The sequence below is a fragment of the Afipia felis ATCC 53690 genome (assembly GCF_000314735.2).
Lineage (GTDB): Bacteria > Pseudomonadota > Alphaproteobacteria > Rhizobiales > Xanthobacteraceae > Afipia > Afipia felis.
In genome coordinates, this window is sequence record NZ_KB375270.1 from 2,711,800 (window position 1) to 2,769,307 (window position 57,508).

51 protein-coding genes and 1 tRNA gene (1 of these 52 cut by a window edge) are annotated in these 57,508 nt (G+C 63.3%); 23 read left to right on the forward strand and 29 right to left on the reverse strand.

Going from position 1 to position 57,508, the window contains the following annotated elements:
• On the forward strand, window positions 1–139 hold the final stretch of the coding sequence (gene pnp / locus HMPREF9697_RS12850; protein ID WP_002717661.1) for a polyribonucleotide nucleotidyltransferase. Its footprint begins 2,006 nt before the window's first position; the window shows 139 of its 2,145 coding nt (coding positions 2,007–2,145); its start codon lies off the left edge, out of view; the stop codon is at window positions 137–139.
• A 142-nt stretch (window positions 140–281) separates the two neighbouring features.
• Complete coding sequence (locus tag HMPREF9697_RS12855) at window positions 282–1,025, forward strand: superoxide dismutase (protein ID WP_002717662.1); 744 nt, start codon at window positions 282–284, stop codon at window positions 1,023–1,025.
• 33 nt (window positions 1,026–1,058) lie between these two features.
• On the opposite strand, the gene HMPREF9697_RS12860 is transcribed toward HMPREF9697_RS12855, so the two are convergent.
• Complete coding sequence (locus HMPREF9697_RS12860; protein WP_002717663.1) at window positions 1,059–1,982, reverse strand: LysR substrate-binding domain-containing protein; 924 nt, start codon at window positions 1,980–1,982, stop codon at window positions 1,059–1,061.
• Window positions 1,983–2,170: 188 nt separating this feature from the next.
• On the opposite strand from HMPREF9697_RS12860, the gene katG reads away from it, so the two are divergent.
• Both katG and HMPREF9697_RS12870 read left to right on the forward strand, forming a co-directional pair.
• The gene (gene katG / locus HMPREF9697_RS12865; RefSeq protein ID WP_002717664.1) at window positions 2,171–4,360 is read left to right on the forward strand and encodes a catalase/peroxidase HPI; all 2,190 of its coding nucleotides are present in this window, start codon (window positions 2,171–2,173) and stop codon (window positions 4,358–4,360) included.
• A 133-nt stretch (window positions 4,361–4,493) separates the two neighbouring features.
• Window positions 4,494–5,084, forward strand: a complete 591-nt coding sequence (locus HMPREF9697_RS12870) for a glutathione S-transferase family protein (protein WP_002717665.1) — start codon at window positions 4,494–4,496, stop codon at window positions 5,082–5,084.
• A 3-nt stretch (window positions 5,085–5,087) separates the two neighbouring features.
• Here the strand turns inward: HMPREF9697_RS12870 and fabI are convergent, their stop codons facing one another.
• The 3 genes from fabI to fabA all read right to left on the reverse strand — a co-directional run bounded on the left by fabI (window position 5,088) and on the right by fabA (window position 7,789).
• Window positions 5,088–5,897: an enoyl-ACP reductase FabI gene (fabI, locus tag HMPREF9697_RS12875; protein ID WP_002717666.1), complete on the reverse strand. Its 810-nt coding sequence runs from the start codon at window positions 5,895–5,897 to the stop codon at window positions 5,088–5,090.
• Between the two features lie 51 nt (window positions 5,898–5,948).
• The gene (fabB, locus tag HMPREF9697_RS12880) at window positions 5,949–7,172 is read right to left on the reverse strand and encodes a beta-ketoacyl-ACP synthase I (RefSeq protein WP_002717667.1); all 1,224 of its coding nucleotides are present in this window, start codon (window positions 7,170–7,172) and stop codon (window positions 5,949–5,951) included.
• Between the two features lie 86 nt (window positions 7,173–7,258).
• On the reverse strand, window positions 7,259–7,789 hold the full coding sequence (gene fabA / locus HMPREF9697_RS12885) for a 3-hydroxyacyl-[acyl-carrier-protein] dehydratase FabA (RefSeq protein ID WP_002717668.1): 531 nt from the start codon (window positions 7,787–7,789) through the stop codon (window positions 7,259–7,261).
• Window positions 7,790–8,009: 220 nt separating this feature from the next.
• On the opposite strand from fabA, the gene irrA reads away from it, so the two are divergent.
• On the forward strand, window positions 8,010–8,501 hold the full coding sequence (irrA, locus tag HMPREF9697_RS12890) for an iron response transcriptional regulator IrrA (protein WP_283804951.1): 492 nt from the start codon (window positions 8,010–8,012) through the stop codon (window positions 8,499–8,501).
• 94 nt (window positions 8,502–8,595) lie between these two features.
• Here irrA and HMPREF9697_RS12895 read toward each other — a convergent pair whose 3' ends face one another.
• Complete coding sequence (locus tag HMPREF9697_RS12895; RefSeq protein ID WP_430642220.1) at window positions 8,596–9,087, reverse strand: SH3 domain-containing protein; 492 nt, start codon at window positions 9,085–9,087, stop codon at window positions 8,596–8,598.
• A gap of 289 nt (window positions 9,088–9,376) precedes the next feature.
• On the opposite strand from HMPREF9697_RS12895, the gene HMPREF9697_RS12900 reads away from it, so the two are divergent.
• Window positions 9,377–10,375 (forward strand): 2-hydroxyacid dehydrogenase, encoded by a 999-nt coding sequence (locus tag HMPREF9697_RS12900; RefSeq protein WP_002717671.1) that lies wholly within the window; start codon window positions 9,377–9,379, stop codon window positions 10,373–10,375.
• 7 nt (window positions 10,376–10,382) lie between these two features.
• Here the strand turns inward: HMPREF9697_RS12900 and HMPREF9697_RS12905 are convergent, their stop codons facing one another.
• Together HMPREF9697_RS12905 and mutM are read right to left on the reverse strand one after the other, a co-directional pair.
• Complete coding sequence (locus tag HMPREF9697_RS12905; protein ID WP_002717672.1) at window positions 10,383–11,183, reverse strand: HesA/MoeB/ThiF family protein; 801 nt, start codon at window positions 11,181–11,183, stop codon at window positions 10,383–10,385.
• 12 nt (window positions 11,184–11,195) lie between these two features.
• Window positions 11,196–12,077 (reverse strand): bifunctional DNA-formamidopyrimidine glycosylase/DNA-(apurinic or apyrimidinic site) lyase, encoded by an 882-nt coding sequence (gene mutM / locus HMPREF9697_RS12910; RefSeq protein WP_002717673.1) that lies wholly within the window; start codon window positions 12,075–12,077, stop codon window positions 11,196–11,198.
• Window positions 12,078–12,154: 77 nt separating this feature from the next.
• On the opposite strand from mutM, the gene ubiE reads away from it, so the two are divergent.
• The 11 genes from ubiE (at window position 12,155) to trxA (ending at window position 29,078) form a co-directional block, all read left to right on the forward strand.
• On the forward strand, window positions 12,155–12,919 hold the full coding sequence (gene ubiE / locus HMPREF9697_RS12915; protein WP_002717674.1) for a bifunctional demethylmenaquinone methyltransferase/2-methoxy-6-polyprenyl-1,4-benzoquinol methylase UbiE: 765 nt from the start codon (window positions 12,155–12,157) through the stop codon (window positions 12,917–12,919).
• Window positions 12,916–14,484, forward strand: a complete 1,569-nt coding sequence (gene ubiB / locus HMPREF9697_RS12920) for a 2-polyprenylphenol 6-hydroxylase (protein ID WP_002717675.1) — start codon at window positions 12,916–12,918, stop codon at window positions 14,482–14,484. Before ubiE ends, ubiB begins: the two co-directional genes overlap by 4 nt.
• Window positions 14,485–14,540: 56 nt before the next feature.
• Complete coding sequence (gene coaBC / locus HMPREF9697_RS12925; protein WP_002717676.1) at window positions 14,541–15,944, forward strand: bifunctional phosphopantothenoylcysteine decarboxylase/phosphopantothenate--cysteine ligase CoaBC; 1,404 nt, start codon at window positions 14,541–14,543, stop codon at window positions 15,942–15,944.
• Between the two features lie 16 nt (window positions 15,945–15,960).
• Entirely contained in the window at window positions 15,961–16,419 is a 459-nt protein-coding gene (dut, locus tag HMPREF9697_RS12930; RefSeq protein ID WP_002717677.1) for a dUTP diphosphatase, read from the forward strand.
• Window positions 16,420–16,518: 99 nt separating this feature from the next.
• Complete coding sequence (locus HMPREF9697_RS12935) at window positions 16,519–19,023, forward strand: sensor histidine kinase (protein ID WP_002717678.1); 2,505 nt, start codon at window positions 16,519–16,521, stop codon at window positions 19,021–19,023.
• Window positions 19,020–20,549, forward strand: a complete 1,530-nt coding sequence (locus HMPREF9697_RS12940; RefSeq protein WP_002717679.1) for a bifunctional tRNA (adenosine(37)-N6)-threonylcarbamoyltransferase complex ATPase subunit type 1 TsaE/phosphotransferase — start codon at window positions 19,020–19,022, stop codon at window positions 20,547–20,549. Before HMPREF9697_RS12935 ends, HMPREF9697_RS12940 begins: the two co-directional genes overlap by 4 nt.
• A 100-nt stretch (window positions 20,550–20,649) precedes the next feature.
• Window positions 20,650–20,979 (forward strand): PilZ domain-containing protein, encoded by a 330-nt coding sequence (locus HMPREF9697_RS12945; RefSeq protein WP_002717680.1) that lies wholly within the window; start codon window positions 20,650–20,652, stop codon window positions 20,977–20,979.
• 154 nt (window positions 20,980–21,133) lie between these two features.
• Window positions 21,134–21,856 carry a nucleotidyltransferase family protein gene (locus tag HMPREF9697_RS12950; RefSeq protein WP_002717681.1) on the forward strand — a complete coding sequence of 241 codons (723 nt, stop codon included), beginning with the start codon at window positions 21,134–21,136 and terminating at the stop codon, window positions 21,854–21,856.
• Window positions 21,857–21,921: 65 nt separating this feature from the next.
• On the forward strand, window positions 21,922–25,101 hold the full coding sequence (gene addB / locus HMPREF9697_RS12955; RefSeq protein ID WP_002717682.1) for a double-strand break repair protein AddB: 3,180 nt from the start codon (window positions 21,922–21,924) through the stop codon (window positions 25,099–25,101).
• The gene (addA, locus tag HMPREF9697_RS12960; protein ID WP_002717683.1) at window positions 25,098–28,595 is read left to right on the forward strand and encodes a double-strand break repair helicase AddA; all 3,498 of its coding nucleotides are present in this window, start codon (window positions 25,098–25,100) and stop codon (window positions 28,593–28,595) included. Before addB ends, addA begins: the two co-directional genes overlap by 4 nt.
• A 162-nt stretch (window positions 28,596–28,757) precedes the next feature.
• Window positions 28,758–29,078, forward strand: a complete 321-nt coding sequence (gene trxA / locus HMPREF9697_RS12965) for a thioredoxin (protein WP_002717684.1) — start codon at window positions 28,758–28,760, stop codon at window positions 29,076–29,078.
• Window positions 29,079–29,147: 69 nt separating this feature from the next.
• Here the strand turns inward: trxA and HMPREF9697_RS12970 are convergent, their stop codons facing one another.
• From HMPREF9697_RS12970 to aroA, 12 genes are all read right to left on the reverse strand, one after another.
• On the reverse strand, window positions 29,148–30,476 hold the full coding sequence (locus HMPREF9697_RS12970) for a bifunctional folylpolyglutamate synthase/dihydrofolate synthase (RefSeq protein ID WP_002717685.1): 1,329 nt from the start codon (window positions 30,474–30,476) through the stop codon (window positions 29,148–29,150).
• A complete protein-coding gene (gene accD / locus HMPREF9697_RS12975; RefSeq protein WP_002717686.1) occupies window positions 30,473–31,405 on the reverse strand; it encodes an acetyl-CoA carboxylase, carboxyltransferase subunit beta in 933 nt (310 codons plus the stop codon). Before accD ends, HMPREF9697_RS12970 begins: the two co-directional genes overlap by 4 nt.
• Window positions 31,406–31,482: 77 nt before the next feature.
• Window positions 31,483–32,319: a tryptophan synthase subunit alpha gene (gene trpA / locus HMPREF9697_RS12980; RefSeq protein ID WP_002717687.1), complete on the reverse strand. Its 837-nt coding sequence runs from the start codon at window positions 32,317–32,319 to the stop codon at window positions 31,483–31,485.
• A complete protein-coding gene (gene trpB, locus HMPREF9697_RS12985) occupies window positions 32,316–33,533 on the reverse strand; it encodes a tryptophan synthase subunit beta (protein WP_002717688.1) in 1,218 nt (405 codons plus the stop codon). The genes trpA and trpB overlap by 4 nt, the downstream gene beginning before the upstream one ends.
• Window positions 33,534–33,617: 84 nt before the next feature.
• Window positions 33,618–34,295, reverse strand: a complete 678-nt coding sequence (locus HMPREF9697_RS12990) for a phosphoribosylanthranilate isomerase (RefSeq protein ID WP_002717689.1) — start codon at window positions 34,293–34,295, stop codon at window positions 33,618–33,620.
• Window positions 34,296–34,340: 45 nt separating this feature from the next.
• Window positions 34,341–34,715, reverse strand: a complete 375-nt coding sequence (locus HMPREF9697_RS12995; protein WP_002717690.1) for a lipopolysaccharide assembly protein LapA domain-containing protein — start codon at window positions 34,713–34,715, stop codon at window positions 34,341–34,343.
• A 67-nt stretch (window positions 34,716–34,782) separates the two neighbouring features.
• Complete coding sequence (locus tag HMPREF9697_RS13000; protein WP_002717691.1) at window positions 34,783–35,091, reverse strand: integration host factor subunit beta; 309 nt, start codon at window positions 35,089–35,091, stop codon at window positions 34,783–34,785.
• Between the two features lie 159 nt (window positions 35,092–35,250).
• Window positions 35,251–36,231: a signal peptide peptidase SppA gene (gene sppA, locus HMPREF9697_RS13005; protein ID WP_002717692.1), complete on the reverse strand. Its 981-nt coding sequence runs from the start codon at window positions 36,229–36,231 to the stop codon at window positions 35,251–35,253.
• Window positions 36,232–36,403: 172 nt separating this feature from the next.
• Complete coding sequence (rpsA, locus tag HMPREF9697_RS13010) at window positions 36,404–38,104, reverse strand: 30S ribosomal protein S1 (protein ID WP_002717693.1); 1,701 nt, start codon at window positions 38,102–38,104, stop codon at window positions 36,404–36,406.
• Between the two features lie 105 nt (window positions 38,105–38,209).
• The gene (locus HMPREF9697_RS13015; protein ID WP_157223251.1) at window positions 38,210–38,377 is read right to left on the reverse strand and encodes a hypothetical protein; all 168 of its coding nucleotides are present in this window, start codon (window positions 38,375–38,377) and stop codon (window positions 38,210–38,212) included.
• 134 nt (window positions 38,378–38,511) lie between these two features.
• Window positions 38,512–39,141: a (d)CMP kinase gene (gene cmk, locus HMPREF9697_RS13020; protein ID WP_002717694.1), complete on the reverse strand. Its 630-nt coding sequence runs from the start codon at window positions 39,139–39,141 to the stop codon at window positions 38,512–38,514.
• Window positions 39,138–40,469 carry a 3-phosphoshikimate 1-carboxyvinyltransferase gene (aroA, locus tag HMPREF9697_RS13025; RefSeq protein WP_040307946.1) on the reverse strand — a complete coding sequence of 444 codons (1,332 nt, stop codon included), beginning with the start codon at window positions 40,467–40,469 and terminating at the stop codon, window positions 39,138–39,140. The genes cmk and aroA overlap by 4 nt, the downstream gene beginning before the upstream one ends.
• A gap of 151 nt (window positions 40,470–40,620) precedes the next feature.
• On the opposite strand from aroA, the gene HMPREF9697_RS13030 reads away from it, so the two are divergent.
• The 5 genes from HMPREF9697_RS13030 (at window position 40,621) to ilvD (ending at window position 44,331) form a co-directional block, all read left to right on the forward strand.
• Window positions 40,621–41,037, forward strand: a complete 417-nt coding sequence (locus tag HMPREF9697_RS13030; protein ID WP_002717696.1) for a TIGR02300 family protein — start codon at window positions 40,621–40,623, stop codon at window positions 41,035–41,037.
• A gap of 125 nt (window positions 41,038–41,162) precedes the next feature.
• Window positions 41,163–41,238, forward strand: a tRNA-Ala gene (locus tag HMPREF9697_RS13035).
• Window positions 41,239–41,453: 215 nt separating this feature from the next.
• Entirely contained in the window at window positions 41,454–41,879 is a 426-nt protein-coding gene (locus HMPREF9697_RS13040; RefSeq protein ID WP_002717697.1) for an Hsp20 family protein, read from the forward strand.
• 48 nt (window positions 41,880–41,927) lie between these two features.
• On the forward strand, window positions 41,928–42,191 hold the full coding sequence (locus tag HMPREF9697_RS13045) for a BQ00720 family protein (RefSeq protein ID WP_002717698.1): 264 nt from the start codon (window positions 41,928–41,930) through the stop codon (window positions 42,189–42,191).
• 298 nt (window positions 42,192–42,489) lie between these two features.
• Window positions 42,490–44,331: a dihydroxy-acid dehydratase gene (ilvD, locus tag HMPREF9697_RS13050; RefSeq protein WP_002717700.1), complete on the forward strand. Its 1,842-nt coding sequence runs from the start codon at window positions 42,490–42,492 to the stop codon at window positions 44,329–44,331.
• Window positions 44,332–44,400: 69 nt separating this feature from the next.
• Here the strand turns inward: ilvD and ptsN are convergent, their stop codons facing one another.
• The 7 genes from ptsN to HMPREF9697_RS13085 all read right to left on the reverse strand — a co-directional run bounded on the left by ptsN (window position 44,401) and on the right by HMPREF9697_RS13085 (window position 50,945).
• Entirely contained in the window at window positions 44,401–44,862 is a 462-nt protein-coding gene (gene ptsN / locus HMPREF9697_RS13055) for a PTS IIA-like nitrogen regulatory protein PtsN (protein WP_002717701.1), read from the reverse strand.
• A gap of 187 nt (window positions 44,863–45,049) precedes the next feature.
• A complete protein-coding gene (gene hpf, locus HMPREF9697_RS13060) occupies window positions 45,050–45,658 on the reverse strand; it encodes a ribosome hibernation-promoting factor, HPF/YfiA family (protein WP_002717702.1) in 609 nt (202 codons plus the stop codon).
• Between the two features lie 57 nt (window positions 45,659–45,715).
• Window positions 45,716–47,341 (reverse strand): RNA polymerase factor sigma-54, encoded by a 1,626-nt coding sequence (rpoN, locus tag HMPREF9697_RS13065; RefSeq protein ID WP_002717703.1) that lies wholly within the window; start codon window positions 47,339–47,341, stop codon window positions 45,716–45,718.
• A gap of 134 nt (window positions 47,342–47,475) precedes the next feature.
• Window positions 47,476–48,603: an LPS export ABC transporter ATP-binding protein gene (gene lptB / locus HMPREF9697_RS13070; RefSeq protein WP_002717704.1), complete on the reverse strand. Its 1,128-nt coding sequence runs from the start codon at window positions 48,601–48,603 to the stop codon at window positions 47,476–47,478.
• Between the two features lie 135 nt (window positions 48,604–48,738).
• Window positions 48,739–49,488: an LptA/OstA family protein gene (locus tag HMPREF9697_RS13075; RefSeq protein ID WP_002717705.1), complete on the reverse strand. Its 750-nt coding sequence runs from the start codon at window positions 49,486–49,488 to the stop codon at window positions 48,739–48,741.
• Between the two features lie 31 nt (window positions 49,489–49,519).
• Window positions 49,520–50,227, reverse strand: a complete 708-nt coding sequence (gene lptC, locus HMPREF9697_RS13080) for an LPS export ABC transporter periplasmic protein LptC (protein WP_002717706.1) — start codon at window positions 50,225–50,227, stop codon at window positions 49,520–49,522.
• Window positions 50,228–50,330: 103 nt separating this feature from the next.
• Entirely contained in the window at window positions 50,331–50,945 is a 615-nt protein-coding gene (locus HMPREF9697_RS13085; RefSeq protein WP_002717707.1) for a ribonuclease D, read from the reverse strand.
• Between the two features lie 308 nt (window positions 50,946–51,253).
• Between HMPREF9697_RS13085 and HMPREF9697_RS13090 the strand changes: the two genes are divergently transcribed.
• A complete protein-coding gene (locus tag HMPREF9697_RS13090; protein ID WP_002717708.1) occupies window positions 51,254–53,719 on the forward strand; it encodes a glycogen/starch/alpha-glucan phosphorylase in 2,466 nt (821 codons plus the stop codon).
• A gap of 71 nt (window positions 53,720–53,790) precedes the next feature.
• Here HMPREF9697_RS13090 and HMPREF9697_RS13095 read toward each other — a convergent pair whose 3' ends face one another.
• From HMPREF9697_RS13095 to chrA, 3 genes are all read right to left on the reverse strand, one after another.
• Window positions 53,791–55,476 carry a methyl-accepting chemotaxis protein gene (locus HMPREF9697_RS13095; protein ID WP_002717709.1) on the reverse strand — a complete coding sequence of 562 codons (1,686 nt, stop codon included), beginning with the start codon at window positions 55,474–55,476 and terminating at the stop codon, window positions 53,791–53,793.
• A 221-nt stretch (window positions 55,477–55,697) separates the two neighbouring features.
• Window positions 55,698–56,090: a DUF930 domain-containing protein gene (locus HMPREF9697_RS13100; RefSeq protein ID WP_002717710.1), complete on the reverse strand. Its 393-nt coding sequence runs from the start codon at window positions 56,088–56,090 to the stop codon at window positions 55,698–55,700.
• 140 nt (window positions 56,091–56,230) lie between these two features.
• Window positions 56,231–57,421: a chromate efflux transporter gene (gene chrA / locus HMPREF9697_RS13105; RefSeq protein ID WP_002717711.1), complete on the reverse strand. Its 1,191-nt coding sequence runs from the start codon at window positions 57,419–57,421 to the stop codon at window positions 56,231–56,233.
• Between the last annotated feature and the right edge of the window lie 87 nt (window positions 57,422–57,508).

Consider the following 57,508-nt stretch of genomic DNA (forward strand, 5'->3'; position numbering starts at 1 on the left):
AGGCGACAAGGTCAAGGTCAAGCTGCTCGGCCTCGACGATCGCGGCAAGGTTCGCCTGTCGATGAAGGCGGTGGACCAGACCACCGGCGAAGACCTCGAGGCCAAGCAGAAGGCCGAGAACGCTCCCGCCGCCGAGTAAGGCGACCCATCAAAAGTTTGCGAAGAGGCGGCATTTTGCCGCCTCTTTTTTGTTGGGATACCGCAAACGCCAGCAGCGGTGCTGGCGTAGCTTTCAAGGACTGCGCGACCTAATCGCGCAAGCCAGTCAGGGAGACGTTCGCATGATCAGCCTTTCCCGCCGCCATCTGCTCGCAGGCGCTGCCGGCATCGTCGCCGCCACGGCCGCATTGCCCCGCATCACGCTTGCACAGGCTCCCACCGCACCTGCTGCAGCCGAAGGCCCCTTCAAGCTGCCGCCGCTGCCCTACGCAACCAACGTGCTTGAGCCGCACATCGACGCCCGCACCATGGAAATCCACCATGACAAGCATCATGGTGCGTACGTCGCCAACATGAACAACTTCGCGAAGACCGCGCCGCAGCTCGGCCAGACGCCGGTCGAAACAATCCTGGCCAATCTGGTCAACGTGCCCGACAGCATCCGCGTCGGCGTCCGCAACAATCTCGGCGGCCACGCCAACCACACGATGTTCTGGGAGATCATGGCGCCGAATGGCGGGACGCCGGATGGCGAGGTGCTGGCCGCAATCACCCGCGACTTCGGCGATCTCGAAAAGATGAAGACAGCATTCAACACCGCAGGCGCCGGCCAGTTCGGCTCCGGCTGGGTGTTTGTCACCGTCACCAAGGACGGCAAGCTCGGCATCGAAACGACAGCCAATCAGGACACGCCGCTGATGTACGGCAAGCGCGTCCTGTTCGGCAACGACGTGTGGGAACACGCCTATTATCTGAACTATCAGAACCGCCGCGCCGACTATCTCAAGGCGTGGTGGAACGTCGTAAACTGGCAGAAAATCGGCGAGCGCTACGCCGCCGCGAAGGCCGGTACGCTGACGCTCTGAGCCGTTTGCTGAATCATTTGAGGCGGCTGAGATTCAGCCGCCCTTTCTCTTATCGCGACGTGGCTCGAAGCATTCCTTCACCAGTTCGCCGAGAACCTGAAAGTCTTCCTTGCGCGGCGAGGTGCGGCGAAACACGAGGCCGATGCTGCGCCCCGGCTGCGGCTCCTTGAAGCGCAACATCTTCACCCGTTCGTCGCGCAATTCGACATCGGCGGCGATCTGCGGAATGAGCGTGATGCCGTACCCGCTCGCGACCATCTGCATCACCGTCGCAAGGCTGCTCGCGCCGAACGTCATGCCACTCGCATTGCGCCCGACGCCGGCGGTCGCGCAAAACGCCAGCGCCTGATCGCGCAGACAATGGCCGTCTTCGAGCAGGATCAACCGCTCCTGATCGATATCGCTCGCCAGAACCCGCTTCTTCTCGTCGCGCGGATCGCTCACCGGCACCGCAAGCAGGAATGTGTCATCGAACAGCGCGAGGCTGTCGATATCATTCTCCTGCACCGGCAAAGCCAGCATCGCCACATCGAGCGCGCCGTTTTTCACTTCATCCAGCAACTGGCGGGTCTGCGTCTCGCGCAGTTCGAGCTGCAAGTCGGGAAAGCGTGCCTGCAGGAGCGGCAGGAATTTCGGCAACGCATAAGGCGCGAGCGAAGGAATCATACCGAGCGTGAGCCGCCCCGCCAGCGGCCGCGCACGATGATGCGCGAAATCCACGAGATCGCGCGCCTTCGCCAGCACGTCCTCGCCCCGTTGTGCAATTTCACGTCCGGCGTCGGTCAGCGTCACCGCCCCGGGGCGGCGCTCCACCAGCGCAAGCCCCAGTTCTCCCTCAAGATCGCGGATTTGCATCGAAAGCGCGGGTTGCGTCACCGCGCAGGCTTCCGCGGCACGCCCGAAATGCTCGTGCTGCGCCAGCGCGGCTAGATAGCGCAATTGTTTCAATGTGATCATGCCGATCAGATTAACTTATCGCAGACCAAAGGCAATTCGACTGGACCTGATACTGGAATAAATCCAAACTGACGACACATGAACCCGTCAAACTGACCTCCTCGGGTCAAAGCGCGGAGACTGCGGCAAAGCCGCAGTCGGGACAGCGCGACGGACAATCAAAAATCACAAGCAATCGGAGAGAATTCATGGACGCCAAAACCGACGACAAAGGCGCAGGCAAATGCCCCGTCATGCACACCAAGGGTCGCAGCAACCGCGACTGGTGGCCCGAACATCTCGACCTGGGCGTTCTGCACGGGCATACCCCGGCCGCCGATCCGATGGGCGAAGCCTTCGATTACATCAAGGAATTCGAGAGCCTCGATCTCGATGCCGTCATCAAGGATCTGCATGCCCTGATGACCGACAGTCAGGACTGGTGGCCGGCTGACTTCGGTCATTACGGCGGCCTGATGGTCCGCATGGCATGGCATTCGGCCGGCACCTATCGCATCACCGACGGCCGTGGCGGCGCGGGCGCGGGCCAGCAGCGCTTCGCCCCGCTCAACTCGTGGCCGGATAACGTGCTTCTCGACCGCGCACGCCGACTGCTGTGGCCCATCAAGCAGAAGTACGGTCGCAAGATTTCGTGGGCCGACCTCATGATCCTCGCCGGCAACGTTGCGCTGGAATCGATGGGCTTCAAGACCTTCGGCTTCGCCGGCGGACGCGCCGACGTCTGGGAGCCGGAAGAACTCTACTGGGGTCCCGAAGGAACCTGGCTCGGTGACGAGCGCTACAGCGGCGAACGCCAGCTCTCGGAACCACTCGCTGCGGTGCAGATGGGCCTGATCTACGTCAACCCGGAAGGCCCGAACGGCAAGCCGGACCCGGTCGCGGCCGCCAAGGATATCCGCGAGACCTTCTTCCGGATGGCGATGAACGACGAGGAAACCGTCGCGCTGATCGCGGGCGGCCATACCTTCGGCAAGACCCATGGCGCGGGCGATGCGTCACTGGTCGGACCTGCGCCGGAAGCGACCGCGATTGAGGATCAGGGCCTCGGCTGGAAAAGCAAGTACGGCACCGGCAAGGGCGGCGATGCGATCGGCAGCGGCCTCGAAGTCACCTGGACCCAGACGCCGACGAAGTGGGACAACAACTTCTTCGAGACGCTGTTCAAGTTCGAATGGGAGCTGACCAAGAGCCCGGCGGGCGCGCATCAGTGGCAGGCGAAAAATGCCCCTGCCATCACCCCGGATGCCCACGACAAGTCGAAAAAGCATGTCCCGACCATGCTCACCACCGACCTGTCGCTGCGGTTTGACCCGATCTACGAGAAGATCTCGCGGCGCTTCTACGAAAATCCGGATCAGTTCGCGGACGCCTTCGCCCGCGCCTGGTTCAAGCTCACCCACCGCGACATGGGCCCACGCGTGCGCTACCGCGGCAAGCTGGTGCCGAAGGAAACACTGATCTGGCAGGACCCGATCCCCGCCAATGATCGTGCGCACCTTAGCGACAAGGACATCGCGGATCTGAAGGCGAAGATTCTCGCCTCCGGACTCACCGTGCCGCAGCTTGTTTCAACCGCGTGGGCCTCGGCCTCGACGTTCCGCGGCTCCGATAAACGCGGCGGCGCCAATGGCGCGCGCATTCGCCTCGCGCCGCAGAAGGACTGGGAAGTCAACCAGCCGAAGCAGCTGGCAACCGTGCTTGCCAAACTTGAAGCGATCCAGAAGGAGAGCGGCAATAAGATCTCGCTCGCCGACCTGATCGTGCTCGCGGGCAATGCCGGCGTGGAGAAGGCTGCGAAGGATGCCGGCGTGTCGGTCACGGTGCCGTTCGCACAGGGCCGCATGGACACCACGCAGGAGCAGACGGACGTGGATTCGTTCGCGCCGCTTGAGCCGCGTGCTGATGGCTTCCGCAACTATATCGGCGGCAAGACGCAGTTCATGAAGCCGGAAGAAGCTCTGGTGGACAGGGCGCAATTGCTGACGTTGACGGCACCGGAGATGACGGCCCTTGTCGGCGGGCTGCGCGTGCTCGGCGCCAATTTCGGCGATTCCAAGCACGGCGTCTTCACCAAGACGCCTGGCAAGCTGACCAACGACTTCTTCATCAACCTGCTCGATATGGGCACGGAATGGCAGCCAGCGGGCGACACCTATGAAGGCCGCGACCGCAAGACCAAGGCTGTGAAGTGGACCGCGACCCGCATCGACCTGATCTTCGGTGCGCACTCGCAGCTCCGCGCACTCGCGGAAGTCTATGGAAGCTCGGACGCCAAGGAGAAGTTTGTGAAGGACTTCGTCAAGGCGTGGGCCAAGGTGATGAACGCCGATCGCTTCGATCTCGCGGACAAACCACGGACCCTGCAGGCGGCCGAATAATCTTCGCTGTAAAACGGCTGACACATCAAACCTCCGCGATTTTTCGCGGAGGTTTTTCTTTCCACCCTCGCTCTTGCCCTTTTTCGGTGCTTGCCTCAAAGCATCCGCGAATTCCACTTCGGGAGGCTCGACGATGAAGCTCTACTGGTCGCCACGCTCGCGCTCGTTCACCACGCTGTGGCTGATGGAGGAGACAGGCGAGCCCTATGAGCGCGTTCTCACCGATATTTCCGCCGGCGCGAACAAGACGCCGGAATACCTCGCCATCAACCCGATGGGCAAGGTGCCCGCACTAGCCGATGGCGACGCTGTGATGGCGGAATCCGCCGCGATCTGCACCTATGTCGCGGACCGCTATCCGCAGGCGAAGCTCGCGCCACCCCTCAGCGATCCGCGGCGCGCCAAATATCTGCAATGGATGTTCTTCGCGCCGAGCTGCATCGAGCCCGCGATCCTGCAAGCCTATCTCAAGCTCGACATTCCCACTGTGAGCGCCGCATGGGGCAGCACGACGCAGACCTTCGACGTTCTCGATCAGACTCTGGCGAAAGGGCCGTGGCTGCTCGGCCCTGACTTCACGGCCGCCGACGTCGTCATCGGCGCGGGCATGAATTTCGCCATCCGCATGTTCAAGATGATTCCAACGCGGCCGAATTTCGACCGCTATCTCGACGCCTGCGCGGCGCGGCCGGCATTCCAGACCGCAGCAAAATTGACGGCCTGAGGCTTAGTCGGCGTTGCCGTTATCCTTCAGCGCATCGGGATGCGGCATCGAGATGATGTTGTAGCCGGCATCGACGAAATGAGTCTCGCCGGTGACGCCACCCGACAGATCGGACAACAGATAAAGCGCGGTACCGCCGAGTTCGTCGAGCGTCACGCCGCGGCCGAGCGGCGAATGTTTCTGCTGGAACGCGAACATTGCCCGCGAATCGCCGATGCCCGCGCCCGCCAGTGTGCGAACTGGCCCCGCTGAAATCGAATTGACACGAATGCCGTCGCGGCCGAAATCGGCGGCGAGATACCGCACCGAAGCTTCCAGTGCCGCCTTGGCGACACCCATCACGTTATAGTTCGGCATCACACGGGTGGAGCCGCCGAATGTCAGCGTCACCATCGTGCCGCCATCTGGCATCAACTTTGCCGCCCGCGCAGCCACTTCCGTGAATGAGAAGCAGGAGATCACCATCGTACGCGAAAAATTCGCGCGCGTGGTGTCGACATAGCGGCCCTTCAGTTCGTTCTTGTCCGAGAAGCCGATGGCGTGGACGAGAAAGTCCATCTTGCTCCATGCATTCTTGATCGCATCGAACGTTGCATCGACGCTGGCGATATCCTCGACGTCGCAAGGCAGGACCAGTTTGGCGCCGAGCGATTCCGCGAGTGGCTTCACCCGTTTGCCGAGTGCTTCGCCCTGATAGGTGAAGGCCAGCTCAGCGCCGTGCGCGGCCAGCGTTTTCGCGATGCCCCAGGCAATCGAGTGATCGTTGGCGACGCCCATGATGAGCCCGCGCTTGCCATGCATCAGTCCTGACATCGATTCGTCCTACGCAAAGATAGAACCCGTCCGGGCGGACGGGTCGGGAATTCAGGCATCCAGCCGCTTGAACACCAGTGTGGCGTTGGTGCCGCCGAAACCGAACGAGTTCGACAGCACGGTACCGACCTTCGCGTTGTCGATGCGCTTGCGCACGATCGGCATGTCGGCGAACACCGGGTCGAGTTCCTGGATGTTGGCGCTCTCGCAGATGAACCCGTTGTTCATCATCAGCAGCGAATAGATCGCCTCCTGCACACCCGTTGCACCCAGGGAATGACCGGTCAGCGATTTGGTGGCGGAGATCGGCGGGCACTTGTCGCCTGTGCCGAACACGTTGCGGATGGCGTTGATTTCCGGCGGATCGCCCGCTGGCGTCGAGGTTGCGTGCGGATTGATGTAGTCGATCGGCCCCTTCACGGTGGACAGCGCCATGCGCATGCAGCGCTCCGCACCTTCGCCCGAGGGAGCGACCATGTCGTAGCCGTCGGAGGTCGCGCCGTAGCCGACGATCTCACCGTAAATCTTCGCGCCACGCGCCTTGGCGTGTTCGAGTTCTTCCAGCACCACGACGCCCGCACCACCGGCGATGACGAAACCATCGCGGTTGACGTCGTAGGCACGCGAAGCGGTCGACGGCGTGTCGTTGTACTTCGACGACATCGCACCCATCGCGTCGAACAGCACCGACAGCGACCAATCGAGTTCTTCGCAGCCGCCCGCGAACATCACGTCCTGCTTGCCGTACTGGATCATCTCATACGCATTGCCGATGCAATGGTTCGAGGTCGCGCAAGCCGAGGAGATCGAATAGTTCACGCCCTTGATCTTGAACCAGGTCGCAAGCGTCGCAGACGCGGTTGAGGACATCGCCTTCGGCACCGCGAACGGGCCAACGCGCTTCGGTCCCTTGGTGCGCGTGGTGTCGGCCGCTTCGACGATGGTGCGCGCCGAGGGACCGCCCGATCCCATGATGATGCCGGTGCGCACATTGGAGACGTCGGATTCTTCGAGACCGGAATCGCGGATCGCTTGGTCCATCGCGACGTGATTCCACGCCGCGCCTTCCGCAAGAAAACGCATTGCACGGCGATCGACGACCTCTGCGGGATTCAGCGTCGGCGCGCCCTGCACCTGCGAGCGGAATCCCAGCTTGGCGTATTCCTCCGCGCGCGTAATGCCGGGCTTCGCCTCGTGCAGGCTTGCCAGAACTTCCTGAGTGTTGTTTCCGATGGACGAGACAATTCCCATCCCCGTGACGACAACTCGTCGCATGATCGCCTCACTTGATTCCGTTTTTGGCCTTGTGTCCGGCCGTTCCCCGGGCCTGGAAGTTTAATCCAGGCGCCTCCCGCACTGAATTACTTTCCGGTCTGCGCCGGCGCGTCCTGTTGAAAAAGCCCAACCTTCAGATCAGTAGCGCGATAGATAATCTCGCCATCCGTCGAAAGCCAGCCATCGGCCACGCCGAGCACGAGCTTCGAGCGCATCACACGCTTGATATCGATGTGGTACTGAACCTTGGTGACATGCGGCAGCACCTGGCCGGAGAACTTCAGATCGCCGAGGCCGAGAGCGCGCCCGCGTCCGGCGCCACCGGTCCAGCCGAGGAAGAAGCCCACCATCTGCCACAGCGCATCAAGGCCGAGGCAGCCCGGCATCACAGGATCGCCCTTGAAGTGACAACCGAAAAACCACAGATCCGGCTTAACATCGAGTTCGGCCCGGATGACCCCTTTGCCGAATTCGCCTCCGGTATCCGAAATTTCGGTGATCCGGTCGAACATCAGCATCGGCGGCAGCGGCAACTGGGCGTTGCCGGGTCCGAATAATTCGCCGCGGCCACAAGCCAGCAAGTCCTCGTAATCATAGCTGTTTTGCCGCTCGCGCATCGACTCTCCCCCACTCGGCCCGATGCCGGTTGCGAACCGGTCCTAACATAGCCATTTCAGCCAAGCAAAGTGATTGGTTTCGTGAAACACCCAATCAAAGTCTTTGATCCAGTTGCGAAAAACTTGCATGTAACTGCATCTTTCGATACGATGCGCCTACATCTTGGGGAACTCCGTTTCCGAGCGTTGCGTATTTTCAGGGATCCGAAAAGTGAACGAGATCGACAACATCGAACGTCATGGTCAGGACGATGCCAGCCGCGTACGTGAGCACGTTCATGGCCACGCACCGGTCCTCACTGGCTGTCCGTGGCATGACGTCAACGAGATGTTGCAATCGGTCGGGCTGCGCCCCACCCGCCAGCGCATGGCGCTCGGCTGGCTCCTGTTCGGCAAGGGCGATCGTCACCTGACTGCGGAAATGCTCTACGAAGAAGCGACGCTCGCCAAGGTGCCGGTATCGCTCGCGACCGTCTACAATACACTGAACCAACTCACCGAAGCGGGCCTGCTGCGTCAGGTCAGCGTCGACGGTACCAAGACCTATTTCGATACCAATGTCACCTCGCACCATCACTTCTACCTGGAGAGCAATCACGAGCTGGTCGATATTCCTGACCAGAACCTGATGCTGCAGCAGGTGCCGGAAGTGCCGGAAGGCTACGAGATCAGCCGCATCGACATGGTGGTCCGGCTCCGCAAGAAGCGTTGAACCGCGCCCGTCATCCGGGATCAAAACAAAACGCCGACCGGGATATCCCGGTCGGCGTTTTGTTTGTGTCTGACATGATCTGCAAACGGGCGCGTCAGTTCACCTTCTCGTCAGAGTAGACGCCCCACAGCCGCTGCTGCTCGATCCAGCCATCGAAGCCGTCACCGGTGATGCGGCACCACGTCCCGGTGCACCGTTTCACCTGGGCGATCACACCGGCTTGCAGACGCGCCGCAACGGCGCTGTCCTCATCCGGTCGATCCCGCAATGCGGCAAGCTCGTCCTTTTTCTTCATGGTGACCACGGCGGTGCGACGGCCGGACAACAACGAGTGATACACCCAACCTTCCGCACCTTCGGAATCGCGCACCCGCCGCCAGTTCTCGAATTCCGCCGTCACTTCGACCGGCAATCCCGCCCGGGTGTAGATCCAGCTGACGTCCTGATCCTTGGTCGGGCCGACCCGGACATTGACGTGATCGGACTTCAAGCTGACGTAACGCGGCACCGGCAGCCCGCTCGTGGTCTGCACGTCCTTGGCCGCATGTCCGGTTCCGCCCGTCATTCCCCAGGTTGCGAGCGCCATCAGCATTGCCCAGATCGAAGACCGTAATTCCATCATCCGCATTCCGTCACTTAACCCCGCCACAATGGCCCCAGACGTTCGAACGAGCCGCGCCCCGCCGCGGTCATCGTCATCAGGCCATCCTGGTTCTTGTCTTGATCCGGCCTTCTGATAGAGAGGACCGAAGCCTCCAATACGGGACACCTTGGGCTAGGAACGGGAAACCTTGCAGCTGGCGTCCAATTCGTACATTCGAACAAGCCGGTTAATGCGGACTGAACGCCGGTCGATCTGGTCTTGAGGATGAGCAATGTCGGGTAAGAAAAAGCCGCTGATCGTCGTCACGCGCAAATTGCCGGACAGCACCGAAACGCGCATGCGCGAATTGTTCGACACCCGCCTCAACATCGACGACGTCCCGATGACCAAGGCGCAGCTGATCGAGGCGGTCCAGACCGCGGACGTGCTGGTGCCTACCGTCAGCGACGAGATCGACGCCGAAATTCTCGGCCATGCCAACGGCAAGCTCCGCCTGATCGCCCATTTCGGCAACGGCGTGGACAATCTCGACGTCACGGCGGCGGTCGCGCGCGGCATCACGGTGACCAACACGCCAAAGGTCCTGACCGAAGACACCGCCGATATGACGATGGCGCTGATCCTTGCGGTACCGCGGCGGCTCATCGAGGGCGCGTCCGTGCTGACAAGCGGTGAATGGCCCGGCTGGTCACCGACCTGGATGCTGGGCCACCGTCTCGGCGGCAAGCGGCTCGGTATCATCGGCATGGGCCGCATCGGCCAAGCTCTGGCGCGGCGCGCGCATGCCTTCGGCATGCAGATCCACTATCACAACCGCCGCCCTGTCAGCCCGGCGATCGAAGAAGAATTGGGCGCGACCTACTGGGAGAGCCTCGACCAGATGCTGGCGCGGATGGACTTCATCTCGGTGAACTGTCCGCATACGCCTGCGACCTATCACCTGCTCTCCGGGCGCCGCCTGAAGCTGGTCCGCAAGGACGCCTACATCATCAACACCGCGCGCGGCGAGATCATCGACGAGGCGACGCTGGTGAAGCTGATCGAAGACGGCGAGATCGCCGGCGCCGCGCTCGACGTGTTCGAACACGAGCCCGCAGTGCACCCCAAACTGCTGCGCCTCGCCAAGACCTACAAGGTGGTGCTGCTGCCGCATATGGGCTCGGCCACGGTCGAAGGCCGCGTCGACATGGGCGAAAAGGTCATCATCAACATCCGCACTTTCCTCGACGGCCACAAGCCGCCGGATCGCGTGCTACCGAGCATGCTGTAATCGCGTCTTAACGGTGCGCGGACAAATCTCTGATCGTCGGATGGTCACCATTGAGCGGATTGGACGGATCGCGCGTGTAGCGCAGCGTCTCGAAGCGCATCGCGCGCGCGTCGATCATCAATAGCCGCCCGACCAGTCCCTCGCCGAAGCCGACGATCTCACGGATCGCTTCCAGCGCCATCATTGAACCGAGCACGCCCGCGAAAGCGCCGACGAGCCCCGCCTCCTCGCAAGTCGGAATCGTGCCGGGCGGCGGCGCTTCCGGAAACAGACAGCGATAGGTCGGATTGGACGCACCTTCCGCATTCTTCTCGTGCGCGCGGATCGTCGTCAGCGAGGCATCGAAAATCCCGAGGGCACCCGCGACCAGCGTTTTTCCCGCGAGATAGCAGGCATCCGATACCAGATAGCGCGTGGTGAAATTATCGGAGCCATCGACGACGATGTCGTAGCCGCCAATGATCTGCATGGCGTTTGACGTATCGAGCCGCGTGTCATGCGTGATGAATTCGACATGCGGATTGAGCGCACGGATTTTGTCAGCCGCGCTCTGCGTTTTCAGATGACCGACATCAGGCGTGGCATGAATGATCTGGCGCTGCAGGTTCGACAGCGACACCGTGTCGTCATCGACCACGCCGAGCGTGCCGACACCGGCGGCGGCGAGATACATCAGGGCTGGCGCACCGAGCCCGCCCGCGCCGATCACCAGCACCTTCGCGGCCTTGAGCGCGGCCTGGCCCTGCCCACCGACTTCGCGCAGGACGATGTGACGGGCATAGCGTTCGAGTTCTTCGGACGTCAGCATGATATCGAATACCTACTTCTGACAGCTCGGGCACCAGAAGGTGGAGCGCCCGTTCTGGGTAAAGCGTTTCACGGTGCCGCGGCAACCGCGCGTGCGGCATGGCTCGCCCTCGCGATCGTAGACCTGAAACGAGTGCTGGAAATAGCCGAGTTCGCCAGAGGTCTGGCGGTGGTCGCGCAGCGACGACCCACCCGCCTCAATCGCTGCATTCAGCACAGTACGGATCGCGGCCACGAGCCGCACGGCATGCTCGGCCGGCGCGCCACTGCGGCTCGCAAGCGTGGACGCCTGCCGCTTGGGCGACAGATGTGCGCGAAACAGCGCCTCGCAGACATAGATATTGCCGAGCCCGGCGACGACGCGCTGGTCGAGCAGCGCCGATTTCAGAGAGGTTTTCTTGCCATTGCAGGCCTGCGCCAGCATCGCTGCGTCGAACGCATTGCCGAGCGGCTCGGGCCCGAGCGCCTTGAGGAACGGCTCGTCGTCGAGATCGGCGCGGGCCACGATCTTCATGTAGCCGAAGCGGCGCGGATCGTTGAACGATATCACCGCGCCGTTATCCATCTCGAATACGACGTGATCGTGCGTGCGGCTCTCGCCGCGCGGATGGTGAAACGCGCCCGGCGTTTTTCCGTGATCGCCCGCCATGACACGAAACGAGCCGGACATGCCCAGATGCATCAAGAGCACGTCGCCGGAATCGAGATCGGCCAAAAGGTATTTGGCGCGGCGACCCAACCCCGTCACTTTCCGCTTGTTCAGGCGGGCGGCAAAATCCTTCTGCAATGGGAAACGCAGATCGCCGCGATGGGCGGTGACGCACTCGATTCGCGCACCCTCCATAGCGGGAATCAGACCGCGACGGACCGTCTCAACCTCGGGTAATTCGGGCATTTCGGATTCACCTTGAGCGCCCAAGGTGATAGCGCCATTGCGCTCGCCACGCTATGGTGCGCCCCGGAGAGCCAGACATGAGCCAAGCGCCAGATAATTCGACACATTTCGGCTATCGGGAGGTTTCGCCCGGCGAAAAGCAGGGCCTCGTCAACGAGGTCTTCCACAACGTCGCGAAGCGCTACGACCTGATGAACGACCTGATGTCGGGCGGACTGCACCGCGTCTGGAAGAACCTCATGGTGGAGACGCTAAACCCGCCGCGCGGCGAGGCTTCGTTCCGGATGCTCGATGTCGCGGGCGGCACCGGCGACATCTCCTTCCGTGCGGCAAAAGCGGCCGGACCCAATTTCCATTCCACCGTCTGCGACATCAACACCGACATGCTGGCGGTTGGTCGCGAACGGGCGCAGGCTCAAGGTCTGGACGACCGCGTCGATTTCGTCGAGGGCAATGCCGAGGCGCTCGCTTTCGCCGACAGGACTTTCGACGCCTACACCATCGCCTTCGGCATTCGCAACGTACCGCAGATTCCGCTGGCGCTGCGCGAAGCCTATCGTGTGCTCCGGCCCGGTTCGCGCTTCCTTTGCCTTGAGTTTTCTTCCGTCAACGTGCCCGGTCTCGACAGAATTTACGACATGTTCTCATTCAATGTCATTCCGCAGATCGGCAAAGCCGTGACTGGTGACGCCGAATCCTATCGCTATCTGGTCGAATCGATCCGGCAGTTTCCAAAGCCCGACACTTTCGCCGACATGATTCGCGAGGCCGGTTTTTCGCGCGTGACCCACGAGGTCTTTTCGGGCGGCATCGTCGCGCTGCATTCGGGCTGGCGCCTGTGATTTCATCGCTGACGCACATTTCCCGGCTTGCCCGCGCGGCCTTCGTATTCGCGCGCGAAGGCGTGTTCGGCATCATCGATCCCTCACCGTTGCCGCCGCCCGCACAGGCCGCGATTCGCGCCGCGCGATTGATCGAACGCCGTGGATCGAAATCCGGCGCGCGACTGTCGCGGGCACTGACGCGGCTCGGCCCCACTTACGTCAAGCTCGGTCAGTTTCTCGCCACCCGGCCCGACGTCGTCGGCGTCGCGATGGCGCGCGATCTTGAAAGCCTGCAGGATCGTCTGCCGCCATTCCCGCAGAACCAGGCCATCGCTGTGGTCGAGACTGGGCTGGAAAAGCCCATTTCATCGGTATTTTCGCATTTCGGCGAATCGGTCGCGGCCGCCTCCATCGCGCAGGTGCATCGCGCCGAGATTTCGGACGCCAACGGCACGCGGCCCGCTGCCGTCAAGATTCTGCGCCCGCATGTCGGCGCGCGCTTCAACCATGACCTCAATGCGTTCCGCTACGCCGCGCGCAAGGCGGAAGGCATTTCATCGGAGGCTCGCCGGCTCCGCCTGACCGAGATTATCGAGACGCTGGCGCGGTCCGTCGCCATGGAGATGGACCTTCGCATCGAGGCCGCCGCACTCTCGGAGATGGCGGAGAATACGCGCGAGGATACCGACTTCCGCGTGCCCGCCGTCGACTGGGATCGTACCAGCCATCATGTGCTGACGATGGAGTGGATCGAGGGCATCGCGCTCAACGACCGCACGCGGCTCGAGGCCGCCGGCATCGATCTGCCCGCGCTCGGCCGCAAGGTGATCCAGAATTTCCTGCGCCACGCGCTGCGCGACGGCTTTTTCCATGCCGACATGCATCCGGGCAATCTGTTCGTCGACAAGAACGAGCGGCTGGTGGCGGTGGATTTCGGCATCATGGGCCGCCTCGGGATGAAGGAGCGGCAATTTCTCGCCGAAATTCTCTACGGCTTCATCACCCGCAATTATCGTCGCGTCGCTGAGGTGCATTTCGAAGCCGGCTACGTGCCCGCGCACCATTCGGTCGAGAATTTCGCGCAAGCGATCCGCGCCATCGGCGAACCGATCCACAACCGCGCTGCCGACGAAATCTCGATGGCGAAGCTGCTCACGCTGCTGCTCGAGGTCACCGGCCTGTTCGACATGCGCACACGGCCCGAGCTGATCCTGCTGCAGAAGACCATGGTGGTGGTGGAAGGCGTCGCCCGCTCCTTCGACCCCAAGCTCGACATCTGGAAGACCGCCGATCCCGTGGTGCGCGAATGGATCGAACGCAATCTCGGCCCGCTCGGCCGTATCCAGCAGGCGGCACACGGCGCAGGCGACCTCGGCCGCATTCTCTCCGGGCTTCCGGCCATCGCGGCCCGCTCGGTCGCGGCGCTGGAGCAATTCGAGACCATGACCCGCGATGGGTTGGTGCTGTCGCCGGATACGATTGCCGCTCTGGGGAGATCGGAGCGGCGTGGACGCCATTGGGAGACGGTGGCGCTCTGGATTATCGCCTTGAGCCTGCTCGGATTTCTCTGGCTATCCCGCTAGGTGCAATCACCTATCGGAGTATTTGATTGCATTGCAATCAAATGCTAGGCTGAGCCATGGCCAGCCTGACCGTCCGCAAGCTCGACGACGACATCAAGACCGCGCTGAAACTGCGCGCCGCGCAGAACGGACGTTCGGTTGAGGACGAGGTGCGGGTGATTCTGCGGCAGGCCGCGTCGGACGGCGAGCCCCCCGCGCTGCCGCCAGTCCCGTCGACTTCGGAAGCCGCCGCTCGTCCGGTGCAAGGACAGGCACGCCACCGCGTTACCCTCATCATCGGTGGCGGCATCGCCGCCTACAAGGCGCTCGATCTGATCCGCCGTCTGAAGGAGCGCGGCTGTGAGGTTCGCTGCGTACTCACACGCGCGGCGGAACGCTTCGTGACCGCGCTGAGCGCCAGCGCGCTTGCCAACACCCGCTGCTACACTGATTTGTTCGACGCCGAGAGCGAGTTCGATGCAGGCCACATTCGTCTCGCACGCCATTGCGATCTGGTGGTGGTCGCGCCCGCGACCGCCGACCTGATGGCGAAGATGGCGCAGGGCCTCGCCGACGATCTCGCCAGCGCCATCCTGCTTGCAACCGACAAACCGGTGCTGCTCGCGCCCGCGATGAATCCGGCGATGTGGAATAACGCCGCAACAAAACGCAATGTCGCGCAACTCGGACGCGATGGCCGCATTCTCATTGGCCCGAACCGTGGCGAGATGGCGGAAGCCAATGAAGCAGGCCTTGGCCGGATGGCGGAGCCGCTTGAGATCGCCACGCGCGCAATCGCCCTCCTGCAGCCTGCCCAAACTCAAATTCTAAAAGGCCGCCGCGTGCTGATTACCGCAGGGCCGACGCACGAGCCGATCGACCCGGTGCGCTATATCGCCAATCGTTCCTCCGGCAAGCAAGGCTATGCAATCGCCGCCGCCGCCGCCGCTGCCGGTGCGGATGTCGTGCTGGTATCCGGTCCGGTGAATCTCCCCGACCCGCAGGGTGTCAAAACCATTCGCGTCGAATCCGCGCGCAACATGCTGGCAGAAGTCGAGAACGCGCTCCCGACCGATATTGCGATCTTCGCCGCTGCCGTCGCCGACTGGCGCGTCGCCAATGCCGGCGAACAGAAGATCAAGAAAACCAAGGACGGCATGCCGCCGCTGGAACTGGTGGAGAATCCTGACATTCTCGCCACCATCGCAAAGCGCGCCGCGAACAGGCCATCGCTGGTGATCGGCTTCGCCGCGGAGACCGAACATGTCGCGGAAAACGCCGCCGCGAAACTCGCGCGCAAGGGCTGCGACTGGATCGTCGCCAATGACGTCTCACCCGCGACCGGCATCATGGGCGGCGACAGCAACGCCGTGCAGATCTTCATGAAAGACGTTGAAGCCCCGGAAATCTGGCCCGCCATGAGCAAGGACGATGTCGCGGCACGGCTGATCGTACGGATCGCGCAAACATTCTCTCCATAGAAAGCAACTCACGACCATGACCAAACCGCTGCGGATCGCCGTCACCCAACTCCCGCATGGCCAAGGCCTCGCACTGCCCGCTTACCAGACCGAGCACGCCGCAGGTCTCGATCTGCTCGCCGCCGTACCGGAGGACAAGCCGGTGGTGCTCGCACCTGGCGACCGCGCGCTGGTTCCCACGGGGCTCGCAATGGCGCTGCCCGCTGGCTACGAGGCTCAGGTGCGCCCACGCTCCGGCCTCGCCGTCAAGCACGGCGTGACCGTTCTCAACTCGCCAGGCACGATCGATGCCGATTACCGCGGTGAGATCGGCGTGCCCCTCATCAACCACGGTCGCGAAGCCTTCACCATCAAGCGCGGCGAGCGCATCGCCCAGATGGTTGTCGCTCCTGTGGTGCAAATCTCGTTTGAGACCATCGGGGAACTTCCGTCGAGCGCGCGCGGCCAAGGCGGTTTCGGCTCCACGGGCCGCTAATCGACGTTCCTCATCCACGTTCACGATCTGGACTCTTACCCCCCGAGTCCCCGGGAGGTTATTGTGTTTTGATTCGCGGGCGGTGGTTGAGAATCGAGAATGTCAGGCGTCCTTCGGACGATGCGTCGAAGCTTATTGTCATGCACGTCAATCGTGCAGGGCGGCTTCGCCATCCTCGCAGGAACGGTGCCTGCCCATGCCGCGGGGAATGGCGCCATCGACACCACACTCGCCATCCTGAGCAGTTTGAACCGGCCCGAAATCACGAGCCTTGCACTCTCGGCTTCCGTGCTCTGCTTCTCGGTGGTGGCGACCGTCCTGCTGATGCGTACGCGCATCCGCGCGGAAACGATGGAAGCGCAGCTACGCGCCGACAATCAATCGCTGCAGAATGAATCCGACCGCCTGCGCGCTCTGCTATTCGCCGAGCCGCAGGTGCTGATCGCATGGTCCGCCGGCGACGAGCGACCCGACATTACCGGCGATATCGCGCTCCTGATGCCGCAGGGCCAGACTATGTCCGCCCAGCGCGTCCTGGCGTTCGGCACATGGCTGCTGCCCGAGCAGGCGCTCGCGATGGATCACGCTGTCGACGCCCTGCGCGAGCGTGGCGAAAGTTTCCTGCTGACTATGTCCACCTCGAACGGCCGCGCTATCGAGGCGATGGGACGCGCGGTCGGTGGACAGGCCATCGTGCGCATCCGCGAGTTGAATGGCGTCCGGCTCGAACTCGCCGAGATGACGCAGCGCCATCTGCACCTGATCGAGGAAACCGACGCGCTGCGCGCCTTCGCGGCCGAAATCCCGCAGCCTTTGTGGGCGCGGCGCGCCAACGGCACGCTGCGTTACGCCAACGAGGCCTATGCCCGCGCCGCTGAAGCGGCGAACGCATCGGACGCTATCGAACGCGGCGTCGAACTGCTCGACAGCGAGGACCGCGCCGCCATGCGCCAGACGCTGGCCGAGGGTAAGCCCTACCGCGCGCGGCTGCCGGTCGCGATCGGCGGCGAGCGCCGCATCTTCGACGTGTTCGCCTACAACGTCACCGATGGCAGCGTCGGCGTCGCGATCGATTGCAGCGAGACCGTCGCGTTCAAGGATGCTCTGACGCGCATGGCGGATGCACACCGGCGCATGCTCGATCAACTGTCATCCGGCGTCGCCGTGTTCGATGCCGACAAGCGGCTTGCCTTCTACAACGATTCCTACCGCCGGTTGTGGGATCTCGACCGCGCCTTCCTCGATTCTAATCCAAGCGATTCCAGCGTGCTGGAAAAACTGCGCGCGATGCGCAAGATTTCCGAGCAGCCCGATTTCCGCGCGTGGAAAAATCGCCTGCACGAGGCCTATCGCGCCATCGAACCCGCCAAGGACACCTGGTACCTGCCGGACGGCCGCGCGGTCAGCATCGTCACAACGCCCAATCCCGAAGGCGGCGTGACCTATCTGTTCGACGACGTCACCGAAAGCCTCAAACTGCAACGCCAGCACGATGGATTGCTGCGCGTCCAGCGCGAGACGCTCGACAATCTGTCAGAAGCGGTGGCGGTGTTCGGCGGCAACGGACGCGCACAGCTTTTCAACCCACCCTTCGCGCAGCTCTGGAGGCTGTCGACTGACGCGCTCCAGCAGCAGCCCCATATTGAGACCATCGAGCAATGGTGCAAGCCGCTGTTCGAGGATGCCGCGACGTGGCAGGCCATCCGCGCCGCCATCACCGGCATCGACAGCCGCGCAGCGTTGCAAACCCGGATCGAACGCAAGGACGGCAGCGTGCTCGACTGCACGACGATCCCGCTGCCCGACGGCGCCACCATGCTGGCCTTCCAGGACGTCACCGACAGCGTCAACGTCGAGCGCGCACTACGCGAACGCAACGACGCGCTGGAAGCCGCCGACCAGATGAAGGTGGATTTCGTCCACCACGTCTCCTACGAGTTGCGCTCGCCGCTAACCACCATCATCGGCTTCGCCCACTTCCTCAGCGACCCCGCGACCGGGCCGATGACGGCGAAGCAGAGCGAGTACCTCAACTACATCACCACCTCGACCAACGCGCTCCTCGCGATCATCAACAACATCCTCGATCTCGCTACTATCAACGCGGGCGCGATGACGCTTGATCTCGGGCCAGTCGATCTGCACAAGACAGTCGAGGAAGCAACCACCGGACTGCAGGACCGGCTGGTGCACGACAACATCCGGCTCGTGGTCAATATCGACCCTGCCGCCGGTGACTTCATCGCCGACGAGCGGCGCATCGTGCAGATTCTCTACAACCTGCTTGCGAACGCGATCGGCTTCTCGCCCACCAACGGGATCGTCCGCCTTAACGCGTGGCGCGAAAATGGCCTTATCTGCTGCGCTGTCGCCGATGCAGGCCCCGGCATTCCGGACGAGGTGCGCGACAAAGTGTTCGACTGGTTCGAGAGCCGCGCCAACGGTTCGCGCCACCGCGGCGCCGGTCTCGGCCTGTCGCTGGTGCGCTCCTTTGTCGAACTGCACGGCGGGCGGGTCAGGGTTGACTCGGTGGTGGGTGAAGGCACTACGGTGACGTGCGAATTCCCCGCTGACCAGACCGCCCACCGCAGCGCCGCCGAATGAACGAACCCTCCTCCTTCTCGGTTGCCCTTCCCAATGAGATCGCGACGGCCCAGTTGATGGCCGATCTCGCGCTGCTGGTCGGCCCCGGCGATACCATCACGCTGTCGGGCGATCTCGGTGCCGGCAAGACGACGGCCGCGCGCGCGATGATCCGCTATCTCGCGGGCGATGAGGCGTATGAAGTCCCGAGCCCGACCTTCACGCTGACGCAGACCTACGACCTACCGCCCTACCCGGTGCTGCACGCGGACCTTTATCGCATCGCCGATCCGAGCGAACTGGAGGAGATCGGACTGGCGCCGTTGCCTGACGGCGCGCTGGCGCTGATCGAATGGCCCGAGCGCGCGCCAGATGAGATGCCGGACAACCGCATCGACATCGCTTTCAGCCACAGGCCCTCTCTCGGCTCGGCGGCGCGCGCCGCCGAGATCACCGGCCATGGCGAAGCCGCCGCCAAAGTCGCGCGCCTCGCGGCGTTGCGTCATTTTCTCAATCTGTCCGGCCAAGCGAACGCTGTCCGTCAGCGCATGCCGGGCGATGCGTCGACGCGCTCCTATGCGCGCGTGATCGGCGATCAAGGCTCGCTCGTGCTGATGAATTCGCCGCCGCGCCCCGACGGCCCTGCGATTCACAACGGCAGGTCCTACAGCGCCGCGGTGCATCTCGCCGAAGATGTCCGCCCCTTCGTCGCGCTTGCCAACGGGCTTCGCCGCCAGGGCTTCTCCGCGCCGGCGGTATATCATGCCGACCTCGATGCGGGTTTTCTGCTGCTCGAGGATCTCGGCGGCGCGACCTTCGTGCAGGGCACGCCGCCCGAGCCGATCGCCGAGCGCTATCAGGCGGCAGCGACAATGCTCGCCGCGCTTCACGCCATCGACCTGCCCGACACCTTGCCGCTTGCACCGAAGATCAACTACCGGATTCCGGAGTTCGATTTCGACGCGATGATGGTCGAGGTCGGATTGATGCTGGACTGGTATCTGCCCGATCACGGCGTGACATTGGGCGGCATGATGCATGCCGACTTCCTCGTGATCTGGAAGGATTTGCTCGGCCGGATCGAACGCACGCGCAAGACCTGGATGCTGCGCGACTTCCATTCGCCGAACCTGATCTGGCTCGGCGGCCGCAAGGATATTGCGCGAGTCGGACTGCTCGACTTTCAGGACGCGGTGATGGGGCCGGAAGCCTATGACCTCGTATCGCTCTTACAGGATGCCCGAATCGACGTGCCGGATTCCGTCGAGATTCCGCTGCTCGGCCGTTACGTCGCCGCGCGACGACAGGCCGACCCCGCTTTCGATGCTGCAAGCTTCGTCGAGCGGTACGCCATCATGTCCGCGCAGCGGAATACGCGCCTGCTCGGCACCTTCGCGCGGCTCAACCGCCGCGACGGCAAGCCACAATATCTGCGGCATCAGCCCCGGATATGGGGCTATTTGCAGCGTGCGTTCGCGCACCCCACCCTGAACAGCCTTAAGGATTGGTTTACGGCGAACGTCCCGCCCCCTATCGATCGCATTTGAAATGAAAATTTACGCGCCATTAGGTCGCCAGCGGTATTTTTGGTGACCTCGTCTTGCTGCCGTCACACCGCCGCAGGACTCAAACGGGCGGAGACCCCGAATGGCAACAGAGCGACGCAAGGGAGAGCGGGTCGTTTTCGAACGCGGCTTCGCAGCGCATATGATGGGCATCGACGGCACATGGCGCCGGAGTTGTCTCGTCGAGGACATTTCCGAATTTGGCGCAAAACTCACCGTGCAAGGCAATATCGAAGGGTTGGCGCTGAAGGAATTCTTCCTGCTGCTGTCCTCGACCGGTCTCGCCTATCGCCGTTGTGAGCTCTGCTGGGTGAATGGCGAACAGATCGGCGTGCAGTTCCTCAAGCAGGACCCGAAACGTCGCGGCGCATCGTCACGGAAAAACAAGAACGATCAGATGATCGAAATCTGAGTCCGATCGCGCACCGCACAGCGCGGGTCGCATTGCCGTCACACAAGCGAATTACAGCGATTCAACACCCTGCGTCACGCCCGGTGATGGCAGGGCTCGTCGCGATGCTCTAGGCTTCGTCCAGATCATCCGGCGATTCGCTTGAGAGACGACGATGCCTGTTCAACCTCATACCGCCATGGTGCTCGCGGCCGGTTTCGGCACGCGAATGCGCCCTCTGACCGATCATACGCCGAAACCGCTGGTCGAAGTCGCAGGCAAGCCGCTGCTCGATCACGTGCTGGATCGCCTCGCCGAAGCCGGTGTCGATAAGGCCGTCGTCAATGTTCACTATCTTGGCGACCAGATCATCACGCACACTGCTTCGCGGCAAAAGCCGAAGGTCGTTATCTCCGACGAGCGCAATGAGGTGCTCGGCACCGGCGGCGGCGTGGTCAAGGCGCTGCCGCAACTCGGCAACGATCCGTTCTTTCACCTCAATGCCGATACGTTGTGGATCGACAGCGTCGCGCCGAACCTGCAGCGCCTCGCCGACGCGTTCGACCCCGCGCGCATGGATGTGCTGCTGCTGATGGCGCCGACCGCCGGCAGCATCGGCTATGACGGAACCGGCGATTTCACCATGCTGACGGATGGCCGCCTGCAGCGGCGCAAGGAGCAGCATGTGGTACCGTTCGTCTATGCGGGCGTGGCGATTCTCTCGCCCGCGCTCTTCAAAGGTGCGCCGGGTGGCGAATTCTCGCTGACGAAACTGTTCGACGAAGCGGCCTCGCGCGAACGGCTGTTCGGCCTGCGGCTCGAAGGCGTTTGGATGCATGTCGGCACGCCGGACGCCATTGCGGCAGCGGAAAAAGCGTTTCTGGCCAGCGCGGCCTGATACCCTATATTGTCTCGACAAACCCTGCCCGACCGTGATCCGCTCGGCTGTCAGCGGAATCCTGCATGCGCGTCTTCAACATTCCCTCATCGGCACCATTTCTGCGCACGCTTTTGAGCGCGCTGGTCGACGGCCGCCTGATCGAGGGATTTCGCGCGCGCGAGAACCCCGAACTTCTCGCGCAGGCGACGCTCTATCTGCCAACGCAGCGTGCCTGCCGCATGGCGCGCGAGATGTTTCTCGACGTGATGGGCCAGGACGCGGTGCTACTGCCGCGCATCGTCGCGCTCGGCCATGTCGACGAGGACGAGCTCGGCTTCACGCAGACGGACACCGCCGAATTTCCTTCGCTCGCCGTGCCGGATGCACTCGACGGCCTGCCGCGCCGCCTGGTGCTGATGCGTCTCGTCAGCGCCTGGGCGAAGCAGCTCGGCTCGCGCGACCTTGCATCCGCGCCGTTGGTGGCGGGCGGTCCTGCCTCGACGCTGGCGCTCGCCGACGACCTCGCGCGCCTGATCGACGACATGACGACGCGCGGCGTCGATTGGAACGCACTCGACAATCTCGTGCCGGACGATCTCGACCATTACTGGAAGATCACGCTCGATTTTCTCAAGATCGCTAAGGAGGCGTGGCCCGCGCATCTGCGCGAAGCGGGATTGATCGAGGCCGCGCAACGGCGCGATCTTCTGATCGAAGCCGAAGCCGCGCGGATCGCGGCACTGCCCGGCCCCGTCATCGCAGCAGGTTCGACCGGCTCGATGCCATCGACCGCGAAATTCCTGCGCGCCATCGCGCAGCATTCGCGAGGCGCGGTGGTGCTGCCCGGCCTCGACACCGATCTCGACAATGAGGCCTGGCGCGCCATCGGCGGCGTACGCGACTCTGAGGGGCGTTTCGCGGAGCACCCGCTGTCGAGCCATCCGCAATATGCGCTGCACGGTCTTCTTGAATTGCTCGGACTGGAGCGCGGTGCAGTCAAGGTCCTCGCTGACCCCGTCGCGGATGGTCGCGAACTGCTCGCCTCCGAGGCGATGCGGCCCGCGACGGAAACCGCGCAATGGCATCGCCGCCTTACCGAAGTGAATGTCGCCGCGCGCATCGAACGAGGCTTCGACAATCTCGCCATTGTCGAAGCAGTCAACCCCGAGATGGAAGCGCTCGCCATCGCGGTCGCCATGCGCGAGGCACGGCAACAAAATAAAACCGCCGCGCTGGTGACGCCGGATCGCGCTCTGGCGCGCCGCGTGATGGCCGCGCTCGGACGCTGGAGGCTCGCCTTCGACGATTCCGGCGGCGATTCGCTGATGGATACGCCTGCGGGAATTTTCGCGCGGCTCGCCGCGGAAGCGGTCACAAGCGAATTATCGCCACCGACGCTGCTCGCATTGCTCAAGCATCCATTGCTGCGATTAGGACAGGCGGAAGGCGCATGGGCGACGGCGATTCAACATCTCGAACTCGCGATTCTGCGCGGCACACGACCCGCGGCCGGCTGCAGGGGTTTGCGGGCGACCTTTGCGTGGTTCTCGGACGAATGGAGCAAGGCGCAACGCAAGGAACTGTCCGCGTTGCACCGCTCCGAGCCGCGCTGCCGACTGACACAGGGCGCGCTCGATGACGTGGCACGCCTTCTCGACGCGCTCGCAGCCGCTCTTGCGCCGCTTGAGACATGCGCGCGCAGCGCACATGATTTCGCGACGCTTGCGCAGCTTCATCGCGACACCGTCATTCACCTCTCGACCGCCGACGATGGCCGCATCGCTGCACTCGATGGCACCGATGGCCAGCAGCTTGCGCAAGCGTTCGACGAGTTGCTTGCGCCCGGCGACGATGAAGCTTCCCCCACACCAACCCACATCGCGCTCGAACTTGCGGATTACCCCGACCTGTTCTCAACCGCCTTTGCCAATCGCGTGGTGCGGCGCCCGCAGAACGCAGATGCCTCGCTGCGGATTTACGGCCTGCTGGAAGCGCGCCTCACGCAATGCGACCGTGTCATTCTCGGCGGCCTCGTCGAGGGCGTGTGGCCGCCGACGCCGCGCATCGACCCGTGGCTGTCGCGCCCGATGCGCCACGATCTCGGCCTCGACCTGCCGGAGCGGCGCATCGGCCTCACCGCACACGACTTCGCGCAACTGCTCGGCGCAGGTGACGTGATCCTCACTCACGCAACCAAGGTCGGCGGCGCGCCATCCGTCGCCTCGCGTTTCCTGCACCGGATGAAAGCGATCGCGACACCTAAGACATGGGAGTCGGCACTCGAACGCGGCGCGCGTTACGTGCGCTACGCCGAAGCGCTCGATCATCCGGAGACCGTTCAGCCGATCGCGCAGCCGACGCCGAAGCCTGCGGTGGCGTTGCGGCCGTTGCAGATGTCGGTGACGGAGATCGAGGACTGGCTGCGCGATCCCTACACCATCTTCGCCAAGCGCATTTTGAATCTGACGCCGCTCGATCCCATCGATCTTCCGCTGACAGCGGCGGATCGCGGCTCCGCGATCCATAACGCGCTGGGAGATTTCACCGAGGCGCACCGCAAAACCCTGCCGGACAATATTGCGGCAGAATTGCGCTCTTTCGGAGAACGGCATTTTGCGGCGCTAATGGAGCATCCCGAGGCGCGGGCGCTGTGGTGGCCGCGATTCCTGCGCATCGCGGAGTGGTTTGCCGGATGGGAGATCGAGCGCCGCGCGGACGTCGCCGAGATCGCGGCCGAAGAGCGCGGCGAGATTGCCATTCCGCTCGATTGCGAACGCCGCTTTATCCTGACTGCACGCGCCGACCGCATTGAGCATCGCGCTGACCGCACCTTCGCCATCGTCGATTACAAGACCGGCATTCCACCGACCGGCAAACAGGTACGGCTCGGCCTGTCGCCGCAACTCACACTGGAGGCTGCAATCCTGCGCGGCGGCGGGTTCAGCCGCGCTTTTGCATCGTTCCCGAGACAACCTTCCGTCAGCGAGCTCGTCTACGTCCGGCTGAACGGCAACAATCCGGCCGGCGAAGCCATGGTGGTCGATCTGCGCATCGAGCGTGGCGACGAACCGCAATTCCCCGATGATGCCGCCGATGAGGCGTTGGCGAAACTGACGGCGCTCGTCAGGAAATTCGAGAACCCCGAGCAGGCTTACACGTCGCTCGATCTCGCGATGTGGTCGAATCGCTACGGCACCTATGACGATCTCGCCCGCATCAAGGAATGGTCGGTCGCAGGCCACCTCAGTGGGGGCGGCGAATGAGCACGCCCCGCACCAACATTCCCAATGTGGTCCGCGAGGCGCAGTTGCGTGCCTCGCACCCACAATCCTCGGCCTTCGTCGCGGCGAATGCGGGCTCCGGCAAAACTTATGTGCTCGTCAACCGCGTGATCCGCCTGCTGCTCGATGGCGTCGCGCCGGAAAAGATCCTCTGCATCACCTTCACCAAGGCCGCGGCCGCCAACATGGCGCAGCGCGTGTTCGAGACGCTGGGGACATGGATCACGCTGTCCGACGACGAACTCGACGCCGCGATCCGCAATTCCGGTGCGCAGGTCACGCGCGAGGTGCGAACGCGGGCGCGAAAACTGTTCGCCTGCGCGCTGGAGACGCCGGGCGGGCTGAAGGTGCAGACCATCCACGCGCTTTGCACCCGCCTGCTGCAGCAGTTTCCGTTCGAGGCCAACGTGCCCGCGCATTTCGCGGTGCTCGACGAGCGCGATCAGACCGACATGATGGAGCGCGCCAACCTCGCGGTGCTGCTGGAGGCCGCGCGCGCGCCTAACGGCGCGCTCGGCCGCGCGCTGGCCTTCGCGATGGCGCAAGCCGCCGACGTGACGTTCAAGGAAGTGGTGCACGAGGCGTGCCTAAGCCGCGAGCATTTCATGGCCTGGGCCGATGGCGCGGGCAGCATCGAGATCGCGATGGCGCAGGTCTGCCGCGCACTCGGCGTTGCGCCCGACGCACAGCTCACCGATATCGAGCGCGAGATGGTCGACGGGCCGCACCTGCCACGCAGCCGCTGGCTTGCAGTGGCGAATGCTTTTGAACAGGGCGGCAAGACCGATGCGGCGCAAGGCGCCCGCCTGCGCGCCGCGGCCGCGTTGTCGGGCGCGGCACAGCTCGACGAATATCTCAGCCTGTTCGTCACTGGCGAAGGCGGCGCGCGCAAGACGCTGATGACCAAGGCGCTCGCCGCCTCGCAAGGCGCGCTCGCGGCAGCGCTGACAGAGGAACAACCGCGTCTTCTGCTGCTCGACGAACGCCGCCGTGCCGTGTTCCAGCGCGACCGCACCCATGCGCTGCTAGTGATCGCAAGCGCGGTCGCCACGCATTACCGGCGCGAGAAGCAGGCGCGCGGCCTGCTCGACTATGACGACCTGATCGACAAGACTCACGCGATGCTGACCGGCGGCTACGCCTCCTGGGTGCATTTCAAGCTCGATCGCGGCATCGACCACGTACTGATCGACGAGGCGCAGGACACGAGCCCGCGGCAGTGGGACATCATCGAGAGCTTCGTTTCCGAATTCACGGCCGGCGCGGGCGCGCGGGGCGATGTCCGCCGCACCGTGTTCGCGGTCGGTGACGAGAAACAGTCGATCTTCTCGTTTCAGGGGGCCGAACCGCGCGAATTCGACCGGCGCCGCCGCACGATGGAGCGCCGGCACGCTCATGCGCAACTGCCGTTCGAATCGGTATCGTTCAAGCACTCCTTCCGTTCCGGCGCGGCGATCCTCGAATCGGTCGATTACGTGTTCCGCGAGCAGGCGATCTACAAAAGCATCCACATCGACACCGCCTACCCTGTGCACGACGCGCTGCCTGATGCCGCGCCCGCGATGGTCGAACTGTGGAATCTGGAAGAGCCTGAATCGCGCCAACAGATCGAGGGCTGGGACGCGCCGTTCGACGCCGTCTCCACCACAAGCCCGGACGTCAAGCTCGCGCGCCGGGTGCAGGCCGAGATCAAGGCGCTGATCGGGGCTGGCACCATGACCGGCACCTCGGGCCGTCGCCGCAGGCTGCGCTATGGCGACGTGATGATTCTGGTGCGGCGACGCGGCAAGACTTTCGACGCGGTCATTCAGGCGCTCAAGCACGCGGGCATTCCGGTCGCGGGCGCAGACCGGCTGAAACTCACCGAGCACATCGCGGTGATCGACCTTATGCATCTCGCCGATGCGCTCCTGCTGCCGCAGGACGACCTTGCGCTGGCGGTCGCGCTGAAAAGCCCGCTGTTCGGCCTCGACGATGATGACCTTCTCGCCATCGCGCCTGCCCGCACCGGATCGCTGCGCGAGGCACTGCAAGCGCATGCGGACACGTCATCGAAACTGCGGCTGGCGAACGATTTTCTCGTTCAGTGCGAGCAGCGTTTCGCACAGGCGACGCCGTTCGCGTTCTTCGCGTGGCTGCTCGGCGGCGAAGGCAGCGGGTCCGGCGGCCGCGCGCGCATTCTGCGCAGGCTCGGGTTGGAAGCCAACGATGCGCTCGACGAATTCCTCGAACTCGCTCTGACCTATGAGCGCAAGGCCGCCGCCTCGCTGCAGGGCTTCATCGCCTGGCTGCGCGCCGCCGACACCGAAGTGAAGCGCGACATGGAGATCCTGCGCGACGAGGTACGCGTCATGACCGTGCATGGCGCCAAGGGCCTTGAAGCCTCCGTGGTGTTTCTGGTCGACACCACGACGTCCCCGTCGGATTCGCAGCGGCTGAAGCTGATCCGCATGCCGCACGGCAATGCCGGTCCCGGCGACGTGGTGCTGTGGGCTGGCTCCAAGCGCGACGACACCGAGGCCGTTGCGCAGGCGCGCGCCGCAATGCGCGAGGACACCGAGGACGAATATCGCCGCCTGCTTTATGTCGCGATGACGCGCGCCGCCGAGCGGCTGATCGTCGGCGGCTGCCAACCCGGCAACCGCAACAACGTGCGCGAGCTGTCGTGGTACGATCTGATCGACAAGGGGCTTGCGGCCTCGCCGCTCGCCATGACGGAGGCCGAGACGCCGTTCGGCCGCGTCAGGCGCTACACCCGCGCGGGCGATGTCGAACCTGCGGCTGCGGCGGAAGCATCTGCGAAGCCCGCTGCAATCGAACCGTTGCCGGACTGGCTGCGCGCAAACGCGCCACCCGAGACACCGCGCGAACGGTCGCTTGCGCCTTCCGACGCAACGGATGACGTGCACTTGCCGGTTCTCGCGCCGGAAGCCGCGCTCGCACGCCAGCGCGCCCGGTTGCGCGGCCAGTGGGTGCATCGTCTGCTGCAATCGCTGCCCGACATCGCACCCGACCAACGCAAGGCGGCAGCGGAGCGTTATCTTGCACGACATGCGAAGGACGGATTCAGCCAGGGCGAACTGGACGCACTCGCACAGCAGATTGTCGATCTGATCGCAGAACCGCAATTCGCCGCTTTGTTCGCGCCGGGCAGCCGCGCTGAAGTTTCGATCGCAGGCCGTGTCGATATCGGAGCCAAGACCGTGCGCGTGTCGGGACAGATCGACCGTCTTGTCGTCACACCCGATACAATCATGATTGTCGATTACAAGACCGGACCCGCGCCGCATGCAACGGCTGCAGAGATGCCGCCGCATTACGTCCGGCAGCTTGCGCTTTATCGCGCGGTGCTCGCAAAACTCTATCCCGGCAGGGCCGTGCGCGGCGGGCTGTTGTGGACCGAGGAGGCGCGGCTCGTCGACGTCCCGTCTGCAACATTGGACTCAGCGCTGATGGCAATCTTCGCGGCCCCCTAGGCTAGCCATTGATATCATTGGATAATTTTACCATCGGCGATTCGGCATAGCAGCAAGCCGTAATCTTCGCCAGCCTTGACCGGGTCAACACCCCTTCTTACGTTTGCGCCAATCAAACGGGCGCCGATTCTCAATTCGGCGCCTTCATCAACGAGGCAGATCATGGGCGTAGGCAAAGTTTCGGATACCGACTTCGAGGCGGAAGTTCTCAAGGCGGAAGGTCCGGTCGTCGTGGACTTCTGGGCGGAATGGTGCGGCCCGTGCCGCATGATCGCTCCGGCACTCGACGAGATCGCAGGCGCGATGGGCGACAAGGTCAAGATCGTCAAGCTTAACGTCGACGAGAGCCCGAAGACCGCGTCGAAGTACGGCGTGATGTCGATCCCGACCCTGATGATCTTCAAGGGCGGCGAGATGGCCTCGCGTCAGGTTGGCGCCGCGCCGAAGCAGAAGCTGCAGCAGTGGATCACTGCGGCGGTCTAATCTGCTCGCGCATTTTTATCTGAAAAACGGCCGGTGAAACTTCCACCGGCCGTTTTGTTTTGGGGATGGTCACACCGGCAGCGTGCCGTTTTCCGCCAGCACATGGCCGGCGAGATAGAGCGAGCCGGTGATGAGGATGCGCGGCGGCGTCTCGTAGGCCATCGAGGCGATGAAGCTCAGCGCCTCCGCGACGCCCGGCGCCACGTCGGCACGCATCTCCAGCGAACGCGCGACGGCCGCGAGTTGCTCCGGTTCCATCGCGTTGTCGTTGTCCGGGATCGGCACCGCAACGATATGGCGGGTCAGGCCCGAGAAATTCGACAGAAAAGCCCGTGCGTCCTTGTTGCCCATCATGCCGGTGACCAGCACCACGGGCCGCTCGATGCGTTCGCCGAGATCGGCCAGCGCTGCGGCCGTAACGCGCCCGCCATCGGCGTTGTGGCCGCCGTCGAGCCAGATTTCGCAGCCTTCCGGCGCGTGCGCGAACAGCGCACCCGACGGCAGCCGCTGCATCCGCGCCGGCCATTCGGCGCGCGCGATGCCCTGTTCGAACGCTTCAGGCTCGATGGACAACGAGTCGATCGCGCGCAGCGTCGCGATCGCCAGCCCCGCATTGTCGAACTGGTGACGGCCAAACAGGCGCGGCGCCGCGAGATCGAGCAGGCCGCGCTCGTCGTGATAGACAAGGCGCCCGTGCTCGACGCCGACATGCCATTCCTGCGTCGCGGAAAACAGCGGCGCGCGCATCTTCTTCGCGGTCTGCTCGATCACCGCCTGCGCTTCGGCCTGCTGTTCAGCCGCGATCACCGGCACGCCGCGCTTGATGATGCCGGCCTTTTCGCCCGCAATCTTGATGAGCGTATCGCCGAGGAATTCGGGATGATCCATGCCGACCGGCGTGATGACGCTCGCGAGCGGCGTATCCACGACGTTGGTGGCATCGAGCCTGCCGCCGAGGCCGACCTCCAGGAGGAGAACGTCGGCGATATGCTGCGAGAACAGCACAAAGGCGGCGGCGGTTTCGATCTCGAACAGCGTGATCGGCGCGCCCTCATTGGCACGTTCGCATTGCGCGAAGGCGTCCTCGAGTTGCTCATCGGTCGCGAGCACGCCCGCGATGCGAAACCGCTCGTTGATGCGCACGAGATGCGGCGAGGTGTAGACGTGGACGCGCAGGCCCGCCGCCTCGAGGATCGCGCGCAGGAAAGCGACGGTCGAACCCTTGCCGTTGGTGCCGGCAACGTGAATGACCGGCGGCAGGCGGCGCTCGGGATGATCCAGTGCCGCGAGGATGCGTTGCATCCGCGACAGATCGAGATCAATGCGCTTGGGATGCAGCGCCGTGAGCCGCGCCAGCAGACTGTCGAGCTCGCGAGGCGCGGGTGCGGCGGCGCTCACGCTGATGACGGCACCGAGGTATCTGGCGGAAGCACCTCGACATCCGGCAGCCGTGGCGCGGCCGCCTGATCCGGATGCGCCGAGGGTGCCTTCATCAGCAGACGGCACAGCCGCGCCAGCGTCGCGCGCATGTCGTGACGGTGCACCACCATGTCGACCATGCCGTGGTCTCTCAGATATTCGGAGCGCTGGAAACCTTCCGGCAGCTTCTCGCGGATGGTCTGCTCGATGACGCGCGCACCAGCGAAGCCGATCAGCGCGCCGGGCTCGGCGAGCTGCACATCGCCCAGCATCGCGTAGGACGCGGTGACGCCGCCGGTGGTCGGATTGGTCAGCACCACGATGTAGGGCAGCTTCGCTTCGCGCAGCAACTGGATCGCCACCGTCGTGCGCGGCATCTGCATCAGCGACAGGATGCCTTCCTGCATCCGCGCGCCGCCGGAGGCTGCGAACATGATGAAGGGCGAATGTTTCTCGACCGCGAGCTGCAATCCCTTCACGATCGCCTCGCCCGCCGCCATGCCGAGCGAGCCGCCCATGAAATCGAAATCCTGCACCGCGACCACGGCGGGCGAGTTCTCGATCCGGCCATAGCCCACCTTCACGGCATCATTCATGCCGGTCTTGGTGCGGGCATCCTTGATGCGGTCGGCATATTTGCGCTCGTCACGGAATTTCAGTGGATCCGCGGCGACATCCGGCAGCGCAACATCGAACCAGGTCTCGTTGTCGAACACCGATTTCAGCCGCGCGGTCGCGCCCATGCGCATGTGATAGTTCGAGCCGGGAATGACGAACTGGTTGGCCTCAACATCCTTGTAGAATACGAGCTGGCCGGAATCCGGGCACTTGATCCACAAATTCTCCGGCGTCTCGCGGCGGATCATATTGCGGATCTTGGGACGGACGACGTCGGTCAACCAGTTCATGGCGGGCTCCCGCTTCAATTCAGCCGATATATGGACGCCCGGCGCGAGCCGGGCAACCCGAACATTTTCAAATAAATCTATTGCGCAGCGGCCTTGAAACCGCGCACGCCGGCAGCAAGCGCCGCCACGAGGTCGGTGACCGCGGATACCGTCTTCGCGGTCGCCTTGCCCTCGGCATCGAGCGTCGCACGCATGGCGTCGATCAGCGCGGAACCGACCACCGCACCCTCGCAATGGTGCGCGATACGCGCCGCCGCCTCGGGTGTGCGGATGCCGAAGCCGACGCAGACCGGCAGTTGAGTGTGACGTTTGATCCGCGCCACCGCTTCGCCCACCTGCTTGTCGTCGGCCGAGGCGGAGCCGGTGATGCCGGTGATGGAGACGTAATAGACAAAGCCCGACGTATTGGCGAGCACCGCAGGCAGGCGCTTGTCGTCCGTCGTCGGCGTCGCAAGGCGAATGAAGTTCACGCCCGCCTTGAGCGCCGGAAGACACAATTCCTCGTCTTCCTCCGGCGGCAGATCCACGACGATGAGACCATCGACACCGGCGGCCTTCGCATCCACCAGAAACTTGTCGACGCCGTAGATGAAAATTGGATTGTAGTAACCCATCAGCACGATTGGCGTCGCGGGCTCGGTTGCACGGAATTCGCGCACCACGGCAAGCGTCTTCTTCAGCGTGGTGCCGGCCTTCAGCGCGCGTAGGCCAGCGGCCTGAATCGCAGGTCCGTCCGCCATCGGATCGGTGAACGGCATGCCGATCTCGATCACGTCGGCGCCAGCCTTCGGCAACGCCTTGAGAATTTCGAGCGAGGTGTCGAGGTCGGGATCGCCGCACATCACGAAGGTGACAAGCGCCGCGCGTCCCTCTTTCTTCAATTCGGCGAAACGGGTGTCGAGGCGCGTGGTCATGACTTGCGCCCCCGCAGAATGTCGCCGACCTGCGGCACGTCCTTGTCGCCGCGGCCCGACAGATTGACGACCATCAGATGATCCTTCGGACGCTTCGGCGCGAGGTCCGACAGCTTCGCGATCGCGTGTGCCGACTCCAGCGCCGGGATGATGCCTTCCAGCCGCGACAGCAGCTGGAACGCGGCGAGCGCTTCCTCGTCGGTCGCGGACAGATACGTCACTCGGCCGGTTTCGTGCAGCCACGCATGCTCCGGCCCGATGCCGGGATAATCGAGGCCCGCCGAAATCGAATGCGCGTCCTGGATCTGGCCGTCATCGTCCATCAGCAAATAGGTGCGATTGCCGTGCAGCACGCCGGGGCGGCCGCCCGCGAGCGACGCCGCATGCAGATTGGTGAGGCCATGACCCGCGGCCTCGACGCCAAAAATTTCCACGCCGGGATCGTCGAGGAAGGGATGAAACAGTCCCATCGCATTCGAGCCGCCACCGATGCAGGCGACCAGCGAATCCGGCAGACGGCCTTCCGCCGCCATCATCTGCTCGCGCGTCTCAACACCGATCACCGACTGGAAGTCACGCACCATCGCGGGATACGGATGCGGGCCTGCTACCGTGCCGATGCAATAGAACGTGGTGGCGACATTGGTGACCCAGTCACGCAGCGCGTCGTTCATCGCGTCCTTCAGCGTGCGTGTGCCGGATTGTACCGGCACTACCTTGGCGCCGAGCATCTCCATGCGGATTACGTTCGGCTGCTGCCGTTCGACGTCGACCGCACCCATGTAGACGATGCACTCAAGGCCGAAGCGCGCGCACAGCGTCGCAGTCGCAACGCCGTGCTGGCCCGCGCCGGTTTCGGCGATGATGCGCTTCTTACCCATGCGGCGCGCGACCATGATCTGGCCGAGCACGTTGTTCACCTTGTGCGAGCCGGTGTGATTCAGCTCCTCGCGCTTCAGGTAAATCTTCGCGCCACCGAGATGCTCGGTGAGCCGCTCGGCAAAATACAAAGGCGACGGACGGCCGACATAGTCCTTGAGATAGGCGTTCATCTCGCGCTGGAACGATGGATCGGCCTTGGCCTGCGCATACGCCTTTTCCAGATCGAGGATCAGCGGCATCAGTGTTTCGGCGACGAAGCGGCCGCCGAACGTGCCGAAATGGCCGCGCTCGTCGGGGCCGGAACGGAAGGAATTTGGTTTCGGAAGACTCATGATTGTCCCTGACGATGACCGGACCTGTTCCGGCCATCCACGTCTTGCTTGTTGTATGTCGCGACCGCCGCCGAGGCTGTGAAACTATCCCGCATGCGAGACCGCCGTGCGCAGGCTGGCGTCAGCTCCGCGCGCTGCGCCAATGAAGGCGCGGATCATGTTGGCATCCTTGACGCCGAGCGCGCGCTCGACGCCGGACGACACGTCCACGCCATGCGGACGCGCGATGCGAACGGCCTGCGCGAGATTGCCGAGGTTGAGCCCGCCCGACAGCACGAACGGCTTGCCGAGATTGAGCCCCTCGAGAATCCGCCAGTCGAACGGCACGCCAAGCCCGCCGGGGCGCGTGGCGTCCTTCGGCGCGCGGGCGTCGAACAGGATGCGATCCACGACAGCGGCATAGGGCTCCACTCTGTCGAGGTCGGCGGACGTTGCCACCGCAATCGCCTTCATCACCCGGGTATCGTAGGTCTCGCGGATCGCAACGGCGGCTTCCGGTGTCTCGCTGCCGTGCAACTGAAACCAGTCGGGACGAACCTGCTCCGCGATGGCATCGAGCAGCTTCGCGTCGGCATCGACGGTGAGCGCCGCAAGCTCGGCGCGCCCGCGCGCGCGCGCGGCCAGCTCCGCCGCCTTGGTCAGATCGACATTGCGCGGCGAGGGCTCAAAGAACACCAGCCCGACCATGTCGGCACCCGCATCCAGAGCCGCTTCAAGCGTCTCCGGTTCGGACAGGCCGCAGATTTTCACGATCAAAGACATGTGTTTCGGGCTGGGTTTGGGCGATCCAAGCAGTGAAGGCGCGTTCTACAACGTCGCGTGCTGCTTGTCTTGTGCAATGGCCAGCGGCAGGGCGTCCGGGCGCGCTCCCGGGGCCGGAAAAGCCGCGTTCCGCCGCAGTTCCGCAAGTTCGGCGCGGGCCTGCGTGGCCTCCGCCTCGAAACGGCGGGCCGCCTTGCGATGGCGGCGCTGCCCGAACCAGACGGCGAGGCCGCCTGCCAGCACCCCCAGCATCGCGGAGGCGATGATGACAATGAATAACGGCAGGGTCAGCGCCAGCGAGGGGTCACTGGGGTCGAAGGGATTGAATGAGACGGTGATGAAGCGGCGGTTGGCGAGAGCGAAAGCGAGCAACACCAGCGCGAGCGGCACAATCACCACGGTGTTGACGATCTTGCGCATCCTGCCCTTTCCTGAATGGTCCGGTGCATCACGCGCCGCGAATACTACGCACGATTGCGCGAAGCGATCAGGACGTCGCGGCTTCCTCGTCGTGGCCGTTGCGGTTCAGCCGTTCGCGCATTTCCTTGCCGGTCTTGAAGAACGGTACGCTCTTCTGCTCGACAGGAACGTGCTCGCCGGTGCGCGGATTGCGGCCCGCGCGCGCCGGACGGTGCTTCACCGAGAATGCACCGAAACCTCGTAACTCGACACGATCGCCGCGCGACAGCGCCGAGACAATTTCCTCGAGGATCGCGTTGACGATGTTCTCCACGTCCCTCTGGTACAGGTGCGGATTATGCTCGGCAATGCGCTGAACGAGTTCTGATTTGATCATCGGTTCGGGGGCTCGCGGTCGTTGCGGGTGACATTTCCTTGAAAAAGCCTTGAACTGTCAAGTCGCATAACGCCCCATAAGAGAGCGATTTTGCGTGACAAATGAAAGCATTCGCCCCCGCAAACAGGCTGCGGGAGCGATGAAACACGATTCAGACATTCAATTTACGCCCGCTGGCCGCCACAATGCCAGCATGCCTTCGAGTTGCAGATGCTCGCTCAGGCTGCCGACGGCACCACCGCCGACAAAACGCGCCACGCTGGGCAAACCAAGCGATTCAAGCGTTGCGGCCGCTGCCGCCCGCAGGAATGTCATGTCGGAAAAGCGCGGTGTGAGGTTGTAATTGCGCACCGGCAGGTCACCCTTGATCTTGTTCTGCGCCTGCAGCCACTTCACCGCGGTCTTCTCGTCACCGAGTTCGTCGATCAATTTCAGTCCAACCGCCTGGCGGCCGGTGAACACGCGCCCGTCGGACACCGTCTGCAATGTCGCGTCGTCCATATGCCGCCGCGTCTTCACCAGATCCTTGAACCAGGCGAAGGAATCCTTCACCAGCGCGTCAAGCGCGGCACGGGCTTCCGGCGAAGTCGGCTCGTAACCGTTCGGCGCAGCCTTCAGTGGCGCGGACTTCACCTCTTCGACCTTGACGCCAACGGTCTTCAGCAGATCGGTGAAGTTCGGAAACTGAAACAGCACACCAATCGAGCCCACCAGCGAGGTCTGCTGCGCGATGATGTGATCCGACGCGAGCGCGGTGATGTAGCCGCCCGACGCCGCCAATCCCTCAACCACCACGACGAGAGGCTTCTTCGCCTTCAGCCGCGTCAGCGCGTCGAACAACTGCTCGGAGCCCGCGGTGGTGCCGCCCGGCGAATTGATGTGAACGATGACCGCTGCGGCGTTCGATTTCTCCAGCCGCTCCAGCGCCGCGATGCGCTCATCGTTGCTGCGGATCAGCCCTTCGATCTTGACGCGCGCGATCGCGCTTGTGCCGGTCAGCGCCTGACGGCCGCTCGAGGTGAACAGCATTCCGCCGCCCACCACCGCGATGATGACGAGCAGACCGCTCACCACGCGCCAGAACGTCAGCTTGCGGCGAATACGGCGGCGATCAACGATCAGGTCGGACTCGAACGACATGCGGCTCTCCGGTGCGGCGTCTTCCGCGGGCGCGTTATCCCCGCGCAATGCTTGCGATTGCATGACTTCGATACATCAAATGCAAGGTAATTTGAACTCTTCCCCGCCCAACTCCTTGCAAACAAAAAGGGCCCCGAAACCGGGGCCCTTCCTGCATCATTGGGAATAACGCTTACTTGTCACGCTTCTTCAGCGCGTTGCCGAGAATGTCGCCGAGCGTCGCACCCGAATCCGAAGATCCGTACTGCGCGATGGCTTCCTTCTCCTCGGCGACTTCCAGCGCCTTGATCGACACCTGGACCTTGCGGGCCTTCTTGTCGAACTGGATGACGCGGGCATCGACCTTCTCGCCGACGGCGAAGCGTTCGGCGCGCTGGTCGTTGCGGTCACGCGCAAGCTCCGAGCGCTTGATGAAGGTGGTGAAGTCGGTACCGACGATCTGCACGTCGATGCCGGCATCCTTGACGTCGAGGATTTCGCAGGTCACGACCGCGCCCTTCTTGACGTCGCCCGGCTCCGCGAAGGGGTCGCCTTCGAGCTGCTTCACGCCGAGCGAGATGCGCTCCTTCTCGACATCCACGTCGAGCACCACGGCCTTGACCATGTCGCCCTTCTTGAAGTTGTCGATCACCTGCTCGCCCGGAAGCTTCCAGTCGAGGTCGGACAGATGCACCATGCCGTCGACGTCGCCGTCGAGACCCAGGAACAGACCGAACTCGGTCTTGTTCTTGACTTCGCCTTCCACGGTCGCGCCGACCGGGAATTTCTCGACGAAGACTTCCCACGGATTGCGCATGGTCTGCTTGAGACCGAGCGAGATGCGGCGCTTGGCGGAATCAACTTCCAGCACCTGCACTTCGACTTCCTGCGAAGTCGAAACGATCTTGCCGGGGTGCATGTTCTTCTTGGTCCACGACATCTCGGAAACGTGGATCAGGCCTTCGATGCCCGGCTCGAGCTCGACGAACGCACCGTAGTCGGTGATGTTGGTGACGCGGCCGGTAACGCGGGCGTTGAGCGGATACTTCGCCTCGATGCCCTGCCACGGATCATCCAGCAGCTGCTTCATGCCGAGCGAGATGCGATGGGTCTCGTGGTTGATCTTGATGATCTTGACCTTCACCGTCTGGCCGATGGTGAGCACCTCGGTCGGATGGTTGACGCGGCGCCACGCGATATCGGTGACGTGCAGCAGGCCGTCGATGCCGCCGAGGTCAACGAACGCACCGTAATCGGTGATGTTCTTGACGACGCCGTCGATCACCTGACCCTCTTCGAGGTTCTGGACGAGTTCCTGACGCTGTTCGGCACGAGTCTCTTCGAGAACCGTGCGGCGGGAAACGACGATGTTGCCGCGGCGGCGATCCATCTTGAGGATCTGGAACGGCTGCGGATTGTTCATCAGCGGCGCGACGTCGCGGATCGGACGGATATCAACCTGCGAGCGCGGCAGGAACGCCACGGCGCCGTCGAGGTCGACCGTGAAGCCACCCTTGACCTGGTTGAAGATGATGCCGGTGACCTTCTCGTTGGCGTTGAAGGCCTTCTCGAGCTTGCCCCAGCTCTCTTCGCGGCGCGCCTTGTCGCGCGAGAGAACGGCTTCGCCGAGAGCGTTTTCGATCCGGTCCAGGAAAACTTCGACTTCGTCGCCGACCTTGAGGCTGTTCTCGCGGCCGGGACCATTGAATTCGCGAAGCGCCACGCGGCCTTCGGTCTTCAGGCCGACGTCGATGACGGCCATGTCCTTCTCGATCGCCACAACCTTGCCCTTGATGACAGAGCTTTCCTGAAGGTTGCCGCCCGAAAAGGATTCATCGAGCATCGCCGCGAAATCGTCGCGGCTCGGGTTATAGGAAGATGCAGTCGAAGCCATGGATTCTCCAGATGCGGTTGGCCGGCAGTGGGTTGATGAACGCATTGCGCGGGAAGGGCCAAAGGTTCCGCGACCTTTGACGACCGCCTCGTCAACCTTCACGGTTCACGAGAACGGGCCGGCCGGTGCCTGCACGAGCGATGCGATGATTTCTGTCGCGGGTCTTAAATAAATTTCGACCTCAAAGACCTTCAGAGCGGGCTTTCCTCCAATGACGGCAGGGATCAACCCGGTGCCGGCCCGCTCGGGAATGGCCTCGATCCTGTCGAGCAACCCGAACCGGGGCGATATAGCCTTCAACAGCCTTTCGGGCAAGGCCGGAATCGCCGCGGATGGCCCGGAAACGGCCTTTTGGGCGCGGTTTCGGGCTGTTTTTGGCCTGCCGCCAAGGCTCGTCGGGAACCGGCTTACCGCCCCGCGCGAACACGCTCGATGATCGCGATCGCCGCGCGCACGCCGCCTTCGATGTCGAGGTTGGAATTGTCGAGCACGTGCGCATCGGGCGCGCATTTCAGCGGCGCGGCGGCGCGGTTCTTGTCGCGCTCGTCGCGCTTGAGGATGTCGGCGAGCACCAGCGCCTCGTCGGCGGTCTCGCCGCGCGCTAGCGCCTCCAGCGTGCGGCGATGCGCCCGCACTTTCGGATCGGCGACGACGAAAATCTTCACCTCGGCATCGGGGCAGATCACGGTCCCGATGTCGCGCCCGTCGAGCACCGCACCCGGCGGGCCGGCGGCGAACTGACGCTGGAAATTGAGCAGTACCTCGCGCACCTCCGGGATGGCCGACACGACGGACGCCGCATCGCCGACGGCCTGCGTCTTGAGCACGGGATTGCCGAACTTTTCAGGGTCCAGTTCCATCGCCGCGGCGACGGCGGCGGCCTCATCGCTCAGCGCCGCGCCGGATTCAAGCAGCGCCTGCGCCACAGCGCGATAAATCACGCCGGTGTCGAGATGACGGTATCCGTAATGGTGCGCGAGCCGCTTGCCGAGTGTGCCCTTGCCGGAAGCCGCGGGTCCGTCGATGGCGATGATCATGAGAAATCCGCCCCCAAGCGGCGCATCATCGGAATGAAATCGGGAAAGCTCGTTGCGATGAAGGCGGTGTCGTCCACCGTGACCGGCGCTTCCGACACACAACCCATCACCAGCGCCGACATCGCGATGCGGTGATCCATATGGGTTTTGACGGTGCCTCCGCCCGGCACGAAGCCCTCGCCATGCACGATGAGATCGTCGCCGACGATCTCGACCTTGACGCCGTTGACGCGCAGCATGTCGGCGGTCGCCTCCAGGCGATCGGATTCCTTCACACGCAGTTCCTGCAGGCCGCACATCCGCGTGGTGCCTTCCGCAAAAGCGGCGGCGACCGCGAGCACGAGATACTCATCGATCATTGAGGGCGCGCGCTCCGGCGGCACGGTGACGCCACGCAGTTTCGAGGCACGCACGCGCAAATTCGCCATCGGCTCGCCCGCCTGCCGCACATCGCTCTCCTCGATCCACGCGCCCATTTCCCGCAGCGTGGTGAAAAGCCCGGTCCGCAGCGGATTCGTCATCACGTCGGTGAGCGTCAAATCCGAGTCCGGCACGATCAGTGCGGCGACCAGCGGAAACGCCGCCGATGACGGATCGGCCGGCACGGCGACTTCTGCGCCGTGCAGTTCGGGCTGGCCGGTCAGCGTGATGCGCCGGCCGTGCTGGCCCTCCTTCTCGGTCACGATCTCGGCACCGAACTGTTTCAGCATCAATTCGGTGTGGTCGCGGCTTGCCTCGGTCTCCACCACCGTGGTCGCACCGGGCGCGGACAGGCCCGCCAGCAGCACGGCGGACTTGATCTGCGCCGACGCCACCGGCGTGCGATAGGTCATCGGGATCGGATCTTTCGCGCCCGTCAGCGTCAGCGGCAGACGCTTGCCGTCGCCGCCCGACACCCGCGCGCCCATCAATTCCAGCGGATCAAGGATACGCCGCATCGGCCGCGAGCGCAGCGAGGCGTCGCCGTCGAAGGTCGCCGCAATCGGCGAGCCCGCGACCGCACCCATCGCAAGGCGGCAGCCGGTGCCGCTGTTGCCGAAATCGAGCGGCGCGTCGGGAGCCTTGAAGCCGCCGACGCCGACACCGTGCACCCGCCATGCACCCTCGCCGGTGCGTTCCACCTTCGCGCCGAGTGCCGCCATCGCCTTGGCGGTATTGAGAACGTCTTCGCCTTCGAGCAGACCCGTGATTGTCGTTTCGCCCACCGCGAGCGCGCCCAGAATGAGCGCGCGGTGGGAGATCGATTTGTCGCCCGGCACCCGGACCTTACCGGTCAACGGGCTGCTGCCTCGCGCTTCCAAGGGGGTCGGTTTGCTGGACTGGCTCACGGCGAAATTCCTGTACAATTTGAACGGCTCCTACCATGAGGGCCGGGTTACGTCACCCGCTCTGGCACGACCGCCCAGAGCACTATTGACAGAGCGCCCGCAACCGCCCAAGTGAAGCACCGCTTTTTTCGAAATTCCCAGGATCCCGCCCGTGGCCAAAGCCGATCTCGGAACCAAACGTACTTGCCCCGTGACAGGCAAGAAATTCTACGACCTCAACAAGACGCCGGTGATCTCGCCCTACACTGGCGAAATCGTGCCGATCGCGCCGATTGCACCGCCTCGCGGTGCCCGCAACGACGCCGCCTCACGCGCTGCCGCCTCCGAAGCTTCGCAGGAGACCGAGGTTGCGGAGAACGAGGAGGAATTGGTGTCGCTGGAGGAGGCCGATGCCGAGGAGAACACCGGCAAGGTCAAGACCAACGTGCCGGAATCCGAGGATGACATCGAGGTCGACGATTCCATCGATGACGATGATGACGATTCCACCTTCATCGCCGAGGATGAGGAAGAAGACGAGGACGTGACCGATATCATCGGCGACGTCTCCGGCGACGAGGAATCCTGAGACAAGAGACTTGAGATACGGCCTGAAACGTGGTTTCAGGTCGGTCCTGACGATTCACGGGGCAGGCTGAACGGCCTGACCCGATTGGCAGACGCATCGGACCCATCCGAACGCGGTTGAGACAAGGGGCCATAGCTCAGCTGGGAGAGCGCTTGCATGGCATGCAAGAGGTCGGCGGTTCGATCCCGCCTGGCTCCACCAACCGCCTCTTTCCGAAACACATTCCTGTTCTGCAGTCTGTCGTGCACGGCACGTCCCACAGGCTCCGGCGGCCTTGAACAACCCTCAAAACATCGCCATATCCGTAATAGCCGGGCGAGCGGGAACGCTCTTCCGGCGAGGGGTGCCGAAAGGGCCCTTGGCGGAAGGTCCATCCGGGCCGGAAGCCAGCAAAGTCGCTTCGAGAGGACTTTGGAATGTCACGTGTTCCTTCGTTATCCAGTCCGTTCCTTCTGGGATTCGACGAGATCGAGCGTGCGCTCGACCGCGTCGTGAAAGGCGCCGACGGGTATCCTCCCTACAACATCGAGCGATGCGAGCGCTGTAGCGGTCAGCCTGAGAAGCTGCGCATCACGCTCGCGGTGGCGGGCTTCACCCGTGACCAACTCGATGTAACCATTGAGGAAAACCAGCTCGTCATCAGGGGCCGCCAGCAGGACGACAAGGCGAGGCAATACATCCATCGCGGTATTGCCGCGCGCCACTTCCAGCGTACCTTTGTGTTGGCGGAGGGGATGTACGTGCTTGGCGCGGACTTGAAGAACGGGCTGTTGTCGGTCGACCTCGCAAGGCCGGAACCCGAGCGGGTCGTTAAGACGATAGCCATCAATGAACACGAATAATGCAATTGGCGGACTCGACCGCTGTCTGAGTTAAGAGGAGTCGAGGACATGGCTGAAGCAATCCTGCATCAAGAGCCAAGAGTTTCGCTGGAGGCGCTTGCCACGATGGGCGAAGGACATCTCGCCTACATCAAGCAAATCCGTTCAGAGGACGTGCCGGGCCTGTTCCCGCAGGCGCCCGAGATCGCGCCGGGCGTGACGCTGTTCGCGCTGCATAGCGCCGACGGCACTCCGATCATGCTGACTGACAGCCGCGAGGCTGCGATCGCCAACGCCTGGAGCAACGAGCTTCAGACCGTCAGCCTGCACTGAAGGCTTTCGAGATCTCGTCATGACGATGAGCGCCCGCACCCGCGGGCGCTTTTTTATTGGACCGCAGAATCTCTCTCGTCGTGCCTGCGAAAGTGGGAACCTCCGCGCCCGCGAGGTCTGCGCGGATTCTCAATTCTCCCATGCGCGCGGCCTCTTTGATCCCGGAACAGCAGCTAGTATGGTCCTGAAATCAACGCGGCGCTTTTCGTGCTGCGTAATCTTCCATGCGATCTCGCATCAATCCTGATTTCAGTCCATCTGCCGCCGCGAGGCGGCAAGACCCATTCGAGGACACTCCATGCCTCCCTATCGTTCCAGAACGTCCACCCACGGCCGCAACATGGCCGGTGCCCGCGGCCTGTGGCGCGCCACCGGCATGAAGACCGAGGATTTCGGCAAGCCGATCATCGCGGTGGTGAACTCGTTCACGCAGTTCGTGCCGGGCCACGTCCACCTCAAGGACCTTGGCCAGCTCGTCGCGCGCGAGATCGAGAAGGCGGGCGGCGTCGCCAAGGAGTTCAACACCATCGCCGTCGATGACGGCATCGCCATGGGCCATGACGGCATGCTCTACAGCCTGCCCTCGCGCGAGATCATCGCCGACAGCGTCGAATACATGGTCAACGCGCATTGCGCCGACGCCATGGTCTGCATCTCGAACTGCGACAAGATCACGCCCGGCATGCTGATGGCGTCACTGCGCCTCAACATCCCGACCGTGTTCATCTCCGGCGGGCCGATGGAATCCGGCAAGGTCGTCATCAAGGGCCAGAACCGTTCGGTCGACCTGATCGATGCGATGGTCGCCGCCGCCGACGACACTGTGACCGACGCCGAAGTAGAGGCGATCGAGCGTTCCGCCTGCCCGACCTGCGGCTCGTGTTCAGGCATGTTCACCGCGAACTCGATGAACTGCCTCACCGAAGCGCTCGGCCTCGCACTGCCGGGCAACGGCTCGGTGCTCGCGACACATGCCGACCGCAAGGGACTGTTCGTCGAAGCGGGTCACCTGATCGTCGACCTCGCCCGCCGCTACTACGAGCAGAACGACGAGACCGCGCTGCCGCGCAACATCGCGAACTTCAAGGCGTTCGAGAACGCGATGACGCTCGACATCTCGATGGGCGGCTCGACCAACACCGTGCTGCATCTGCTCGCCGCCGCCTATGAAGGCGAAGTGCCGTTCACGATGGCCGACATCGACCGCCTGTCGCGCCGCGTGCCGGTGCTGTGCAAGGTCGCACCCGCGGTGGCCGACGTGCATCTCGAGGACGTCCATCGCGCTGGCGGCATCATGGCCATTCTGGGCGAACTTGACCGTGCCGGGCTGATCGACACAAGCCTGCCGAACGTCCACAGCAAGACGTTAAAAGACGCGCTGGACCGTTGGGACGTCGTTCGTTCGAAGAGCGACAGCGTGCGCACGTTCTATCGTGCCGCGCCGGGCGGCGTGCCGACCCAGGTCGCGTTCAGCCAGGACCGCCGCTACGACGAACTCGACACCGATCGCGCCAAGGGTTGCATTCGCGACGCCGAACATGCGTTCTCGAAGGACGGCGGCCTCGCCGTATTGTTCGGCAATCTCGCCACCGACGGCTGCATCGTGAAGACCGCGGGTGTCGATTCCAGCATCCTGACATTCAAAGGTCCGGCACGAATCTTCGAGAGCCAGGACGCCGCCGTCGAGGCGATCCTCGGCAACAAGATCAAGGCCGGCGATGTCGTGCTGATCCGCTATGAGGGTCCGCGCGGCGGCCCCGGCATGCAGGAAATGCTATACCCGACGAGCTACCTCAAATCGAAGGGACTGGGCAAAGCCTGCGCGCTGATCACCGACGGACGTTTCTCCGGCGGCTCATCAGGCCTGTCGATCGGCCATGTCTCGCCGGAAGCGGCGGAAGGCGGCACCATCGGATTGGTGGAGGAGGGCGACATGATCGAGTTCGATATTCCGAACCGGAAAGTCCACCTCGCAGTCGACGACGCGGAATTGCAGCGCCGGCGCACGGCGATGGACGCGCGCGGCGACAAGGCGTGGAAGCCCGGCCCGCGCACGCGGCGTGTGACGATGGCGCTGAAGGCTTACGCCGCGCACGCCACAAGCGCGGCCCTCGGCGCCGTGCGCGTGGTCCGCGACTAAAAGGAGCGCGTTCGCGATCATTCGAAAATAATGATGAGAAGAAACCGCCGCGCAATCCGCGGCGGTTTTTTATGCCGCGGTTGCCGGCGGCAGCGCGAGCACCGAATAGAGCGCCTGCGCATCGCTCGAGGCACGCAGCTTCTTGGCGACTTCCTGATCGCGCAGCAGCCGCGCCACGCGCGCCAGGGCCTTCAGGTGATCGGCACCCGCGCCTTCCGGCGCGAGCAGCAGAAACAGGAGGTCGACCGGCGCTCCGTCCATCGCCTCGAAATCGATCGGCCGCTCGAGTCGCGCGAACATGCCGAACATTTTTTCGAGCTTCGGTAATTTGCCGTGAGGAATAGCGATTCCGTAGCCGACGGCAGTGGTGCCGAGCTTCTCGCGCTGCAGCAGCACTTCGAAAATCGCGCGCTCATTCTGCCCGGTCAGCTCAGCCGCACGTGCTGCAAGTTCCTGCAACGCCTGCTTCTTGCTGTTGACCTTCAGCGCGGGAAGAATCGCCTCCGGCGCAACCAGATCGGTGATCGTCATGGAGCTGTCCGAGAGTGAAGGGTGAAACCGTAAGCCGTTAAAAGGCATGAAGCCGTTAGATGGCATGGACCGAGCTTGCCCGCCCCGGGTCCGTCGAGGCGGCGGACCATAGGGAGGGCTCGGCAGGGCGTCAAGGTCTTCCTCAGGCTATTTCGGCCCAGGATATCAACCAAGATCCCGACCACGATTACTTCGCCGCGGGCGGGTCGATCCAGCCCACATTGCCGTCGGACCGGCGATAGATGATGTTCACACGGCCGCTCGAGCCGTGCTGGAACACGATGACGGGCGCGCCCGTCATGTCGAGCTCCATGACCGCTTCGCTGACCGAAAAACGCCGCAGCGTGTGCGTCGATTCCGCGATCACCACCGGATTGAAGGCGGTGACTTCGCTGTCTTCGCCATCATCATAGGAAGGACCTTCGAGCACGTAACTCGATGCATCGATGCCGTCCAGGGCCATCGCGGCCATCGCTTCCGATTCCGCATGCGCCTTGCGCGCGGAGCGATCCTTGAGTCTGCTCTTGTAGCGGCGCAGCCGCTTCTCGATCTGCGCCAATGCCTGATCCGCGCTGGCATACGCATCGGCGGCCATTGCGTCTGCTTCGAGCGTTACGCCGGAATCAAGATGTAACGAGCAGTCCGCCTTAAAACCGAAACCGTCCTTGCTGAAAGTGAAATGCCCCGAATAATTCCCGTCGAAATATTTTCGTAACACCTCTTCCGTTCGACCCGCGACACGACCGCGAATGGCTTCACCGATGTTGATGCTTTTACCGGAAACTCGAAGCGTCATGGACGCACCTCGTCTTCTTGTTTCAACATCACCACAATGCCAAAGCCCCACAAGCCGTCAAGCGGGAGCTATGTCGCGAGGTCGGTCGTTGGAGGAAGGAATTGCACCGCCCGAATGGCCAAGCGCGTACCGCTTTTCGCGACGACGCTGAACGGAAGACGGAATCCGCAAAGCTTCCCGGTATTTCGCGACGGTGCGCCGGGCAATATCAACGCCTTCGGCGCGAAGACGTTCCACCAGCGTATCGTCCGATAGAACGTCGTTCGGCTCCTCGGCGTCGATCAACTGCTTGATGCGATGGCGAACCGATTCGGCCGAATGCGCCTCGCCGCCGTCGGCGGAGGCGATCGAGGCGGTGAAGAAATATTTTAGTTCAAAGATGCCGCGATTCGTCGCCATGTATTTGTTCGCAGTGACGCGCGACACGGTCGATTCGTGCATCTGGATCGCGTCCGCCACCGCCTTGAGGTTGAGCGGACGCAAATGCGCCACGCCGCGCGTGAAGAAGCCATCCTGCTGGCGCACGATTTCGGTCGCGACTTTCAGGATCGTACGCGCGCGCTGGTCGAGCGCGCGGACGAGCCACGTCGCGTTCTGCAGGCAATCGGCAAAATAGGTTTTGTCCTCGTCCTTGCGCAGCGTCTTGGTGAGACTTGCATAATAGGACTGGTTGACGAGAACTTTCGGCAGCGTGTCGCTGTTGAGTTCCACCAGCCAGCCGCCATCCGGGCCCGGCCGCACATAGACATCGGGCACGACGGTCTGCGTGCGCCCGGTCGCGAATTTCAATCCGGGCTTGGGGTCGAGACGGCGAATCTCGCCGATCATGTCGGCGATATCGTCGTCGTCGACACCGCAGATTTTTCGCAAACCCGCAATGTCGCGCTTGGCGAGCAGATCGAGATTCTCAACGAGCGCGCGCATCGCCGGATCGTAACGATCACGCTCGCGCAACTGGATCGCGAGGCACTCGCTCAAATTTCGCGCGCAGATGCCCGGCGGATCGAAAGTCTGCAGCACCGCGAGCACGTCATCGACGGCGTCCTGCGTGGTGCCGAGCTTTTCGGCAGACTCGCCGAGATCGGGCGGCAAGTAGCCCGACTCATCGACGAGATCGATCAGGTACTGCCCGATCATGCGCTGCGAGGCATCCGTCAGCGCGACCGCGAGCTGTTCGGCGAGATGATCCTGCAGCGAGGTCTCGGCCGCGACGAAGGCCTCGAGATTGTAGTCCTCGTCGCTGGAAGCGCCGCCGCCCCATTCGGTGTAGGAGGTCGGCGCGGCATCCTGCGCCGCGCGGGTGGCCGTCTCCGAGGGTTCCTCGGTGAAGACGTTGTCCATGCTGGTGTCGAAGGTCTGCTCGATCTCGGCGCGGCTGCCGAGTTCGCGTGACACCCAGTCGTCCGACGGCTCGCCATTGCCGCGCAGGGTCTCGCCGCTCGCGCCGCCTTCCGCGCCATCATCGTTGCCTGAAAAATCGGCGTCGGCTGCCGGCCCTTCGCCGCGCACCGGCGCGTCGTCCTCGTTGCCGCGCTCCAGGAGCGGGTTCCGCTCCAGCTCACCCTCGACGAAAGCCACCAGATCGAGATTGGACAGTTGCAACAGCTTGATCGCCTGCATCAGCTGCGGCGTCATCACCAGCGCTTGCGATTGGCGAAATTCCAGGCGTTGCGTCAGCGCCATAATGGCATCCAGCTCGAAGAATCGCCCCAATTGGTCCAATTCTTGCTTAGCTGTTTTAAATGCTGCTGTACACGGCTTGACGGCGCGGAGTTTTCGCCCGCAACGGGCCACTACGCGCCCAAGAAGAGGTACCGCTAAAGGCGGAATTCCTCGCCGAGATAAAGGCGTCGCACGTCGGGGTCGTTGACGATCTCCTCCGGCTGGCCTTCGGTCAGCACCTCGCCGGCATAGACGATATAGGCGCGGTCGGTGAGGCCGAGCGTTTCGCGCACATTATGGTCGGTGATGAGCACGCCGATGCCGCGATTGGTGAGATGGCGCACCAGTTGCTGGATGTCGCCAACGGCGATGGGGTCGATGCCCGCGAACGGCTCGTCGAGCAGCATGTAGTTCGGCTTGGTCGCCAGCGCGCGTGCGATCTCGACACGGCGGCGCTCGCCGCCCGACAGCGCGATCGACGGTGACTTGCGCAGCCGCACGATGTTGAATTCCTCGAGCAGCGAATCGAGTTCGTATTCGCGCTTGCGCCGGTCGGGCTCGGCGACCTCGAGCACGGCGCGGATGTTGTCTTCGACGGAAAGGCCGCGGAAGATCGAGGCTTCCTGCGGCAGGTAGCCGATGCCGAGCCGCGCGCGCTGGTACATCGGCAGGTTGGTGACGTCGTAGCCGTCAAGTTCGATACGACCCTTATCGGCCTTGATGAGGCCGGTGATCATGTAGAAGGCCGTGGTCTTGCCCGCACCGTTCGGACCGAGCAGACCGACCGCTTCGCCACGACGTACATAGATGTTGATGCCGCGCACGACTTTGCGGGTGCCGAAACTTTTCTCGATACCGTGCACGGCGAGATAGCCCGCTCGCGGCTGCGAGCGTTGCGGCGTGGCTCTGTTCTGCGGCGCCTGCCGTTGTTCGGTTTGTCTTGGTGCTTGTCTTGGCGTCGCGCGGCGCTCGTCACGCTGCGGCTCGCCGCGCGGGATCGGCGGCGACGAACGCTCGAACGCGGTCACATCCTCTTCCGCCAGCATCAGTGGCGCATCGCCATAGGCGGCCCACTGTTCCTGAACTTCAGTCAGTTGAAACGTCTGTCGCGATGTCGGCTGAGGCTGTGCAGGCGTCGGAGCCGCCGACGATACGCCTTTGACGCTCTTGAACATGTCGCCCATGCGGGCGCTGAAGGAGGTGATGTCACCGCCGGCGCGGCCAAAGCCCTGCTTGCCCCGCGAAGGGGCACGACGGCGAAACATGCGCAGGAGATCCACCATCCGCTTGATCGGCCTTTCAAAGCCTGGCTTGCCAGCTTGCGACCCCGCGGCGGGAACGGCGCGCTGGCACCCCGCCGGCACGCCCGCCTGTCAGAATCTGTCCCCGGCCCTTGATATAGGCTCGCGGGCCAAGGTTCAACCGCGCGCTCCCGCGCTGCTTTGCAAGTGGTTGAGTTTCATCGGTTTTCCGGGAGATCGCGAAGGTTGTGAGCCCTCCGTCTTGGGACCAGAGCCGGGCACAAGACTGAGCCCGCCGCCGTTCTTGTTCGGCGCAGTCGAGTTGAACAGGCCGGAGACGCCGCGACCGCCGCTCGATTCGACGCGCGAGACGCCGGTCGTCATATCGACCACCAGCCGGTCGCCCTTCAGCACGTTCTTGTCCTTGGTCAGCACCACGCCGCCGGTCATGGTCACGGTGTTGGTCTTCATGTCGAAGATGCCGGTCTCGCCGGTCACGGTCTGGTCGTTCTGGGTGACGACGACGCCGCCGCGCGCTTCCAGCCGCCGCACGCTCGAATTGCCGCCGGGCCCCGGCTGCGCGGTCGTCATGCCGGGCTTCGTGCCCGCCTTGTCCTGATCGTAGAACACCACCAGCGTCTTCGAGCGCATCGTGGTGTCACCCTGAACCACCTTCACATTGCCGGAGAAGGTGGCGATCTTGTCCTTGTCGCGCACTTCGAGCGACAGCGCATCGATCTGAATCGGCTGGCCGCGATTCTTCGAAAAGCCCTGCACCGCGTTCGGCACGCCCGACACCGTGCTGGTCTGCGCCTGCGCAACGGAGACGCACAGCACAACGGCAACGATCGCGGACAGGCCGAATGCCGCGCAACGCATCGCGCGCACTCCAAAGCCGCCTGCCAGATTGTGCCTCATTGCTTTCATCGTGAATCCATATCCGATTTCGCGGGCCGCCTCACCGGGATTCCGGCGGCGCATTCGCAGGCGCGGCGCCGGTCCCCTCGGAGGCATCCGCATTAGTCTTGTCAGCAGGCGGATCGAGCAGCATCGTCACGCCGCCGCCGAACACCGCTGACGCACCGTGATCGGTGATCCGCAAATTCTGCGAGTTCAGCGTGCCATTGGTGAGCTTCACCGCAACCGGCTGGTCCGAGCTGATGACGCCGGTCGCAAGATCGACGCGCGCCTGCGTAAGCTCCGCCTGATAGCCGCTCGTGGTTTTCAGCAAAATCTGGTTCATCAGATCGAGCTGCTGCGACTTGGTGTCGAAATGGCCGTTCTGCGCATCCACCCGCAGCGTCGACTTGTCCTCCATTTGCACCTGCGCGCGGATGTTGAGCATGTCCACTTTGGTCGGGTCGGTGACGTCCTGCGTCGCAGCCTTCGCCCAGACCTCATACGGCCTGCGGTCCGGCAGATAGCCCGCGAGATGCGGAGCATCCATCGTGATCTTGGTGCCGGACACCGATAATTTGCTCAGGTCGATCGGCAGCTTCTTGAGAAAGCGAAACGGATTGAACACCGACGCGCCGACGATGACCGCAAGCGACAGGATCACGACCGCAGGCACGGCGCGGCGCAGCCACCGCACGCGGCGGCTGTGGCGTGCGGCGCGCAAGAAGCGGGGATCGTCTCCCTGATATGTCGGCGCCTGTGTGACCACCACGGTTCCCGAGTTTACGCCCTGTCGCACAATATAAGGGCCGCATCAGGGCCGCGCTGCACGGCGCAGCACCCCGCCCCCACGACTTTTGGACGGCGTACGCTTACGAATGCGCGAAAATGTCGTTTTCTTCCCAGCCCTGCAGATCGAGCTTTGCGCGCGTCGGCAGGAATTCGAAGCAGGCTTTTGCCAAAGCTGAGCGGTTCTCGCGCGCCAGCATGGCGTCGAGCTTCTCGCGCAGCGCATGCAGATGCAGCACGTCGGATGCCGCGTAACTCAACTGCGCCTCCGACAGGGACGCCGCGCCCCAGTCGCTCGACTGCTGCTGCTTGGAAATTTCGACGCCGAGCATCTCGCGCACCAGATCCTTCAGGCCATGCCGGTCGGTATAGGTGCGTACCAGCTTCGAGGCGATCTTGGTGCAATAGACCGGCTGCGCCATCACGCCAAAAGCGTGATACAGCACGGCGATGTCGAAACGGGCGAAGTGAAACAGCTTGGTGATCGCAGGATCGCCGAGCAGCTTCTTCAGGTTCGGCGCATCCGTGTGGCCTGCCGGAATCTGCACGACATCGGCGCTGCCGTCGCCGTTCGAGAGCTGCACCACGCACAACCGGTCACGATGCGGATTGAGGCCGAGCGTTTCGGTGTCGATCGCAACGGAGTGAGTGTAGCGTGAAAGGTCTGGCAAATCGCCGCGATGCAGCCGGATGGTCATGTTGTTTGTTCCGAATCGAATGGCGGGCAAGCTAACGCGCCAGCCCTGAAAAATCCTGAAGCTGAAAAATCCCAATTGGCGCAAGAAAGCAAATTTTAGCGTCCCTCGGGGGTAATTTTAAAATAATACATAAAAATCAATATTTTAATTCGCTTCTCGCCCACAATTTTCTTCGTGCCGCCCCGCACAATGTCAGTCTCTGGCCTTAATCTTTGTTTGTTCTGGAACCCGCCGCGCCGCTTTCCGGTTTGTTGCGCGGGATGAGTTGGCGATCACGCAACACGAGCAAAGAAGAGTGAGGGTGGCGATTGAATATTGCCAAGACTGTGCTTCCCAAGGGCGCGCCCGCAAGGGAGCGGCCGAGCGACTACGATGTGGCGGCCATTCGCGACGAGATCAGGGCCAAGATCACACGCGTGCTCGGCCACGAGATCGAGCGCGCGACGCTGCATGACTGGTATCTCGCCGCAGCGCTGACCCTGCGCGAGCGCATCGCCGCGCGCTGGCTGCCGGGCGCGCGCGAAACCCGCATCGAGGGAAAAAAGCGCGTCTATTATCTGTCGCTGGAATTTCTGATCGGCCGCCTGTTCACTGACGCGCTGAGCAATCTGCAGTTGATGGAGACCTACGTCCGCGCACTGCGCGATCTCGGCGTGGAGTTCGGCGACGTGAAGGAAATGGAGCCGGACGCCGCGCTCGGCAATGGCGGACTCGGCCGTCTCGCCGCCTGCTTCATGGAGAGCATGGCGAGTCTCGCAATCCCCGCGCTCGGCTACGGCATCCGCTACGAACACGGCCTGTTCCGGCAGGCGATCTCGCAGGGCTGGCAGCAGGAATTTCCCGAGCGCTGGCTCGAGAGCGGCAATCCGTGGGAGTTCGAGCGCTTCGAGGTGTCCTACGACGTCCATTTCGGCGGGCGCATCGAACATCATGCCTCGCCGCAGGGCGATGCCATCTCCTGGACACCTGGCGAGACAGTTCAGGCTGCGGCTTTCGATACACCCATCGTCGGCTGGCGTGGCGCGCATATCAACGCGCTGCGGCTGTGGTCGGCGCGGCCAGTGGCTCCGCTCGATCTCGAAGCCTTCAACCACGGCGATTATGCCGGCGCATCGGAACAGAGAACGCGCGCGGAAGCGATCTCGAAATTTCTCTATCCAAGCGACGAGACCGCCGCGGGCAAGGAGTTGCGGCTGCGGCAGGAATATTTCTTCGTCTCGGCATCGCTGCAGGACATCGTCGCGCGCCACCTGCGCGAACAAGGCAACATCCGCACGCTGCCGTCACACGCCGCGATCCAGCTCAACGACACGCATCCCAGTCTCGCGGTGCCGGAGCTGCTGCGGCTTCTGATCGATCATCATGATGTGCCGTGGCCGCAGGCACGCCGGATCGTCTCGCAGACCGTTGCCTACACCAACCATACATTGCTGCCGGAAGCGCTTGAGAATTGGCCGGTCGAGCTGTTCGAACGGCTGTTGCCGCGCCATCTCGACATCATCTACCGGCTGAACGCCGACAACCTCGCCGCCGCCGAGCGGCAGAGGCCCGGCGATATTCGTTTTCGTGCGGCGACTTCTCTGATCGACGAAACCGGCGGCCGCCGCGTGCGCATGGGTCATCTCGCCTTCATCGGCTCGCACCGCATCAACGGCGTCTCCGCAATGCATTCGGAACTGATGAAGCACACGGTTTTCGCCGATCTCAACACGCTTTATCCCGACCGCATCACCAACAAGACCAACGGCATCACCTTCCGGCGCTGGCTGCAGCAATGCAATCCGGGCCTCACGGCATTGCTGCGCGAAGTCTGCGGCGACCGCGTGCTCGACGATCCATCCGCGTTGCAGGGGCTCGAACGCTATGCGCAGGACGGCGCCTTGCAGGAACGCTTCCGCGCCATCAAGCAGCACAACAAGGTCGCGCTCGCGGGCATGATCGAGCGCACGCTATCGCTGCGGATCGATCCCGCAGCGTTGTTCGACATCCAGATCAAGCGCATTCACGAATACAAGCGCCAGTTGCTCAATGCGCTCGACACCGTCGCGCGCTATCTCGCGATCCGCGACAATCCGGGCGCGAACTGGACGCCGCGGGTGAAGATCTTCGCGGGCAAGGCGGCACCGAGCTATCATCAGGCCAAGCTCATCATCAAGCTCATCAACGACATCGCGGAGACGGTCAATCGCGACGCGACGATCCGTGGGCTGCTGAAAGTCGTGTTCGTACCGAACTACAATGTCAGCGCGGCTGAGATGATGGTGCCCGCCTGCGACCTGTCCGAGCAGATCTCGACCGCGGGCATGGAAGCGTCCGGCACCGGCAACATGAAGCTTGCGCTCAACGGCGCGCTCACCATCGGCACGCTCGACGGCGCCAATATCGAAATCCGCGATCAGGTCGGCGCGGACAACATCTTCATCTTCGGCATGAATGCCGATCAGGTGGTGGAGCGCCGACGCGCAGGTCTCGATGCATCCGACGCCATCGCGGCCTCGCCGATGCTCGCGCGCGTGATCGAGGCCATTGACCGTGGTACGTTCTCACCCGACGATCCGGCACGCTTCGCGCCGATCGCCCATAGCCTGCGCTATCTCGACCATTACATGGTGTCGGCCGATTTCGACGATTACCATCGCACCCAGACCATCGTGGACGGACGCTGGAGAAGCGCCGATTGGGAAACCTCCGCGATCCTCAACACTGCGCGGATGGGCTGGTTCTCCGCAGATCGCACGATCCGCGACTACGCCGATGACATCTGGGGCGTGTGAGGCGGACGAACCAAACGTAAATGCCCGGCATAAAGCCGGGCATCACGAATTGCCGATAAAACGAATCCGCTTTAGGCGACCCTGACCGCGCTGATGAAGTTCACGACCTCGGACTTCAGGCGGCTGCTGTCCTGCGCCAGCGATTGAGCAGCGGAGAGAACCTGCGACGAAGCCGATCCGGTCTCGACCGCGCCGCGCTGGACCTCGGTGATGTTGGACGACACCTGCTGGGTGCCTTCGGCCGCGTGCTGAACATTACGAGCGATCTCCTGCGTCGCCGCGCCCTGCTGCTCGACGGCCGCCGCGATCGCCGACGAAATCTCGGACAGCCGTTCGATGGTGGTTCCGATTAGCCGGATCGCCCCGACCGACTCCTGCGTCGCAGCCTGGATGCCGGAGATTTGCTGATCGATCTCGCCGGTGGCCCGCGCCGTTTGCTCCGCCAGCGCCTTCACTTCGGAGGCAACCACGGCAAAGCCCCGGCCCGCGTCGCCCGCACGCGCCGCCTCGATGGTGGCGTTCAACGCAAGCAGATTGGTCTGGCCCGCGATCGTGTTGATGAGCTCGATCACATCGCCAATTCTGGCGGCGGCTTTGGAGAGTTCGCTGACATGCTCGTTCGTCCGATGCGCCTGCGTTACCGCTTCCTTTGCGATCTGCGCGGACTCCTGAACCTGCCGGCTGATTTCGGACACGGAGGACGACAATTCCTCGGTCGCCGAGGCGACCGACTGGACATTGGCCGATGCTTCCTCAGACGCCGAGGTGACGAACGTGGCGAGCTCGCGCGAGCGATCCGCCGTCTGGGTCAGGCTGTCGGCGGAAGACTCCAATCCGGACGACGCGTCAGAGACGGTTTCGACGATTTCGCCGATCGCCTGTTCGAATCGCGTCGTCAGTTCGTCGAGACGCTTGGCGCGCTCGATCTTGACCTGGGCATCGCTGGCCGCTTCTTCGTCCGCCGCCTTCTTTGCGATCAGGGCATCCTTGAAAATCTGCAACGCGTCGGCCATCGAGCCGATTTCTGTCTTTTCGCCGCGCCGCGGAATGTCGGCCGCCAGATCGCCGCGACCCAGCGCCTGCATCGGGCGTATGATCGAACTGATTGAAGAGGAAATATCTCGGATAAGCAGAAGCCCGGCAAGGCCGGCCATAAGAACAGCGATCAGGAGGACCGCGCAGATGATCGAGAAGGTCCAGGCATAGCTGTCCGCGGCACTCTTCGTCTCTGCGTCGGCTCCGCGGTCATTGAGCTCGATGGCTTCCTTCAGATAGCCGTCCGATTCGTCCGCGATCGGCCGGATCACCTTGACGAAAATCCTGTTGGTTTCCTGCGAGGAGCCCGCACCCTTGCGGGACAGATCCACGATGGCCTTGGTTTGCTCGACATATTTCGTCCAGCTCCGCGACCAGTTTTCGAATAGCTCACGCTCCTTCGGGGAAGAGATCAGCGCCATATAGGAATCGCGGGTATTAGCGATGAGGCCGAAGCTGGCTTTCATCTTCTTGTCGAGAATGACCCGGTCCTCGTCATTGTCGACCATTGCGTAAGCGCGAAGCTGCGCCCGATTAAGATTGATGGCCGACCGCAGTTCACCAAGATAGCGAACGCTCGGCAGCCAGGTTTTGGCAATCTGCTCCGTGTGTCCGTTCAAAACCTGGACGCTGTGGACCGCGAGGGCGCCAAGCCCTGCCATTGCCAAAAGCAGCAAAGCGATGATGGCGATCAGTTTCGATCGGATCGAGATTTTCGACATGGAGGACCTTTGAAATTCGAACGCTTGCCGAAGGGAGGAAAGGCAACGGTCGACAGGAGAGACAGGTCCTCTTCCTAGCCGATGAATTCTCCAAAAAAGGTTAAATTAGGCACGCCTAATATAGGTGCACATGTGCATTCGATCGCGGCATGCTATCGCGCCGCGACTACGATGCACCAGACAATGTCACGAGGTGTGAGACGCAGGCGAACCGACCGGCGTCAGCGCCAGAGTCCGTAGGACGCCCATTTCGTTTCGGGGATCGGGCCGCCGATCTTGTAACTGAACGACAGTACGCTGTAGTGATCCGGCGATCCCTTGCAGACGAAGGAATACGAGTACCACTTGCCCTTGCTGCGGAACGCGCCGCCACTGCCCTTCACCGTATCGCCGACATGGCGCGGCGTGCTCAGCACGTCGCTCTTTGCGCGATCGGGATGATAGGGGCTGGGATCGCGATCGATCCGCTTCATGGCTTCGACATCGCAGACCTGCTCCAACCGCGTCGCGGGATCGAGCCGTTTCAGGCTGTTGTAAAATCGGGTGTCGACGGCATGGGCCGGTGCAGCCCAAAGCGCGGGCACAGCAACCAAAGCAAGAAGCGCGTATTTCAAAGCCACTCCTGGAAGATTCTCTTACAGAATGCGCTTGCCGAAACCGTGCCTGAGAAGGGCACCGGCTCGCCAACGAGCATTGAAGTTGCTCGCAAGTTCGAGCGTTGTGTAGCGGTTCGGCGGATTCTCCGCAACCCTGGTCAGTTCACCAATGGGAGAGCGAACTGACCCGCAAGCCCGCAGAGAATCACCACAAGCCACGGCGGCGCTTTCCACACGAACAGCAAGACGAAGGCGCCGAGCCCGAGTGCGTAGTCGTAACTATTGGTGATGCCCGCCGTCCAGACCGGATCGTAAAAGGCGGCAAGCAGCAATCCGACGACGGCCGCGTTCACGCCCGCCAGCACCGACTGCGCCGCCGGTTTTCTTCGCAGCGCATCCCAGAACGGCAGCGCGCCGATCACCAGCAGGAAGGACGGCAGGAAAATGCCCGCGAGGCATATTGCCGCGATCGTCCAGCCGCCGATCACCGCGCCCAGATACGCGGCAAATGTGAACAGTGGGCCGGGAACGGCCTGCGTCGCGCCGTAGCCTGCGAGAAACGTGTCGCTGTTCACGAAGGCCGGAACGACTTCGGCTTTGAGCAACGGCAGTACGACATGGCCGCCGCCGAACACCAGCGATCCCACGCGGTAAAATGTGTCGAAGAGCCTCAGAGACATATTCTCGGTCATCGCCGCGCCGAGAGGCAGCGCCACCAGCAGACCGCCGAACACGATCAGCATGGAGATGCCCGTTGCCCGGCTGACCGGCAAAGGCAGAACGGACTGATCGGTAGGAAGCGTCCCTTTGATGCAGAACCAGCCGACACATCCCCCGAGCAGGATGCCTGCGATCTGCCCCCAGGCCGACGGCAGCACGAGCGCCACCGTCATCGCGGCCACCGCTAGCGCCGCGCGGATACGATCCGGCGTCAGCGCCCTCGCCATGCCGAGGATGGCCAAAGCCACGACCGCAACGGCGGCGACCTTCAGCCCATGCAGCCAGCCGCCGCTGAACCCACTGTCGAATGCCGCGATGCCATAGGCAAAGAGAACCAGCGCGAGTGCCGATGGCAGGGTGAACGCGGTCCACGCAGCGAGCGCGCCGATATAGCCGCCGCGTATCAGGCCGATGGCGATACCGACCTGACTCGATGCGGGGCCTGGAAGAAACTGGCAAAGCGCCACCAGATCGGCGTAGCTGCCTTCGCTCAGCCACTTCCGTCGCTCGACGAACTCGCCCCGGAAATAGCCGAGATGCGCGACCGGACCGCCGAACGAGGTCAGCCCCAATTTCAGGAAGGCCGAAAAAACTTCGGCAGGATTGCCTCCGGCCGTCCGATTTCCCATTGCTTCCCGCCCGCGTCCAGCGCCTCACCTGCCGAATTGATATCAGGTTGCCGAAAGAAAAATCAAAGCCCGTGCGCCAGATGACGC

What these genes read in the sequence shown, in the direction of transcription:
- HMPREF9697_RS12855 (WP_002717662.1), top strand. Translation starts at nt 282, where the DNA reads ATGATCAGCCTTTCCCGCCGCCATCTGCTCGCAGGCGCTGCCGGCATC.
- HMPREF9697_RS12860 (WP_002717663.1), bottom strand. Translation starts at nt 1,982, where the DNA reads ATGATCACATTGAAACAATTGCGCTATCTAGCCGCGCTGGCGCAGCAC.
- katG (WP_002717664.1), top strand. Translation starts at nt 2,171, where the DNA reads ATGGACGCCAAAACCGACGACAAAGGCGCAGGCAAATGCCCCGTCATG.
- HMPREF9697_RS12870 (WP_002717665.1), top strand. Translation starts at nt 4,494, where the DNA reads ATGAAGCTCTACTGGTCGCCACGCTCGCGCTCGTTCACCACGCTGTGG.
- fabI (WP_002717666.1), bottom strand. Translation starts at nt 5,897, where the DNA reads ATGTCAGGACTGATGCATGGCAAGCGCGGGCTCATCATGGGCGTCGCC.
- fabB (WP_002717667.1), bottom strand. Translation starts at nt 7,172, where the DNA reads ATGCGACGAGTTGTCGTCACGGGGATGGGAATTGTCTCGTCCATCGGA.
- fabA (WP_002717668.1), bottom strand. Translation starts at nt 7,789, where the DNA reads ATGCGCGAGCGGCAAAACAGCTATGATTACGAGGACTTGCTGGCTTGT.
- HMPREF9697_RS12895 (WP_430642220.1), bottom strand. Translation starts at nt 9,087, where the DNA reads ATGGCGCTCGCAACCTGGGGAATGACGGGCGGAACCGGACATGCGGCC.
- HMPREF9697_RS12900 (WP_002717671.1), top strand. Translation starts at nt 9,377, where the DNA reads ATGTCGGGTAAGAAAAAGCCGCTGATCGTCGTCACGCGCAAATTGCCG.
- HMPREF9697_RS12905 (WP_002717672.1), bottom strand. Translation starts at nt 11,183, where the DNA reads ATGCTGACGTCCGAAGAACTCGAACGCTATGCCCGTCACATCGTCCTG.
- mutM (WP_002717673.1), bottom strand. Translation starts at nt 12,077, where the DNA reads ATGCCCGAATTACCCGAGGTTGAGACGGTCCGTCGCGGTCTGATTCCC.
- ubiE (WP_002717674.1), top strand. Translation starts at nt 12,155, where the DNA reads ATGAGCCAAGCGCCAGATAATTCGACACATTTCGGCTATCGGGAGGTT.
- coaBC (WP_002717676.1), top strand. Translation starts at nt 14,541, where the DNA reads ATGGCCAGCCTGACCGTCCGCAAGCTCGACGACGACATCAAGACCGCG.
- dut (WP_002717677.1), top strand. Translation starts at nt 15,961, where the DNA reads ATGACCAAACCGCTGCGGATCGCCGTCACCCAACTCCCGCATGGCCAA.
- HMPREF9697_RS12935 (WP_002717678.1), top strand. Translation starts at nt 16,519, where the DNA reads ATGTCAGGCGTCCTTCGGACGATGCGTCGAAGCTTATTGTCATGCACG.
- HMPREF9697_RS12940 (WP_002717679.1), top strand. Translation starts at nt 19,020, where the DNA reads ATGAACGAACCCTCCTCCTTCTCGGTTGCCCTTCCCAATGAGATCGCG.
- HMPREF9697_RS12945 (WP_002717680.1), top strand. Translation starts at nt 20,650, where the DNA reads ATGGCAACAGAGCGACGCAAGGGAGAGCGGGTCGTTTTCGAACGCGGC.
- HMPREF9697_RS12950 (WP_002717681.1), top strand. Translation starts at nt 21,134, where the DNA reads ATGCCTGTTCAACCTCATACCGCCATGGTGCTCGCGGCCGGTTTCGGC.
- addB (WP_002717682.1), top strand. Translation starts at nt 21,922, where the DNA reads ATGCGCGTCTTCAACATTCCCTCATCGGCACCATTTCTGCGCACGCTT.
- addA (WP_002717683.1), top strand. Translation starts at nt 25,098, where the DNA reads ATGAGCACGCCCCGCACCAACATTCCCAATGTGGTCCGCGAGGCGCAG.
- trxA (WP_002717684.1), top strand. Translation starts at nt 28,758, where the DNA reads ATGGGCGTAGGCAAAGTTTCGGATACCGACTTCGAGGCGGAAGTTCTC.
- accD (WP_002717686.1), bottom strand. Translation starts at nt 31,405, where the DNA reads ATGAACTGGTTGACCGACGTCGTCCGTCCCAAGATCCGCAATATGATC.
- trpA (WP_002717687.1), bottom strand. Translation starts at nt 32,319, where the DNA reads ATGACCACGCGCCTCGACACCCGTTTCGCCGAATTGAAGAAAGAGGGA.
- trpB (WP_002717688.1), bottom strand. Translation starts at nt 33,533, where the DNA reads ATGAGTCTTCCGAAACCAAATTCCTTCCGTTCCGGCCCCGACGAGCGC.
- HMPREF9697_RS12990 (WP_002717689.1), bottom strand. Translation starts at nt 34,295, where the DNA reads ATGTCTTTGATCGTGAAAATCTGCGGCCTGTCCGAACCGGAGACGCTT.
- HMPREF9697_RS12995 (WP_002717690.1), bottom strand. Translation starts at nt 34,715, where the DNA reads ATGCGCAAGATCGTCAACACCGTGGTGATTGTGCCGCTCGCGCTGGTG.
- HMPREF9697_RS13000 (WP_002717691.1), bottom strand. Translation starts at nt 35,091, where the DNA reads ATGATCAAATCAGAACTCGTTCAGCGCATTGCCGAGCATAATCCGCAC.
- sppA (WP_002717692.1), bottom strand. Translation starts at nt 36,231, where the DNA reads ATGTCGTTCGAGTCCGACCTGATCGTTGATCGCCGCCGTATTCGCCGC.
- rpsA (WP_002717693.1), bottom strand. Translation starts at nt 38,104, where the DNA reads ATGGCTTCGACTGCATCTTCCTATAACCCGAGCCGCGACGATTTCGCG.
- cmk (WP_002717694.1), bottom strand. Translation starts at nt 39,141, where the DNA reads ATGATCATCGCCATCGACGGACCCGCGGCTTCCGGCAAGGGCACACTC.
- HMPREF9697_RS13040 (WP_002717697.1), top strand. Translation starts at nt 41,454, where the DNA reads ATGTCACGTGTTCCTTCGTTATCCAGTCCGTTCCTTCTGGGATTCGAC.
- HMPREF9697_RS13045 (WP_002717698.1), top strand. Translation starts at nt 41,928, where the DNA reads ATGGCTGAAGCAATCCTGCATCAAGAGCCAAGAGTTTCGCTGGAGGCG.
- ilvD (WP_002717700.1), top strand. Translation starts at nt 42,490, where the DNA reads ATGCCTCCCTATCGTTCCAGAACGTCCACCCACGGCCGCAACATGGCC.
- ptsN (WP_002717701.1), bottom strand. Translation starts at nt 44,862, where the DNA reads ATGACGATCACCGATCTGGTTGCGCCGGAGGCGATTCTTCCCGCGCTG.
- hpf (WP_002717702.1), bottom strand. Translation starts at nt 45,658, where the DNA reads ATGACGCTTCGAGTTTCCGGTAAAAGCATCAACATCGGTGAAGCCATT.
- rpoN (WP_002717703.1), bottom strand. Translation starts at nt 47,341, where the DNA reads ATGGCGCTGACGCAACGCCTGGAATTTCGCCAATCGCAAGCGCTGGTG.
- lptB (WP_002717704.1), bottom strand. Translation starts at nt 48,603, where the DNA reads ATGGTGGATCTCCTGCGCATGTTTCGCCGTCGTGCCCCTTCGCGGGGC.
- HMPREF9697_RS13075 (WP_002717705.1), bottom strand. Translation starts at nt 49,488, where the DNA reads ATGAAAGCAATGAGGCACAATCTGGCAGGCGGCTTTGGAGTGCGCGCG.
- HMPREF9697_RS13085 (WP_002717707.1), bottom strand. Translation starts at nt 50,945, where the DNA reads ATGACCATCCGGCTGCATCGCGGCGATTTGCCAGACCTTTCACGCTAC.
- HMPREF9697_RS13095 (WP_002717709.1), bottom strand. Translation starts at nt 55,476, where the DNA reads ATGTCGAAAATCTCGATCCGATCGAAACTGATCGCCATCATCGCTTTG.
- chrA (WP_002717711.1), bottom strand. Translation starts at nt 57,421, where the DNA reads ATGGGAAATCGGACGGCCGGAGGCAATCCTGCCGAAGTTTTTTCGGCC.